The 56,884-nt window shown below is 40.2% G+C and carries 61 protein-coding genes and 1 pseudogene (1 of these 62 cut by a window edge); 28 read left to right on the forward strand and 34 right to left on the reverse strand.

Annotated features, from left to right (window positions below; genetic code table 11):
• Window positions 1-471 precede the first annotated feature (471 nt).
• The 5 genes from ACX9YW_RS13795 to ACX9YW_RS13815 all read right to left on the reverse strand — a co-directional run bounded on the left by ACX9YW_RS13795 (window position 472) and on the right by ACX9YW_RS13815 (window position 6,988).
• On the reverse strand, window positions 472-798 hold the full coding sequence (locus ACX9YW_RS13795) for a putative quinol monooxygenase (RefSeq protein ID WP_460347315.1): 327 nt from the start codon (window positions 796-798) through the stop codon (window positions 472-474).
• 265 nt (window positions 799-1,063) lie between these two features.
• On the reverse strand, window positions 1,064-2,641 hold the full coding sequence (locus ACX9YW_RS13800; protein ID WP_460347317.1) for a SagB family peptide dehydrogenase: 1,578 nt from the start codon (window positions 2,639-2,641) through the stop codon (window positions 1,064-1,066).
• Window positions 2,642-2,665: 24 nt separating this feature from the next.
• Window positions 2,666-4,606 carry a TOMM precursor leader peptide-binding protein gene (locus ACX9YW_RS13805; RefSeq protein ID WP_460347319.1) on the reverse strand — a complete coding sequence of 647 codons (1,941 nt, stop codon included), beginning with the start codon at window positions 4,604-4,606 and terminating at the stop codon, window positions 2,666-2,668.
• Window positions 4,606-6,564: a putative thiazole-containing bacteriocin maturation protein gene (locus ACX9YW_RS13810; RefSeq protein ID WP_460347321.1), complete on the reverse strand. Its 1,959-nt coding sequence runs from the start codon at window positions 6,562-6,564 to the stop codon at window positions 4,606-4,608. The genes ACX9YW_RS13805 and ACX9YW_RS13810 overlap by 1 nt, the downstream gene beginning before the upstream one ends.
• Window positions 6,565-6,706: 142 nt before the next feature.
• Entirely contained in the window at window positions 6,707-6,988 is a 282-nt protein-coding gene (locus ACX9YW_RS13815; protein WP_460347323.1) for a heterocycloanthracin/sonorensin family bacteriocin, read from the reverse strand.
• Window positions 6,989-7,319: 331 nt separating this feature from the next.
• On the opposite strand from ACX9YW_RS13815, the gene ACX9YW_RS13820 reads away from it, so the two are divergent.
• The 5 genes from ACX9YW_RS13820 to qoxD all read left to right on the forward strand — a co-directional run bounded on the left by ACX9YW_RS13820 (window position 7,320) and on the right by qoxD (window position 12,693).
• Window positions 7,320-8,141 (forward strand): YybI family spore inner coat protein, encoded by an 822-nt coding sequence (locus ACX9YW_RS13820; RefSeq protein WP_460347324.1) that lies wholly within the window; start codon window positions 7,320-7,322, stop codon window positions 8,139-8,141.
• A 750-nt stretch (window positions 8,142-8,891) separates the two neighbouring features.
• Window positions 8,892-9,803 (forward strand): cytochrome aa3 quinol oxidase subunit II, encoded by a 912-nt coding sequence (gene qoxA / locus ACX9YW_RS13825; protein ID WP_460347326.1) that lies wholly within the window; start codon window positions 8,892-8,894, stop codon window positions 9,801-9,803.
• A 64-nt stretch (window positions 9,804-9,867) separates the two neighbouring features.
• Window positions 9,868-11,811, forward strand: coding sequence for a cytochrome aa3 quinol oxidase subunit I (gene qoxB, locus ACX9YW_RS13830; protein WP_460347328.1), 1,944 nt, complete (start codon window positions 9,868-9,870; stop codon window positions 11,809-11,811).
• Window position 11,812: 1 nt separating this feature from the next.
• A complete protein-coding gene (qoxC, locus tag ACX9YW_RS13835) occupies window positions 11,813-12,409 on the forward strand; it encodes a cytochrome aa3 quinol oxidase subunit III (protein ID WP_460347330.1) in 597 nt (198 codons plus the stop codon).
• Window positions 12,410-12,411: 2 nt separating this feature from the next.
• Window positions 12,412-12,693: a cytochrome aa3 quinol oxidase subunit IV gene (gene qoxD, locus ACX9YW_RS13840; RefSeq protein WP_460347332.1), complete on the forward strand. Its 282-nt coding sequence runs from the start codon at window positions 12,412-12,414 to the stop codon at window positions 12,691-12,693.
• 23 nt (window positions 12,694-12,716) lie between these two features.
• On the opposite strand, the gene ACX9YW_RS13845 is transcribed toward qoxD, so the two are convergent.
• The 10 genes from ACX9YW_RS13845 to ACX9YW_RS13890 all read right to left on the reverse strand — a co-directional run bounded on the left by ACX9YW_RS13845 (window position 12,717) and on the right by ACX9YW_RS13890 (window position 19,150).
• Complete coding sequence (locus ACX9YW_RS13845) at window positions 12,717-12,977, reverse strand: hypothetical protein (RefSeq protein WP_460347334.1); 261 nt, start codon at window positions 12,975-12,977, stop codon at window positions 12,717-12,719.
• Between the two features lie 576 nt (window positions 12,978-13,553).
• Entirely contained in the window at window positions 13,554-13,916 is a 363-nt protein-coding gene (locus ACX9YW_RS13850) for a group I truncated hemoglobin (RefSeq protein WP_460347336.1), read from the reverse strand.
• A 281-nt stretch (window positions 13,917-14,197) separates the two neighbouring features.
• Entirely contained in the window at window positions 14,198-14,704 is a 507-nt protein-coding gene (locus ACX9YW_RS13855; protein WP_460347338.1) for a hypothetical protein, read from the reverse strand.
• 333 nt (window positions 14,705-15,037) lie between these two features.
• A complete protein-coding gene (locus tag ACX9YW_RS13860; RefSeq protein ID WP_460347340.1) occupies window positions 15,038-16,015 on the reverse strand; it encodes a ring-cleaving dioxygenase in 978 nt (325 codons plus the stop codon).
• A 36-nt stretch (window positions 16,016-16,051) separates the two neighbouring features.
• Entirely contained in the window at window positions 16,052-16,474 is a 423-nt protein-coding gene (locus ACX9YW_RS13865; protein WP_460347342.1) for a MarR family winged helix-turn-helix transcriptional regulator, read from the reverse strand.
• A gap of 358 nt (window positions 16,475-16,832) precedes the next feature.
• Complete coding sequence (locus ACX9YW_RS13870) at window positions 16,833-16,940, reverse strand: putative holin-like toxin (RefSeq protein ID WP_460347344.1); 108 nt, start codon at window positions 16,938-16,940, stop codon at window positions 16,833-16,835.
• A gap of 172 nt (window positions 16,941-17,112) precedes the next feature.
• Complete coding sequence (locus ACX9YW_RS13875) at window positions 17,113-17,409, reverse strand: RNA polymerase alpha subunit C-terminal domain-containing protein (protein WP_460347346.1); 297 nt, start codon at window positions 17,407-17,409, stop codon at window positions 17,113-17,115.
• 374 nt (window positions 17,410-17,783) lie between these two features.
• Window positions 17,784-18,158: a spore coat protein gene (locus tag ACX9YW_RS13880; RefSeq protein WP_460347348.1), complete on the reverse strand. Its 375-nt coding sequence runs from the start codon at window positions 18,156-18,158 to the stop codon at window positions 17,784-17,786.
• 149 nt (window positions 18,159-18,307) lie between these two features.
• Window positions 18,308-18,733 carry a spore coat protein gene (locus tag ACX9YW_RS13885; protein WP_460347350.1) on the reverse strand — a complete coding sequence of 142 codons (426 nt, stop codon included), beginning with the start codon at window positions 18,731-18,733 and terminating at the stop codon, window positions 18,308-18,310.
• A gap of 48 nt (window positions 18,734-18,781) precedes the next feature.
• Complete coding sequence (locus ACX9YW_RS13890) at window positions 18,782-19,150, reverse strand: spore coat protein (RefSeq protein WP_460347352.1); 369 nt, start codon at window positions 19,148-19,150, stop codon at window positions 18,782-18,784.
• A 334-nt stretch (window positions 19,151-19,484) separates the two neighbouring features.
• On the opposite strand from ACX9YW_RS13890, the gene nirB reads away from it, so the two are divergent.
• The 5 genes from nirB to ACX9YW_RS13915 are packed head-to-tail and all read left to right on the forward strand — an operon-like array spanning window position 19,485 to window position 25,074.
• Window positions 19,485-21,914 carry a nitrite reductase large subunit NirB gene (gene nirB, locus ACX9YW_RS13895; protein ID WP_460347354.1) on the forward strand — a complete coding sequence of 810 codons (2,430 nt, stop codon included), beginning with the start codon at window positions 19,485-19,487 and terminating at the stop codon, window positions 21,912-21,914.
• Between the two features lie 28 nt (window positions 21,915-21,942).
• Window positions 21,943-22,263, forward strand: a complete 321-nt coding sequence (locus ACX9YW_RS13900; RefSeq protein ID WP_460347355.1) for a nitrite reductase (NAD(P)H) small subunit — start codon at window positions 21,943-21,945, stop codon at window positions 22,261-22,263.
• Between the two features lie 50 nt (window positions 22,264-22,313).
• Window positions 22,314-23,765: a uroporphyrinogen-III C-methyltransferase gene (gene cobA / locus ACX9YW_RS13905; protein WP_460347357.1), complete on the forward strand. Its 1,452-nt coding sequence runs from the start codon at window positions 22,314-22,316 to the stop codon at window positions 23,763-23,765.
• The gene (locus ACX9YW_RS13910; protein ID WP_460347359.1) at window positions 23,762-24,448 is read left to right on the forward strand and encodes a sirohydrochlorin chelatase; all 687 of its coding nucleotides are present in this window, start codon (window positions 23,762-23,764) and stop codon (window positions 24,446-24,448) included. Before cobA ends, ACX9YW_RS13910 begins: the two co-directional genes overlap by 4 nt.
• Window positions 24,448-25,074: a precorrin-2 dehydrogenase/sirohydrochlorin ferrochelatase family protein gene (locus ACX9YW_RS13915; RefSeq protein ID WP_460347361.1), complete on the forward strand. Its 627-nt coding sequence runs from the start codon at window positions 24,448-24,450 to the stop codon at window positions 25,072-25,074. The genes ACX9YW_RS13910 and ACX9YW_RS13915 overlap by 1 nt, the downstream gene beginning before the upstream one ends.
• Window positions 25,075-25,133: 59 nt before the next feature.
• Here ACX9YW_RS13915 and ACX9YW_RS13920 read toward each other — a convergent pair whose 3' ends face one another.
• Complete coding sequence (locus ACX9YW_RS13920) at window positions 25,134-26,417, reverse strand: DUF4179 domain-containing protein (protein WP_460347363.1); 1,284 nt, start codon at window positions 26,415-26,417, stop codon at window positions 25,134-25,136.
• The gene (locus ACX9YW_RS13925) at window positions 26,404-26,955 is read right to left on the reverse strand and encodes an RNA polymerase sigma factor (RefSeq protein ID WP_460347365.1); all 552 of its coding nucleotides are present in this window, start codon (window positions 26,953-26,955) and stop codon (window positions 26,404-26,406) included. Before ACX9YW_RS13925 ends, ACX9YW_RS13920 begins: the two co-directional genes overlap by 14 nt.
• Before the next feature lie 246 nt (window positions 26,956-27,201).
• Here ACX9YW_RS13925 and ACX9YW_RS13930 point away from each other — a divergent pair, with 246 nt between their 5' ends.
• Both ACX9YW_RS13930 and ACX9YW_RS13935 read left to right on the forward strand, forming a co-directional pair.
• Complete coding sequence (locus ACX9YW_RS13930) at window positions 27,202-27,432, forward strand: hypothetical protein (RefSeq protein ID WP_460347367.1); 231 nt, start codon at window positions 27,202-27,204, stop codon at window positions 27,430-27,432.
• 174 nt (window positions 27,433-27,606) lie between these two features.
• Complete coding sequence (locus tag ACX9YW_RS13935) at window positions 27,607-28,182, forward strand: hypothetical protein (protein WP_460347369.1); 576 nt, start codon at window positions 27,607-27,609, stop codon at window positions 28,180-28,182.
• On the opposite strand, the gene ACX9YW_RS13940 is transcribed toward ACX9YW_RS13935, so the two are convergent.
• Both ACX9YW_RS13940 and ACX9YW_RS13945 read right to left on the reverse strand, forming a co-directional pair.
• Window positions 28,172-29,581, reverse strand: coding sequence for a PQQ-dependent sugar dehydrogenase (locus tag ACX9YW_RS13940; protein ID WP_460347371.1), 1,410 nt, complete (start codon window positions 29,579-29,581; stop codon window positions 28,172-28,174). The two genes, ACX9YW_RS13935 and ACX9YW_RS13940, sit on opposite strands and share 11 nt — an antisense overlap.
• A 341-nt stretch (window positions 29,582-29,922) precedes the next feature.
• Window positions 29,923-31,017: a DUF4236 domain-containing protein gene (locus ACX9YW_RS13945; RefSeq protein ID WP_460347373.1), complete on the reverse strand. Its 1,095-nt coding sequence runs from the start codon at window positions 31,015-31,017 to the stop codon at window positions 29,923-29,925.
• A gap of 272 nt (window positions 31,018-31,289) precedes the next feature.
• On the opposite strand from ACX9YW_RS13945, the gene proC reads away from it, so the two are divergent.
• Window positions 31,290-32,108 carry a pyrroline-5-carboxylate reductase gene (proC, locus tag ACX9YW_RS13950; RefSeq protein WP_460347375.1) on the forward strand — a complete coding sequence of 273 codons (819 nt, stop codon included), beginning with the start codon at window positions 31,290-31,292 and terminating at the stop codon, window positions 32,106-32,108.
• Between the two features lie 110 nt (window positions 32,109-32,218).
• Here the strand turns inward: proC and plsY are convergent, their stop codons facing one another.
• Window positions 32,219-32,821 carry a glycerol-3-phosphate 1-O-acyltransferase PlsY gene (gene plsY, locus ACX9YW_RS13955; RefSeq protein WP_460347377.1) on the reverse strand — a complete coding sequence of 201 codons (603 nt, stop codon included), beginning with the start codon at window positions 32,819-32,821 and terminating at the stop codon, window positions 32,219-32,221.
• A 204-nt stretch (window positions 32,822-33,025) separates the two neighbouring features.
• Between plsY and ACX9YW_RS13960 the strand changes: the two genes are divergently transcribed.
• Together ACX9YW_RS13960 and ACX9YW_RS13965 are read left to right on the forward strand one after the other, a co-directional pair.
• On the forward strand, window positions 33,026-34,957 hold the full coding sequence (locus ACX9YW_RS13960; protein WP_460347379.1) for a sensor histidine kinase: 1,932 nt from the start codon (window positions 33,026-33,028) through the stop codon (window positions 34,955-34,957).
• A 96-nt stretch (window positions 34,958-35,053) separates the two neighbouring features.
• Window positions 35,054-35,509: a DinB family protein gene (locus ACX9YW_RS13965; RefSeq protein ID WP_460347381.1), complete on the forward strand. Its 456-nt coding sequence runs from the start codon at window positions 35,054-35,056 to the stop codon at window positions 35,507-35,509.
• An 84-nt stretch (window positions 35,510-35,593) separates the two neighbouring features.
• Here the strand turns inward: ACX9YW_RS13965 and ACX9YW_RS13970 are convergent, their stop codons facing one another.
• The 4 genes from ACX9YW_RS13970 to ACX9YW_RS13985 are packed head-to-tail and all read right to left on the reverse strand — an operon-like array spanning window position 35,594 to window position 38,037.
• Window positions 35,594-36,553, reverse strand: a complete 960-nt coding sequence (locus ACX9YW_RS13970; protein WP_460347383.1) for an NAD(P)-dependent alcohol dehydrogenase — start codon at window positions 36,551-36,553, stop codon at window positions 35,594-35,596.
• Window positions 36,554-36,601: 48 nt separating this feature from the next.
• A complete protein-coding gene (locus ACX9YW_RS13975) occupies window positions 36,602-37,303 on the reverse strand; it encodes a DUF4386 domain-containing protein (RefSeq protein WP_460347385.1) in 702 nt (233 codons plus the stop codon).
• Between the two features lie 58 nt (window positions 37,304-37,361).
• Entirely contained in the window at window positions 37,362-37,589 is a 228-nt protein-coding gene (locus ACX9YW_RS13980) for a helix-turn-helix transcriptional regulator (RefSeq protein WP_460347387.1), read from the reverse strand.
• 1 nt (window position 37,590) lies between these two features.
• The gene (locus ACX9YW_RS13985; protein ID WP_460347389.1) at window positions 37,591-38,037 is read right to left on the reverse strand and encodes a hypothetical protein; all 447 of its coding nucleotides are present in this window, start codon (window positions 38,035-38,037) and stop codon (window positions 37,591-37,593) included.
• A 268-nt stretch (window positions 38,038-38,305) separates the two neighbouring features.
• On the opposite strand from ACX9YW_RS13985, the gene ACX9YW_RS13990 reads away from it, so the two are divergent.
• Window positions 38,306-38,647, forward strand: coding sequence for a hypothetical protein (locus tag ACX9YW_RS13990; RefSeq protein WP_460347528.1), 342 nt, complete (start codon window positions 38,306-38,308; stop codon window positions 38,645-38,647).
• Between the two features lie 84 nt (window positions 38,648-38,731).
• Here ACX9YW_RS13990 and ACX9YW_RS13995 read toward each other — a convergent pair whose 3' ends face one another.
• Complete coding sequence (locus ACX9YW_RS13995; RefSeq protein WP_460347391.1) at window positions 38,732-39,370, reverse strand: response regulator; 639 nt, start codon at window positions 39,368-39,370, stop codon at window positions 38,732-38,734.
• Window positions 39,371-39,600: 230 nt separating this feature from the next.
• On the opposite strand from ACX9YW_RS13995, the gene ACX9YW_RS14000 reads away from it, so the two are divergent.
• The 7 genes and pseudogenes from ACX9YW_RS14000 to ACX9YW_RS14030 all read left to right on the forward strand — a co-directional run bounded on the left by ACX9YW_RS14000 (window position 39,601) and on the right by ACX9YW_RS14030 (window position 43,052).
• Entirely contained in the window at window positions 39,601-40,716 is a 1,116-nt protein-coding gene (locus tag ACX9YW_RS14000) for an acyltransferase family protein (protein WP_460347393.1), read from the forward strand.
• Window positions 40,717-40,740: 24 nt separating this feature from the next.
• Window positions 40,741-41,001 (forward strand): 2TM domain-containing protein, encoded by a 261-nt coding sequence (locus ACX9YW_RS14005; RefSeq protein WP_460347395.1) that lies wholly within the window; start codon window positions 40,741-40,743, stop codon window positions 40,999-41,001.
• A gap of 130 nt (window positions 41,002-41,131) precedes the next feature.
• Entirely contained in the window at window positions 41,132-41,644 is a 513-nt protein-coding gene (locus ACX9YW_RS14010) for a GrpB family protein (RefSeq protein ID WP_460347397.1), read from the forward strand.
• Window positions 41,645-41,897: 253 nt separating this feature from the next.
• A complete protein-coding gene (locus ACX9YW_RS14015) occupies window positions 41,898-42,065 on the forward strand; it encodes a hypothetical protein (RefSeq protein ID WP_460347399.1) in 168 nt (55 codons plus the stop codon).
• Between the two features lie 15 nt (window positions 42,066-42,080).
• Window positions 42,081-42,407: pseudogene (locus tag ACX9YW_RS14020) on the forward strand (redoxin domain-containing protein); the annotation flags it as partial.
• Between the two features lie 83 nt (window positions 42,408-42,490).
• Complete coding sequence (gene ytxJ, locus ACX9YW_RS14025; RefSeq protein WP_460347530.1) at window positions 42,491-42,820, forward strand: bacillithiol system redox-active protein YtxJ; 330 nt, start codon at window positions 42,491-42,493, stop codon at window positions 42,818-42,820.
• Entirely contained in the window at window positions 42,813-43,052 is a 240-nt protein-coding gene (locus tag ACX9YW_RS14030; RefSeq protein ID WP_460347401.1) for a glutaredoxin family protein, read from the forward strand. Before ytxJ ends, ACX9YW_RS14030 begins: the two co-directional genes overlap by 8 nt.
• A gap of 94 nt (window positions 43,053-43,146) precedes the next feature.
• Here ACX9YW_RS14030 and ACX9YW_RS14035 read toward each other — a convergent pair whose 3' ends face one another.
• From ACX9YW_RS14035 to ACX9YW_RS14055, 5 genes are all read right to left on the reverse strand, one after another.
• Complete coding sequence (locus tag ACX9YW_RS14035) at window positions 43,147-43,947, reverse strand: 5'-nucleotidase, lipoprotein e(P4) family (protein WP_460347403.1); 801 nt, start codon at window positions 43,945-43,947, stop codon at window positions 43,147-43,149.
• A gap of 316 nt (window positions 43,948-44,263) precedes the next feature.
• Window positions 44,264-44,500: a hypothetical protein gene (locus ACX9YW_RS14040; protein ID WP_460347405.1), complete on the reverse strand. Its 237-nt coding sequence runs from the start codon at window positions 44,498-44,500 to the stop codon at window positions 44,264-44,266.
• An 85-nt stretch (window positions 44,501-44,585) separates the two neighbouring features.
• The gene (locus ACX9YW_RS14045) at window positions 44,586-44,816 is read right to left on the reverse strand and encodes a hypothetical protein (protein ID WP_460347407.1); all 231 of its coding nucleotides are present in this window, start codon (window positions 44,814-44,816) and stop codon (window positions 44,586-44,588) included.
• Window positions 44,816-45,082 carry a hypothetical protein gene (locus ACX9YW_RS14050; RefSeq protein ID WP_460347409.1) on the reverse strand — a complete coding sequence of 89 codons (267 nt, stop codon included), beginning with the start codon at window positions 45,080-45,082 and terminating at the stop codon, window positions 44,816-44,818. Before ACX9YW_RS14050 ends, ACX9YW_RS14045 begins: the two co-directional genes overlap by 1 nt.
• A gap of 65 nt (window positions 45,083-45,147) precedes the next feature.
• Window positions 45,148-45,381 carry a hypothetical protein gene (locus ACX9YW_RS14055; protein ID WP_460347411.1) on the reverse strand — a complete coding sequence of 78 codons (234 nt, stop codon included), beginning with the start codon at window positions 45,379-45,381 and terminating at the stop codon, window positions 45,148-45,150.
• Window positions 45,382-45,584: 203 nt separating this feature from the next.
• On the opposite strand from ACX9YW_RS14055, the gene ACX9YW_RS14060 reads away from it, so the two are divergent.
• Window positions 45,585-46,052 carry an Hsp20/alpha crystallin family protein gene (locus ACX9YW_RS14060; RefSeq protein WP_460347532.1) on the forward strand — a complete coding sequence of 156 codons (468 nt, stop codon included), beginning with the start codon at window positions 45,585-45,587 and terminating at the stop codon, window positions 46,050-46,052.
• Between the two features lie 53 nt (window positions 46,053-46,105).
• On the forward strand, window positions 46,106-47,140 hold the full coding sequence (locus ACX9YW_RS14065) for a hypothetical protein (protein WP_460347413.1): 1,035 nt from the start codon (window positions 46,106-46,108) through the stop codon (window positions 47,138-47,140).
• A gap of 64 nt (window positions 47,141-47,204) precedes the next feature.
• On the opposite strand, the gene ACX9YW_RS14070 is transcribed toward ACX9YW_RS14065, so the two are convergent.
• Window positions 47,205-48,362: an ABC transporter permease gene (locus ACX9YW_RS14070; protein ID WP_460347415.1), complete on the reverse strand. Its 1,158-nt coding sequence runs from the start codon at window positions 48,360-48,362 to the stop codon at window positions 47,205-47,207.
• The gene (locus tag ACX9YW_RS14075) at window positions 48,352-49,104 is read right to left on the reverse strand and encodes an ABC transporter ATP-binding protein (RefSeq protein ID WP_460347417.1); all 753 of its coding nucleotides are present in this window, start codon (window positions 49,102-49,104) and stop codon (window positions 48,352-48,354) included. Before ACX9YW_RS14075 ends, ACX9YW_RS14070 begins: the two co-directional genes overlap by 11 nt.
• 171 nt (window positions 49,105-49,275) lie before the next feature.
• Here ACX9YW_RS14075 and ACX9YW_RS14080 point away from each other — a divergent pair, with 171 nt between their 5' ends.
• On the forward strand, window positions 49,276-49,974 hold the full coding sequence (locus ACX9YW_RS14080; RefSeq protein ID WP_460347419.1) for a LytR/AlgR family response regulator transcription factor: 699 nt from the start codon (window positions 49,276-49,278) through the stop codon (window positions 49,972-49,974).
• Window positions 49,975-49,988: 14 nt separating this feature from the next.
• Entirely contained in the window at window positions 49,989-50,747 is a 759-nt protein-coding gene (locus tag ACX9YW_RS14085; RefSeq protein WP_460347421.1) for a sensor histidine kinase, read from the forward strand.
• A gap of 31 nt (window positions 50,748-50,778) precedes the next feature.
• Here the strand turns inward: ACX9YW_RS14085 and ACX9YW_RS14090 are convergent, their stop codons facing one another.
• Both ACX9YW_RS14090 and ACX9YW_RS14095 read right to left on the reverse strand, forming a co-directional pair.
• Window positions 50,779-51,903, reverse strand: coding sequence for an AbrB family transcriptional regulator (locus ACX9YW_RS14090; protein ID WP_460347423.1), 1,125 nt, complete (start codon window positions 51,901-51,903; stop codon window positions 50,779-50,781).
• A 165-nt stretch (window positions 51,904-52,068) separates the two neighbouring features.
• Window positions 52,069-52,554: a sigma-70 family RNA polymerase sigma factor gene (locus ACX9YW_RS14095; RefSeq protein WP_460347425.1), complete on the reverse strand. Its 486-nt coding sequence runs from the start codon at window positions 52,552-52,554 to the stop codon at window positions 52,069-52,071.
• Window positions 52,555-53,104: 550 nt separating this feature from the next.
• Between ACX9YW_RS14095 and ACX9YW_RS14100 the strand changes: the two genes are divergently transcribed.
• On the forward strand, window positions 53,105-56,884 hold the 5' portion of the coding sequence (locus ACX9YW_RS14100; RefSeq protein WP_460347427.1) for a S8 family serine peptidase. Its footprint extends 522 nt past the window's final position; 3,780 of the gene's 4,302 nt are visible here — the first part of the coding sequence; it begins with the start codon at window positions 53,105-53,107; its stop codon lies off the right edge, out of view.

The following is a 56,884-nucleotide window of genomic DNA, read 5'->3' on the forward strand; positions in this document are numbered from 1 at the left end:
ATGCTTAAATATGGCGTTGAGCGTCGGTCTCAACACCAAAACTACTCTCCAAATGACTAAATATGGCGTTGAGCGTCGGTCTCAACGCCAAAACTACTCTCCAAATGACTAAGTATGGCGTTGAGCAATAATCCCAGCGCTAAAGATGCTGGATATATTACATGAATTGATTTAGATAATGGTTAAAATAAAAACTGATTTTTTCAGTGGTCTCGTACGGTTCTCATGTTTCTTTCGGTTGGCGAAATAATTACTATATTTTTAGCCTCATAAATGCTATTAAGGTAGAGAATATTACTTAACTAAGATAGTATGTGTCGCATAAAAAATAAATTAAGTAGGAAAAAACAAAAACCCTTTTCCTATCGAGGAAAAGGGTTTTATGTATGTAGGAAAAAACAAATTTTAATCAGAATAGACCACTCTGTATTTCGTAGTTTAAAACTTCAATTGTCGTATCATTTCGCTAACTTAATAAGAACTAGATGGAATCCCCTTGCCACCCCTTGTTTCTAGTGTGCTTATCCTTTCCATTCCAGTAATGATTGGTTTTGCACGCTTGATTAAAGTTTGTGTAGATTCAAGAGTGAGGGAGGCTTGATGGGCATTTTCATTGCTCCATACTTCGTAAACATAAACACAATTTGGCTCACTTTCTGAAATATTTACAAGATAAATCTCACACTCATCAAGATTCTTCATGGATTCTGCTGCTTCCAACAAAATATCTACCATTGTGTCACGTTCACCTTCCTGAACAGTAAACTTGCCAAACAAACTGAATTTGCTTTTGCTCATGATAATCCTCCTTAATGATTATTCTGAGCATTACTTCTACATTTTCCCTTCATTTTCCTAGCACTCTCATAAAAAAAATAGGAATTTCTATTCGACAAAATGGTTGTTTGGAAGTACAACCTGTCCAATAGAGAGAGTCTATTGGACAAAATGGCAATGAGTAGAGAGCGGCTATTGGACAAAATGATAATCAGAAAAAACCAATCTGTCCAATAGAGGTCATTCTATTGGACAACATGGCAGTAAATTACTGTTGCTCCTCTATTTAGCTAAGCAAATTCCCCTTTAACCAGGCGCGTGGTCGGTATGGACCGACGGGAATTTGAATCAAACTGGTTTTCCCTTTGGAATCAATCCTGTAAAGTTCATCACATTGGTTCACATCAAATCCCAACAATGGATGGCCGCCCATTCCTAGGGCACATGACATCAAGAGCAGCCGTTGCGTGATTATGCCTGCTTCCATCTGTTGGATACGGTATCCCCTATACCCCAACATCTCTTTGAGGTGATCCTTGTCTCCGACTACATGCATACAAAGTGGAACCTGATACAAATTTACGTTGGGCATGGTTAATCCATAATGTAAATATTCCCGGTAATCCCCTTTGGCTATTCTCCGAAGGGCATGGGTGCCATTGTCATAAGAATAGGTACCATTAGGAATTCCTTCTACATGATAAAAACTGCCATACAAAGAAACACGAGTTTCAATATGTCCCTCTGTATGGTCAAGATCACTTTGATACAAGAAAGAAATTGTCTCGTTTAATAAAGTAGATAATTGTGACAGGCTTACGTTTCCTAACGTAAAATCGATTTCAGGAGAATATCGCTTCCTGCAAACAGATGCGAGATCGTACGAAAAAGACTCCGTAAATGGCAACAAGACCATCTCCGGACCTAAGGAAGTCCCAGCATCACCTTTCTTTAATTTTACAAAGGAATGCGTTGTTTCAAACATCGATTCTTCATTCAGTTTTCTCAGTATTGGATAATCAAGGACTCTCGTTGAACGATTATAGGAAACATGTTGCAACCTAGGAACTTCCCGACACAAATCAGATGATAAAATCATTTCTTCTCTTTCTTCGTTGTCAACACAAGGTATGGATGATTTCGTACTTAATGGGATCATCGCATATACGCTTTCCTCCTGTTCGGATAAACCAAGTAAATGATTAATGGACCGATCAAGAAATTGATAACATACCCGTGTTGAGAACCCCATCGTATTGGCCACTTCTAAGGATTGCCCAATTAACACTCCTGCATCTAACCCTTGGAGCCTGTAGGAAAAATTATTGTATTTGTAAAAATTTTTCCAAAAAACGGTTGAGATAAAAATAGTGCAAAAACAATCCGAAAAAGAAAGGCTATTCGCAAGACTTCTAGATAAGTAGAAATCGAAATTTCCTTCCCGTAATAAAATAAGACGATGATGGGCCACATCGTAATGGTAAATTCCTTCTGGAATGTCACCCAGCTTTACATACACATATAATTCATTAGGATACAGTGCTCCTCCCGAGGGAACAAATCTTCGTAACGACTGTCTAAAACTCACATTCTTACCCATGGTCTCATCCATTAATGGAGATTGAGAGAATTGAGTTAGACCGTATACATACCATAAAAAATGACCAAGCTCATCCAGACTAGGGTTTCGATTATTTTCTTTCTTCTGGAGTGTTAAGGGCACTTCTTCGGAAAGAGGTATCGTTGGTAAGTCACGGTACAATTTATAGGGAAGTGGCGCGTCTTCCCAATCTACGTTCCAATCAGGCGGAAAAATTTTAGCCGTATCAAAATGCAGTTGATGTAAAAAAGTATCTAGCTCCAAATCGTTTGTCCTCCTACTCTCCCGCTATGGGAATGGATGGGGAAATGGATTAAGCTGTTCATACGTTAATGGTTTCGTCTCAAATCCTAGCTTCATAGGTACCGTAAGTACTCTTTCAAGACCTTTGACGCGAGTGAGGTGATGCCCAAATGTCATTGGCAACATACCAGGAATAATGACCTTTACACAGAATAATCCATTCCGCTTCGTGATCGGTGTGGTTTGGTCAACCACTATTACATCAAGATTTAGGTCGCGGAACCTCTGTAAGATATCCTCCAGATCGTCTTTTAAGTCCGTATTGGCCGGTGGCTCCTTAAATTCCTCTGTAAATGTACGCAAAGGTCGGTGATCATCTACTAAAAAATTCAGTCGTTCCTCTGCTTCTTTCAGACCGTATAGCATCCCATGGTCTTCCATGGTCCGGACTGCGAACGGATCTTGCAGCATTCTTTCATATTTCTCTCGGTTTGTCTCCAATTTTTCATCATCCCTAAACATCATTCCTGCCAACTCGAAAATCGTGCTTTTAACCGCCTTAACTGGATCAGGGTTTGCACCAGCAGCACAGATCAGGTTTACACCATTGGAGCTTCTGTTTTTGGACACTGCCCAAACACTTGGAATTCCATGTTCCATTGTTGAATTATAAAAATAAAGGTCATGTCCGGCCACTTCATGAATGCGGTCCACCATCTGCTGTAATTCTGTATCATTCGCAGAACGAAGATCAAGACGTGGAAGGGGGAGCTTAGCATACCAGGTTAACAAAAAGGAATCTCGCTCGACGACCTCCATGATGCCATGAAAAATAGCTTCCTCTAAACTCCCACCTAAGGCACATCCGTTAGAGGTTTCATAAACAAAGCCCTCCCCATAACTTAAACTATAATAGGCAAGTAGCTTTGGAACTAAAATAGGTCTTTCTTGTAAAAACGAGTAACCCCAGACCCAATCCATTGGGGCATCAGGATTAAATTTTTGATATGGAAAATGAGGCATTTCATAATGTTTAGATTCATGAACACCTACACTTGTTGGATTTAATGCGTTGTTTTTTAAATGATGATAACTATCACGAACAACTGTCCTTTTTCCGCGAGGCTCGATGCCGCAATATCGCTCCAAACCTTCTAAAATCGCAGTCAGCTCACTCATTTCATAAGAATTTGTTCTCCCCGCCACTCCCTCATTTCCACCAAATAGAGGCATGTTCATTAAAACATCACCAAACGGCAATCTGATATCTTGCATTTTTCCATTCATAATCCCGGTACGAGTATCAAGGTAATCTTTGACTAGTACTGTTTTTAATTCATCCATTGAACGACTGCGATAACTGCCACTATTGATTTTAGGACTAGATTTCAACTGGATTTGAGCTAATTCTGATGTATCATCGGGTAATGAACTGCACATCGGGCACAATGGGTCGGGCAAGAAAAAGTGTACGGAGTTCGATAACACTTTCAGGTTCGTAATGAGCACTTTTTCTTGTAAGTTGCTGGATTCGCCTTGTAGAATCCTCCGTACTTCATGACATATCAAATCGGCCATTTGAGATAAGCCTGTGCGTGATACCCAAGCATCTGGCAGTCCACCTTCACCTGCTACCATTCTCCTTTGAAACTCCCACATTTCTTGCTGATCAGGCCCTGCTAGAATTCGCCGGATATCAGCACAGCAAGAACATCCCGATGTGTCCGGGCGTACGAACGGACCAATGATTCCTTCCCCAAACAAAACGAAACCTCGAAGCCATGGGATACCAGCTTCCCTAAATCTTTTTTCTGCTTTTTGAAGAATCAATGGATGCCAGGAATCGTGGAGAAGCAGAGCTAATTCTGTTTCAACCGGAATATCTTCTGCTATACTTTGACGCGTAATGGAAAAGCTATCGGATAATTGCTGATAAACAAAATCCGCTAATAAACCCTTTCCATCCATAATGATTAAGGCTGTCATTAGGATTCCTCCTCTCGAACCTGTACACCAAATACCCCTGCTAGATCTTCTTTTAAAAATGGTTCGAACGAAAGATCATAAACAAATAAGCGTTTCCTACTTTCCTTTAAGACCCCAGTGGCAGATTGTAGTAGTTCTAATGGATTCAATTCATCACAAGAAGGAATGTTGAGTTTGATTTTCTCTTTTCCCCTAAAATCGGCTGGCTCTTTTTTCTGACTTACTATTGTTGAATGTACTTGGTTTTGAGTATCTAAAAGGGCTAGTTGTATGGCATTGCGTAACGCAAACGTTATATTTAAACCAGCCTTCGTGTATGACTGACCATTCGTTCGTATTCGTATGACAGGGAATCCCAAAATATCCTCTCTTAAATCAATGATCGCTGGACCATTTAAAGTGGTCAGTGCATTGAAATAATATCTGCAATGCTGATCTTCTATTACCTGCAAATCTAAAATCGTACTCTGTTGACTTCCCTTTCTTTCCTTTAATTCTTTATCTAAATAGGTTTGTAGCCCTCGACAAACGGCCTCTTCGATTGTTTCTCCTGCACCGATACCCATGAAACTCTCAGGAATGAACGTGTCAACATGATCATTCTGGTTTGAATATCCCTTAGCATTTGAATCGATTAATTGAGAAACATACATTTCAATGCCAGTCAGCCCAGCCTCTCTTTTTGCTTCCTCATGGGTCAACCCAGCACAAACAACTTTTGAAAGAAGTCCTGCTGGCTCGTGAGTCAACGGGTTTACTGCCTGAACATAACACTGTGGTAGGGGGAGCTGTGGCAAATCTTGTTCTTCCCATAAATGGAAAATTCCAATCTCTTCAGAAGTTAGTCCAATAAAATATTCCAATAGTTTAGTAGGTGGGGCATTTCTGTTCGGTTCATGTTTAAGCCTTAAGTCAAGGTCTTCTAAAAGTCTGGGAGTTAGATTTGTAAATGTAACCAACGGATGGGCAATGAATGATAACCAGTTACCTTCCAATGTTTCAAGATCAAGTAGGTAAATTTGATTTCTTTGATTCGAACTAGCTATTTCTGCCGCCTTCTTGAAAAATTCAAATACAAGGACATTCGCAAGAATCGATCCAGCTGTTGAAGAGAAGTTGCCGGGTTGCTCACCGACTCCAACTGCAGATTGATGGAGGCGGCGCCACGCAGACTCCCAGCATCCATCTGATTCGGGATGAACGACTGGACCGGATAGTCCCACTTTCTCTAAAAGTATGGCAGGTAGAAATACCTTTCGTTCCTCCTTACAAACCATATTCAGATTCCTTAGTTCCTTTACATTCCCATCTTGAGAGACATAGAGAACCCAATCATAGGCTCCCACAGCTTCTTTCCAAAAATTCTTGTGTTCACCTTTTTCGAATGGGACCTCCTTAACCCCCACCTCAGAGTCGACCTCACGGGCATTCTGAACGAGCTCAAAAATCCTTTGTCGATTGGTAGGTAATGATTCTGTTACAAGAAAATCGAATGTAGGAAGTCCCGATTGGAGTAATGTGCCAACCAATGAAACTAGAATGGGACCGGCTCCGACAGCCAGAACTTTAGCCTGACGGAATTCCTGAAAGTGGTACGCACCAGAATCAACAAAGTTCTCGATAAATTCAATTTGCGAAGAATATTTTTCAAGAACCGTACGATTTAATTGATGTGGTCGATCTTTACTTATATCTCGCACAAAGCCATTCTGGTACAACGTTTCTCCAATCTCATACACTCTTTTCTTATAGGGGGCCGTAAGTCCTTCTGTTAACTCTCCCAATGTTTGCTCCCCGTTAAACATCGGTATGAGTGTTTCAATCCACTGATAGATGGAACTGCCTGTCATTCGGAATGAGCTTTCGTTATTTCTAAAATACACACCACCTTCTGGATCAGGTAGATAAAACGTATCTCTTTTTACCTTCAGACGCGTGGACGAGTTAAGTTTTGTCATTTAAGCTCCTCCTTATTTCTAATCGATTCGAACTACGCATTACTATTTTATGTAGTTTAATTTGTCCGTTATGAATAACGAAAAAGCAGTGTCCCTGCCATAAACTCGCAGGGACACATTTTTTGGAAAAATATATATTTTTTTAGATGAAGAAACAGCTAAAAAAGCCAAGTCCTCCGAAACAACCACCACAACCACCACAACCGAAACAACCACCAAGACCGATACCAAATCCGAAACAACCACCAAATCCTCCGCAACGGCCAAATCCTCCGCAACGACCAAAGCCACCGCAACGACCGCAGCCACCGCAACGACGAATGTCCCCAGACAGATCCTGGCTATAAGGATCCAGAGGAACTACCTGACCAACTTGGTATGGGTCCATTTGCAAGCCTTGCAATTGATTTTGAAGATTATACATTTTTTTCTTCTCCTTTGTATATTATTATCAGGTTTGCCGACACCTGACGTGAGAGCTGAACGAAGTTATAATCAGTTTGGGCATTTTTATCCATCAAATAATTTGTGCACTCTCATCAACAAAGTATGATTCCTGTTAGGCCTTTGTTACTGATGTCAAAGCCTAATTAATTTTAGATTTAATCCATTTTCTATTCGATAAGTGAAACCTGATAGTCGGTTTATTGAAAAGCTTACCCGACGGTGACAGGCACCGAAGTATTTACATTGAAACAATTTCCCTCTGACGATCGTCTAATAATAGGAAAATATTAAAGATAAGAGGGACACATATGAAAAAAACAATCCTTATTGGTGCTATGGTAGCTGTAAGTATGGTCTTATTAAGTGGATGTGGGACATTAAACCAAATGACATCCTCATCTTCTTCAAGCAGTATTATGACTAAGAAAATGCCTGCTGCAAACACTCAAGTTCAAGAATATCAATTAAGAATTAATGGAAACGATGAAACACTCATCGTTGAAATGCCTACTGAGAATGATATGCCAACATACTGGAGATTTCTGATTGGTGATGATGAAAAATTAAAGATTCCAAACGAAAACGGAATTTTTCATACAGAAGTGAAGGTGCAGGATTTAGATCAAGACGATACGGATGAGATTTTATTTTATCAATATTCTACTGGCTCAGCCGGAGCAATCCTTCTTAATATTTTTAAGCCTGTAAACGGTGAATTGCTAGTATTGTTTGAATCGGAAAAACAAGCACCAGCACATGGGGATAACCAACGGTTTGAAATAAAATATACAGGAGATTATCAAGTTAGTTTTTTTGATAAAGAGAAGAAAGTATCGGCAACCATTGAGTTAAATCCTGAGAATTATAAAGAGGGGGCGGATGAGTATTTGCCGAATATAGGCACCTGGATTGATCCAGTAAGTTTATATGACATAAAGGATATTGATGGGGACGGTAGGGCTGAAATTATTACAACTCAAAGAGTTATTGGTATTAGTCATCCCGATACGATAGCTCTCTTCATAAGCACATTTTCCTTGAATCAAAATGTTTATGAGGTACGAGATTATAGACTAGTGTATGAAGAAGATCCAAGTAAAGAAATCGCTCGATATGAAAAAGAAGAATAGAACATGTTTTTCATCCCTATAATGGATGGGCCTTATCCTTGGTAAAGTAGATACTGTATCTTAAGCAAAGGTTAATTTAAGCCAAAAATGAGCAAGTTTTAATTTGTTCATTTTTGGCTATTTTATTTCTTCAATAAAAACCTTTTTTACCTTTTGAGGTGGTTCACCTGATTTTGTATAAAAGAGTTTCTCTATACCATTTCTAGCAATTTTGGCAATCAATTTGGTATAGAAAGAGGCTCTCTATACCGTTCTAGCAATATTTGCATTCATTTTGGTATAGAGATCAGCCTAAAGCTCATTACAACCCACATGTTTGCAGGATTAGTCCAATTAATCTAATAAACTACGAACAGTTTCCGGATAATTTTGGAACGCTGCTTTCGAGGACATCAACTTCCAGTTATTGGGATATCGGTGCCTGTCACCAATATCAATCACACCAATATCAATGTTCACAATTATTCCATTTTAAGGTTAGCGATAGTAAAAAAATCCTTAACAAATTTGTCACAAGTACGTCAATTATTTGTCACAAGTACGTCAAATATCTGCAGAAAACCATGTTAACATTATGAATATAGTGTTAACTACAACTGGAAAATCATTTTACTTTAATTTGTGAGCGAATTCACATATCATAGTTGATAGATACTTTGTGTGAAAAAAATCACAAACTCTTCACTGAATATGTGCTTGTGAATTTATTCGCATGAATAAGTAAAAACAAAGATAGAAAGGGGTACATCTATGAAACTAAAATGGACCTTTGTTGGAATGATGATCACTATTGCCTCTGTACTAGCAGGCTGTGAGCCATTACTTGTGTTGGATCCTAAGGGACCACAAGCAGAAAGGCAAGCTAGTGATATTATTCTATCAATTGGAATCATGTCTTTTATTGTTATTGCCGTCTTTGGACTGCTCATCATGATGTTAGTAAAATATCGAGCATCTAAACAAAGTCCAGATTATGAACCTCCTCACTTAGAAGGGAACATCTGGGTAGAAGCAATCTGTGTAGGTATTCCAATATTAATTGTTGCGTATCTTTCCTTTGTATCTGTTCAAAGTAATTACATTGTCGAGTCTAGACCGGCAGGATATGAGGATAAAGAACCTTTAGTCGTATATGCGTCATCCTCTAACTGGAAATGGCATTTTAGCTATCCGGAAGAAGGAATTGAAACAGTCAACTACTTGTATATTCCGACTGATCGAGCACTTGAATTTAAGCTTTATTCCTACGGGCCAATTACAAGTTTCTGGATTCCGCAGCTGGGAGGACAAAAATATGCTATGGCTGACATGGTGACCACGCTCCATCTAGCGGCTGATGTACCAGGAGAATATATGGGTCGAAATGCAAACTTTAGTGGTAAAGGTTTTGCCCAAAATACATTTGATGTAACAGCGATGTCTCAAAAAGAGTTTGATGATTGGGTAAAAGAAGTAAAAGAGACAGCCCAACCGATAACTGAAAAGAAATTTGAAAAATTATTAGAACCAGGTCATCTTGGAAGGATGACATTCACTGGGACACACTTAGAATTTTCACCGGCTCCAGAAGGCCATCATCATGGATCATCGGATACGGAAGAAATGACAGAATCACATGTAGGTTCTTCAGATGGAGAACACTCTGACCACAATCATCATTAAAAAAATGAACATTTCATCAATAGGCATGTATCTATAAATTGTTTTCGAAAGGAGTCACAAACGTATGGATTTCTTTGAACGTTTTGCCGTACCTCATCCAAGTTTCGCTATTTATGCTTCGATGGTTGCCATAGGACTTACACTCGTCGCCATTTTGGCAGGCTTAACTTATTTTAAAAAATGGGGTTATTTATGGCGTGAATGGTTAACAACGGTTGACCATAAGCGTATTGGAATCATGTATTTAATCTCTGCTTTGCTCATGTTATTCCGAGGCGGAGTAGATGCGATTATGATGCGTGCGCAATTATCAGCACCAGACCTAAAATTATTGGATGCACAGCATTATAATGAAATTTTCACCACGCACGGAATCGTTATGATTCTATTTATGGCGATGCCATTTATTATGTTTTTCATGAACTTTGTGATTCCGCTACAAATTGGAGCTCGTGATGTGGCATTCCCACGTTTGAATGCTTTAAGCTTCTGGTTATTCTTTATGGGAGCGATGTTATTTAACATCTCGTTTATTGTCGGTGGATCTCCTGATGCTGGATGGACTTCTTATTTCCCGCTGGCGGGTAATGAATTCAGTCCTTCGGTTGGAACGAATTATTATATGATTGCGATTCAGATTGCTGGTATTGGTACCCTAATGACAGGAATCAACTTTATCACGACGGTTCTTAAAATGAGAGCACCTGGCATGACGCTAATGAAAATGCCTATGTTCACTTGGGCTGCCTTCATTGCCAACGTTATTATCGTATTTGCGTTTCCAGTGTTAGCTGTATTGCTTGCAATGGGGACATTGGACCGCCAATTTGGAACCAACTTTTTTACGATGGATAATGGTGGAATGGATATGCTTTGGGCCAATATTTTCTGGGTTTGGGGACATCCTGAAGTTTATATTCTAATTCTTCCTGCATTTGGTATTTATAGTGAGATTTTCTCTACCTTTGCCCGCCGTAATCTATATGGTTATAAATCGATGGTAGGATCAATGGTGATTATCTCCTTGCTATCGTTCTTAGTATGGGCACACCATTTCTTTACAATGGGTCAAGGTGCATTAACGAATAGTATCTTCTCGATTACCACGATGGCCATCGCTGTTCCGACAGGGGTAAAGATTTTTAACTGGTTGCTTACTTTGAGAAAAGGGAAAATTGTGGTTACGACACCAATGCTATATGCTTTACTTTTCATTCCACTATTCACACTAGGTGGAGTGACGGGAGTCATGCTTGCGATGTCCGCAGCGGACTATCAATATCATAATACGATGTTCTTAGTGGCGCATTTCCACAATGTTATTATTCCAGGTGTGGTATTTGCGATGCTTGCGGGTCTTACGTATTACTGGCCAAAAATGTTTGGTTTTATGTTGAACGAGAAAATCGGTAAATGGACAGCATGGTTACTTTCTATCGGATTTGTCTTAGCGTTCATGCCGATGTATATCACTGGCCTAGATGGTCAGGCACGTAGAATGTACACGTACTCAGAAGCGACTGGCTTTGGACCATTAAATATGGTTTCGTTTGTTGGAGCAGGGATTATGGCGATTGGCTTTGTGTTAATTGTGTATAACATCTACTACAGCACACGTTATGCTTCACGTGATATTAGCAGTGATCCTTGGGATGCACGTACACTTGAGTGGGCTACACATACTCCGGTTCCGGAATACAACTTTGCGATTACACCGCAGATTAATTCCGTTGAAGCTTTCTGGGATATGAAGAAGAAAGGTCATGTTATATTCAAGGGCGAATATGAAAAAATTCATATGCCAAACAACAGCGGCATCCCGTTTGTTATGAGTTGTATCTTCTTTGTCTGGGGCTTCTCTTTTGTCTTTAGTTTATGGATTCCAGTGATCCTGACAACGATTGGAATATTTGTTTGCATGGCTCTTCGTTCTTTTGAAAAAGATGACGGTCGCTACATCTCTGTAAAAGAAATCGAAGAAACTGAAACAAGATTGCGAGGTGCGTAAAATGAAAATGGATCACTCACTTCCACTTGAATATAGTACCGAAGAAAATCGATTGAAAATCCTCGGGTTTTGGATTTTCCTAGGTGCGGAAATCATGTTGTTTGCTACTCTTTTTGCTTCCTATTTTACCTTAGTGAATAGGACAGCAGGAGGGCCAACTGGTGCAGGAATTTTTGAAATTACGCCAGTTTTAATCGAAACATTGTTACTTTTAACAAGTAGTTTTACCGTTGGTCTTGGAATTCATGCCATGCGTTTAGGCAGAAAAAAAGCGATGATCGGGTTCTTTATTACCACGCTTTTACTCGGCTTAGCGTTTATCGGTGTAGAAATTTATGAATTTGTCCATTATGTTCACATAGGGGCAGGGTTACAAACAAGTGCCTTTACATCCATCCTTTTAACAACATTAGGGACACATGGAATCCACGTGACAATCGGGCTTTTCTGGGGACTCTTTATCGTTCTACAAGTGTGGAAACGTGGACTTACGCCGCAAACCGCCAATAAATCGTTTATTTTCTCGCTTTACTGGCATTTCCTTGACGTCATTTGGATCTTTATCTTTAGTTTTATCTACTTGAAAGGAATGATGTAAATATGAGCGAATTATTTCCAATGAAACAAGTAATGGGCTTTGTATTTTCATTAATCCTGACAGTAGTTGCACTGGCTGTTTACTTTTTCGATTTGTCATTTTCAACCGGAATGATAATTTTATTAGTAACAGCATTCCTGCAAGCTGGTCTTCAGCTGGTTGTGTTTATGCATGCTGGGGAAACAAAAGATAAAGGGGCCATTTACACAAACGTCTATTATGGTCTTATTATCGCGCTAGTGACCATCTTCGGAACGTTGCTAGCCATGGTTTGGGATATGTAGGTTATTAAATACGAAAGGAACACCTAAACGGGTGTTCCTTTTTTTACTGCTTGTGGTATAATTTGATGTCCTTTCGATGTTTTCGAAAGCATTTCTTCTGTAGCGACAAAAAATACGCCAATCAAAAATATAAATACCGCTCCCATCACGGTTCCGATTCCAATGGATGTTAGGATACTGAAATCGCTTGCAAAAACACCAAATAAAAAAAGGATAATCCCAAGGGCAAGTACGGTAGACCCTAAAATTTTTACAATATTCAGTATTTTTTCTTTGGATTCCATTTAGCTCAACTCCTCCACTAGTATATTCTTATATTATTATTCTTGTTCACAAATTTGTCAAACTTTTTCTAAAATAGTTTAGTTTTTTCTTGACATGAAAAATGGGTGCGGTTCTTGTGTTTCATTCAGGTGACGAAATAAAAATAGCTCTTCTCTTGTGAGAAGGGCTGAATTTTAGTAGGGAAGTCTCAACGACAAAAAGGCATACGAAGTGGTCAAAGTTGTCGTAGAGAAGGTGTCTCAACGACAAAAAGGCATACAAAGTGGTCCGAATTGTCGTAGAGAAGGCGTCTCAACGACAAAAAGGCATACAAAGTGGTTCGAATTGTCGTAGAGAAGGCGTCTCAACGACAAAAAGGCATACAAAGTGGTCCGAATTGTCGTAGATAGAGCGTCTCAACGACAAAAAGGCATACGAAGTGGTCCAAACTGTCGTAGAGAGAGCGTCTCAACGACAAAAAGGCATTCGAAACGGTCCAAATTGTCGTAGAGAGAGCCCTGTCCTCCACGGTAAAACGCATGCGATAGCGACAAAAACAAACTATCTATCTAGTCACAAGTCCCAAGCTTTTTACTTTACTGGTACAGTATGTCATCCCGCAATGTTGCTACTTTTGTTAATGCCGTGTCGATGTCTGCTTCACTAACTCCAAAGTGGGCAAGTGCATCATGAAGGTGTTTTACAATGGCGTCAAAATGTACAGGTTGCAAATCCATTCCTTCATGTGCTTTTTGCATCGATTTACCTGAATACTGATTCGGTCCACCTAGAGCGAAACTAATAAACTTTGCCTGATGTTTTTTTTGTTTTTCCATATCGGTGTTTTCAAAAAATTGCTGAACGGCTGGATCTTTCAGGACTAATTCATTGTAAAAATATTCTACAACCTTTGAGATTGCTTCTTCCCCACCAATTTTTTCGTAAAGAGATTGTTCCATTTATTCATTCTCCTTTTCATTGAGTACCTTATATATCCTTTGATATAATGGTGGTTTTATTCCTTTTTTAAAAGGTTACTGCTACCTTCTGGTGTCCTCAAACAAGTAGGTTCAAGCCGTTAGAATGGCATGTTATAAAAAGAGCAAGAACTATTAACACTGCAGCAAAAAACAGGGTTTAGCGGAACCTATGATGAGGATTTACCGTACTAAAAATAGAAATAGCCACCCCTGCTATCCAGCTTTGGTGGCTATAACTTAATAGTAGATTGGGCTCATTTCTATTCCCATTCAGTTGGGTAAACACTAACATTTTTTTCATGGAACTTATCATCAAAGTTGATTTTAAATCCATTTGGGCTTGGATCAATGGCTGCATTTTGATCTTGAGTTATCCTCAGAGATGATAAAAATTCTTCAGGAGTGGTTGTTGTTTCAAGCTCGATATGGGCTAATTTTCCTCCATAAAAAATCGCTGTTGCATAATCGAAGAGATCGCTTTTACCATAACGGAAATAATCAGCGTAAACAATTGTGCCATCTGCCATTTGAAATTTCCCATCGATGAACTGTTCTTCTTTGGAATCTTGTTCAAACAGCTGGTTGAATTCCTCAAGTGAAATAAAATATCTATCCTCTACTTCTTGAACAACAGATTCTGTTTCTGACGTGGACTCTTCATTTTCCCTTTCTTGAATAGCGCTGTCAGTAGCTACTTGTTTTGTTTCATTTGAACATCCTACCACGAACAGGAATATCAAAAAAATCATTGTGTACCATTTTTTCATCGTATGTCCTCCCACATATTCTATCTTTGTTAGGGACTTTCTTTAATCGTCCTACTACCATTTATGTTACCGTAACACACTTTATTTTTCATCTATATAATGTTGTGCTTCCTGTCGGTAAGTGTGGGGAGATTTGGTGGACAGATATTCTTTTTGCTAAAATAGGTCCTTTTAAATGTTTTAGAGGACAAAAAATCCGTTATAGCTCAAAATTGAATGCAAGATGCCTCATTTTTGAGCCATAACGGAATGTGTTTCCGGAAAGCTTTTAAAAAACGTCACTTTTAACGAAATAACGGATCCAATGTCCTTAGAGACAAAGCACTAAACCAGTTATTCTTTAACGAATTCTTTTGTACTTCTCACGGTATCGATTGGGCGGACTAATTTTTCGATATCTGCACGTTTACCTTCTAAGAACGGTGGCAGTGATAACTTTTCGCCAAGCGTTTCATATGGTTCATCGCCCATAAACCCAGGACCGTCAGTAGCAAACTCAAATAAAATTTGAGGTGCCACTCTTGCGTATAATGACTCAAAGAAGTGGCGATTGACATAACCGGATGTCTGGAACCCAAAGCTGCTTAAACGATTGGTCCATTCATCTAATACGGAGCGATCCTCAACTCGGAAAGCGGCATGGTGGACCGTACCAAAACCTTGTCGGGCTGCCGGAAGAATGGCGTTATATTCAACAATGACGGAGGCGCCATTTCCACCTTCACCGACTTCAAATAAGTGAAATGCCCCTTCAGCCGCAGTCTCTTTAAATAATAGAACTTTTTCCATCAACTCTTTAAAATAATCAAAATTCGCAATACGAACAAAGATAGGTCCTAAACCAGTAATCGCAAACTCTAATGGAATCGGCCCTTTTTGCCAAGGAGTGCCTGATTCCACGCCTTGATTGAATTCATCAGAAATCAACTGATACTGCTGATCATCAAAATCAACGAAAGAAAGAGTTTTCTTGCCGAATTGTTCCTTGATTCCAGCATGTTTCACTTCGAGGCGATCAAAACGTTTTACCCAATAGTCTAACGCTGCATCACTAGGCACACGGAAAGATGTCTTGGAAATCTCGTTTGTTCCATGGACGCCTTTCGGAATGCCAGGGAAGTCGAAGAAAGTCATGTCTGTGCCGGCACTGCCTTTATCATCGGCAAAAAATAAATGATAAGTTTGAATATCATCTTGATTGACCGTTTTTTTAACTAAACGCATCCCTAAAACATAAGTGAAAAACTCATAGTTCTTTTCTGCACTACTTGTAATCGCTGTTACATGGTGTATTCCTATTAAATGGTTCATTGTCTTTTCCCTCCAAGAAGTATGAATAGTGTACCCTTAAACCTTTTCTCTTACTTTTTTTAATAGATAAACCAATGTCTCTTTCTCTTCCGAATTCAATGAATCGAACATATCATCTACTAACTCACTGTATCTTGGCATGATTTCGTTCATCCATTCATGTCCAACATCCGTTAATGTTACGTGGATTGCTCGGCGGTCACCTGGACAGGCATTCCGACTTAATAAACCTCGTTGTTCCAATTTATCTATTACATAGGTCATCGAACCACTCGGAATCAAAATGAGATTTCCAATTTGTTGAATGGTTTGTTTCCCTTTTTGATAAAGAACTTCTAACACAGAAAATTCCGTTATACCTAGATTTTTCTTGGCCATTTCTTCCTTGATTCGATCATGAATGGCTTTAGATGTTTGCATTAATATCAGAAAGGGTTGATTAGTGCATCTGTTCTCCATATCTTTCACCCCTTTAAAATATCTCAATTTAAAATATCTTGAATCTGAGATAATTTTATTGCGTAATAAATTTATTGTCAATAGCTTTTGTAAATATGAATTTATTGCTACTCGTGAATTCAGCTGACGAGTCCTATCAATGTCAACAAGAGGTGGCCTTTGAGAGAAAAATGAATTTAAAAGCGGGGTAATCCGGGTGGGATAAATCTTGAGTAATACGATTATCTTTTCTATAATAAGGATATAAAGAAAAAGATCAGGTGCACAGAACACCTGATCATTGCAACACACATGCCGCAGGATGAGCGGCAGACCTCAGTGAGAGAAATAGTCACCCGTTGCTTGGTCGGCAGGGTGGCTATTTCTTTTTTGTGATGGCGACGACAATGGCCACAATCGTTGAAATTAATACAGTTTCAAATGAAAGAGCTGCAAACAAAAGGGTAAGAACTTCGTGTGTCGTCAAAGCTTTCACCCCCTTTAGATGGGAGTTTCAGCCGCCACCCTGCGTATGTAGTTGTAATACCATAATTTTATCATTATATGGAAGATTTTAATAGAGGAAAATAGAACTAATGTTCGTATTTGTCTGAACGAAATCCAGATTGATACATCGCTCTAATAGATTCCATGAAGGTTTAACTCTGCCTAAATGATAACCCAGAACTCTCTAAAGCAGCTCTTAGTTTCGGTAGAGAACCTGGTCCCATCCCGTGAAATTGTAAAATCTCCTTTTCACTAAACGTGGCTAACCCCTCTAATGTTGTAATTCCATTGTTCTCTAATGCCCGTCTTGCTGGGGCTGAAAGTTGAGAAAGAAAGCCGGTTAAGGGTTTACGTTCTTGTTCGCAAATTGGGCAAGTAGGACAGTCACTGCTTTTGTAAAAGCTATGTCCTTTGTCGCATGTCCGTAAATTTTTATTGGCATCTGACATATCCAAATCTCCTTTTATAAATAGCCATTTCCTTTGTATTCATTCAATGACCTTCATTGGTTTAATTTATGATTTAACTCACCTACAGCCAACAAGGCGACTTGATCATTTAGAATCTCCTTTGGCTTACAGTGCTTACTTTTCTTCTTAATTATCTATCTAGCTAAACCAAAAGGCAACGAGACTATTTTTATGGCATTCATTTTATTTTTATTTAGTTTGAATGTTTTTCGTTACTATGTATTATTCTACTGCATGTCCAATAAAGTAGCACGGGACTATTCCCGTGCTTACTTTTGGGGTATAAGAGGAAGAGTTGTAGAACAGTTACAGTAGCACCTAATGAGAGGGGGCGCTATTACAGGTAAAAAAGGTTATCCGCCGAATTTTACCAGTAGTTGCGCTAGAAGGTTAATGGCAGCTTGTACCACAACATCTACTTGAACTTCTGTTTGTAGTACGGTTACTTCGCCGCTATCGATAATTTTAACAAACTGTTTTTGAACTTGTGTGACATCAAGCGACTGAGAAATTTTCTGTAATTGTTTTATTTCTTTGCTTCCATGACTGCCAAATACAACAATAGCTGCTTCGATTGCGGCTTGAAGTGCAGCTTGGATAAGAACTAAACCTTGCACTTCTGTTTGTGTTACTTGGATGGAGTGGGAATTCTTAATAATTAATCCTTGGAATTCAAATTGATCAACATCCAAATTATTGTGTGAACTTTGTGAACCTCTACTTGACAATTTTCTTCACCTCATTGTTATTAAATTCTTTATATCTTATTCCAAGAAAAATTTATACGCTTGGACAAGCATCTTTATTTAAAAAAATTAGTACAACGCTAAATGACTACTCCTTGGTGAGTATAGCGGATCGAATCAACTTTAAACGTTTAGCCGATTTTTAATAGTAATTTAGCTAGAAGATTAATAGCAGCTTGTACTACAACATCTACTTGTATTTCCGTTTGTAAAACAGTAATTTCACCAGAATCTTCGATAAAAACAGATTGTTTTTGAACTTGATTGACATCTAAGGATTGGGCAATTTTCTGTAATTGCTTTACTTCCTTATTACCGCTACCACCAAGGACAAGGATAGCCGCTTCCACAGCAGCTTGAAGGGCAGCTTGAATAAGCAATAATCCTTGAACTTCTGTCTGAGTGACTTGGATCGTATGTGAATTACGAATAACTAAACCTTGATATTCATATTGATCGACATCAGTACGATTACTCCCAGACTGTCGGTCAGAAGATTTGCGATGTTCGTCATGCTTTCTATTGTATTTATCCCTTTTATCATGTCTGTCTGACATTTTCGTTTCCTCTCTTTCTATAGGATGATTAATGAACAAAACTATGGGTTATCCCACTTTTACCAGTAGGCGTGCGAGGAGGTTAATCGCAGCTTGTACGACAGCATCTACTTGAATTTCGGTTTGAGCAACCGTAACTTCTCCCGAATCCTCAATATAAACCGATTGTTTTTGAATTTGGTCTACGTCTAGGCTCTGGGAAATTTTCTGAAGCTGTTTGACATCATTCCCACAGTTATTATGACCTAAGACTAAAATAGCCGCCTCCACTGCAGCTTGTAATGCCACTTGAATTAACAGAAGGCCTTGTACTTCTGTTTGGGTCACTTGAATCTTATGAGAATTTTTAATCACCAAACCTTGTGATTCAAACTGATCGACATCTAAATGGTTATCTGCACTTTGTCTATTGTGCATTTGAATTCCTCCTTTTTAATTACTCCTATAATTTATTCTCAAGAATGGGAATGGTATGGACAAGTTTCCTGATAAAAACATGGAAATTAACAGAATCATTGGAACGATTGACTAGCTTGGGGGAAGGCTATATATTGGCTGGATGAGAGGGGAGTTTCCACTGTACGGAGACTTTTTGACACATTTGTGAAACATTGAACAAACTTTCTTTGGATTGTGAAGTTCATCACAATCAAACGAGTTATTCCTCATTACAATGTAACTATAGAGAAAACACCTAACCTGAAATGAACTATAACCCCATAAGTCTAGCACTTCTTAGGAGGAATATCATATGGAAAAGAAAAAGCTTGTCATGATTGGAAACGGAATGGCTGGTGTTCGAACAATTGAAGAAATACTGAAGCTTGCTCCCGACGTATTCCAGATGACCATTTTTGGTAATGAGCCGCATCCGAACTATAACCGGATTCAATTATCGTATGTCTTGCAAGGGGAAAAGACGTTGCAGGATATCATCATGAATGATTGGAGCTGGTACGAAGAGAACAAGATTACCTTATACACCAATGAAGCGGTTATAAGCATCGATTCAAGGAATAAACTGGTGACCTCTGAAACGGGACGGATCGTGGAATATGACGAATTAATCATTGCAACAGGCTCAAGCTCTTTCATCCTCCCAGTACCTGGAGCGACGAAACAAGGTGTCATCGGGTTCCGTGATATCCATGATTGTGAAATGATGATCCAAGCGTCCCGCCAATATAAAAAAGCGGTGGTGATCGGCGGGGGACTATTAGGCCTCGAAGCAGCCAAAGGCTTACTGAATCTTGGGATGGAAGTCGATGTTGTTCATTTAATGCCGTATTTAATGGAAAGACAGCTCGATGCGGAAAGCGCGAAAATGTTAAAGAATCAACTCGAAGCGGAAGGGATGAATTTTTTACTAGAAAAGCAAACCGCTGAAATTCTAGGCGATGATTTTGTAACAGGTATTCGCTTTGAGGATGGAACGGAAATTAGAACCGACCTAGTAGTGATGGCGGTCGGCATTCGTCCAAACATCAAGTTAGCTAAAGACAACGGCATCTACGTCAATCGTGCGATTGTCGTCGATGATTATTTGGAAACCAGTGTGCCACATGTGTATGCAGTCGGGGAATGTGCCGAGCATCGCGAAGTCACCTATGGAATGGTGGCACCACTTTATGAACAAGGGCGCGTACTTGCCGCTCACTTAACCGGTTCGCCAACGAAGCCATATCAAGGCTCCGTCACCGGAACACAGCTTAAGGTATCAGGCGTGGATCTATTTTCAGCAGGTGAAATTCACGATGATTCAACCACAAAAGCCATTAAGGTCCATAATGAATTCGATGGAATTTATAAAAAAATTCTCATCCGCGACCAACGAATTGTGGGAATTGTTCTTTATGGAGAGACAAAAGATAGTACAAAATTATTTAAAATGCTTATGCAAAAAGATGATATTAGCGGTATGACAAGCGTGTCCTTACTCTCCTCAGGCGGCTGTTGTGGTGGCGCATCGGAAGAAAGCGATGTTGATGCGATGGCCGACGAAGAGTTAGTCTGCGGCTGTAACGGGGTGACGAAAGGAACGATTGTCGAAGCGATTCGTAGCAGCAACCTGACCACTGTTGACGAAGTGGGTGGCTGCACGAATGCAGGCCGTTCCTGTGGTCGGTGTAAGTCGTTGATCTCAGACATACTCGCTTATACACTCGGCGATGGATACGATACTTCGGTTAAAAAAACAGCCATCTGCACATGTACGACTCTATCCAGGGATGAAGTGGTGGCGGAAATCAAGGAAAAAGGTTTAACGAATGTTCGCGAGGTGATGAATGTTTTAGGCTGGAAGGAAGCTGAAGGCTGTTCAAAATGTCGTCCGGCCATCAACTACTATTTAGGAATGATTTACCGTGATCATTACAAAGACGACCGTGACTCAAGACTTGTGAATGAAAAAATGCATGCCAATATTCAAAAGGATGGAACGTATTCGGTGGTGCCAAGAATGTATGGTGGGGTGACAACCGCTGAAGATTTGAAAAAGATTGCCGAGGTTGCTGAAAAATATGCAGCCCCATTGATTAAATTAACGGGTGGACAGCGGATTGGTATTTTTGGTCTAAAGAAGGAGGATCTTCCTCAGGTATGGGAAGACCTAGGCATGCCATCTGGTTATGCGTACGGGAAAACTCTTCGTACCGTTAAAACTTGTGTTGGTGCTAAATTCTGTCGGTTCGGCACCCAGGATTCGATGGGATTAGGAATGGAATTAGAAAAGAAATTCGAACGGCTTGATACACCACATAAAGTCAAAATGGGAGTTTCTGCTTGTCCGCGTAACTGTGCTGAATCCGGTATCAAGGATATTGGTTTTGTAGGGGTCGATGGTGGCTGGGAAATCTATGTTGGTGGGAATGGTGGTATGGATCTTCGTCCGGCGGATCTTTTATGCACCGTGAAAACGGATCAGGAGGTAATGGAGATAACAGGTGCCTACCTTCAGTACTATCGCGAAACAGCCAACTATTTAGAACGAACCTCTAAATGGTTAGAGCGGATCGGGCTCCAACATGTGAAAGAAGTACTTTTTGACGAACAAAAGAGAAATGAACTAAACAAACGACTTGATGAGACCCTCTCTCGCTATATCGAACCATGGCAAGAGGCGATTTTAGATAAGGATCTTCAAGAAAAATATTATGTAAAGCGTTCCGTTTCCATCTTGTAAACATTTTTAAGAAAGGCTGTTGATCCTAATGAATCAAACCCTGACGAAGATAGCCCTAATGAACTATGAGATGCTCCCCGTAAATATTGGTCAATTATTTCAAATTGGCAAAGAGGAGGTTGTCTTGTTTCGCCTCACGGATGGTCGTGTCAAAGCAGTGGAAAACAAGAGTCCGCATCCTAAAGGTGGAACACTAGTGGATGGGCTGGTAAGCGGAAAATATCTTTATTGTCCCTGTTATGATTGGAAAATTAGCCTAGAGGATGGGAAGGTTCAGGAGCCTGACTCGGGCGAAGTGAAAACCTATCCGGTCGAAATCGATGGAGAAATGGTGAGTATTATTTTATAGCTCAAAACGAGGGGGCTGCGAGTCCCCTCGCTTTATAGAAGGAAGGATGAATGAGCATGGAAAAAGGGAAAGTGTATTTAGTCGGAGCTGGGCCTGGTGATGTCGGCCTTATTACGGTAAAAGGTCTTGAAGCCATCCAGAAGGCGCAAGTCATCTTATATGATCGGTTGGCAAATCCGAAGCTGCTGCAATACGCTGCTCCCACCTGTGAGTTCATCTATTGCGGAAAGCTTCCCGATCGCCATACATTAAGGCAGGAAAGAATCAATGACCTTCTTGTTCAAAAAGCGCTCGAAGGGAAAATCGTTGTTCGCCTAAAGGGAGGGGATCCTGGAGTATTCGGACGTGTAGGGGAGGAAGCAGAAGCTTTGGCAGCCTTTGGAATTCCCTTTGAATTGGTCCCGGGAATCTCATCTGGGATTGCTGCCCCACTATATGCGGGTATTCCCGTTACTCACCGTGAATATGGCGAATCCTTTGCGGTTGTGACAGCGCACGACAAATCAAAGGACGGACAACCTAGCATCGATTGGAAAGGCTTAGTGAGCGGAGTCGCTACAATTGCTTTTTATATGGGAATCGGAAATCTCCCCTTTATTTGTGAAAACCTGATGGAGAATGGGAAATCACCGGAAACTCCTGTCATTTTGATTCAGTGGGGGACATTTGGACGCCAAAAAACCTTGGAAGGCACACTCGCCACTATTAGTAAGATGGCCAAGCAGGAAGGCTTTAGTAACCCAGCGATTACCCTAGTTGGCGATATTATTTCCCTCCGTCAAAAACTATCTTGGTTTGAAAAGAAACCTTTGTTTGGTAGACAGATTTTATTGGCGCGATCTGGTACCGAATGGAGCGAGTTGGCTAAAGTTTTAGCGGACGAGGGGGCCGATGTCTATGAATTCCCTAGATGGAAAAAGGTAAAGGCACCTGTTAATCGGACTATATTAAGCCAATTATCACATTATGAGAGCGTGTTGTTTACGTCATCTGAAAGTGTGGATGAGTTTTTTACAGTCTTAATCGAACAAAATCTAGACATACGGCTGCTTAAGGCCAAGCTATATGGTGCCTCTACGAAAAGTGAGGCAGCATTAAGAAAAAGAGGGTTCTTTGTTGAGGACCAAGCGGCATTGGATAAAGCTGGTCGTGTCCTCATCGTTGCGGATAGGGAGAATGCTGGCGAGGAATTTCCAGATGCCGATGTTTTTATGACCAGTTTCAAACAGATTGATGAAGCGTTCTATCCCATTTTCCGGCACATGTTGGAGGATGCCACAATTGATACGATTATTTTCCCAAGCAGTGTAGCGGTTGCCCCCTTTTTGCAGGAAATGAATAAAGGGTTCCAACAAGCCATCGGGATGGCCGACATCATTTGTATGGGGGAGAAAACCTATCAAGCGGCGGTAACAAATGGATTAAAGCCAATTGGAATTCCAACACTGCCAACTACTTGTGCTTTGCTAGAATTTTTAAAAGAAAAGAGGGGGCGGGCATGAAGGCAGTGATATTTATTGGGCATGGCAGTAAAGGGAGTGAGGGAAATGAAGCGTTTATTTCCTTTATTGATAGGTTACTAGCCGAGCTTGATACACCTATAAAAGGATACGGCTTTCTTGAGAATGCTGAACCTTCGGTTTTTCAAGCTGTTGATGCTGCTATTGGAGCCGGGGCCAGTGAGGTGACTGTTGTGCCTGTGTTTTTACTACCCGGTGTTCATGCCAATGATGATATTCCTGAGGAAATCGCGTTACTGAAAGAGCAGCATACGGACATTGTCTTTCGTTATGGTGATGCGATTGGGGCTCATCCGGTCATGGTAGAGATATTAACAGATCGCCTAAAGGAAAAAGGTCATAATAGTGAAGATGTGGTCCTTGTTGCACATGGCAGTCGTGTGCCGGATAGTGCGGTCCTGTTTGAAAAGCTTACTGCGATGTTACAGGAACGGGTCGGGACAAAAGTTAGAGGCGCCTATTTTACAGCTGAGCCTTCTTATCGTGAAGTGTTAGCTAATTCTTCTGCGACGGCTCTTGTGTTACCTTATTTGTTGTTTTCAGGGGGCTTTCTTGGAAAATTGCGAGACTTGGTCGAGGAGAGCCGAATCTGTGCACCAGTTGGCTTTGATCAACGTTTGCAACAAGTTCTTGTAGAAAAGAAGACAAAGGCAGAGGTGTTATAATGAATGACTACTATCCGATCCATCTCAATCTTGTTGGTAAAAAAGTGGTGGTGATTGGCGGTGGATTAGTGGCTGAACGAAAGGTACTCGGATTGCTAGGAACTGGGGCAATGGTCGAAATCATTTCCCCGGAGGTAACGAACAGGCTTGGGCAATTGATTGGGGAGTATGACTGCATTTCTTGGAAAAAGAAGGCGTTTTCCGAAACGGACTTGGTGGGAGCTTTTCTCGTCTTTGCGGCAACGAATGATCGTGAAGTCAATTTAGCTGTGATAGAATCGAGAGACTCCTGCCAATTAGTGAATCTAGCAGATGATCACTGGGATTCCAGCTTTCTTGTTCCTGCGGTTGTGAAAAGAGGGCGGCTCACGATTACCGTTTCAACCGGTGGGGCTAGCCCGATTTTAGCTCGTGAAATCCGTCAGCAACTTAAAGATACTTACGATGAACGCTACATTAGCTATTTGGATTTTCTTCATGACTGTAGATCCTATATTTTGCAGCATGTTGCTGACGAGGCTAAAAAAAAGCAACTACTCACAGCCATCGTCCATCCCGCCTACATCGAAAGCCCCACCAGAGAAAAAGACTTTCAAAAACTCTACAACCGAATCATGGCCACCTAAATGAACAAGGACAGCGGCGTGCCGCTGTCCTTGTTTACCATAACGGTGCCTGTCACCAATCACCTAATTTCTACCATATAATCATATAGTTTCATATAATGCATTCCTTTTATGAGAAGGTGTTTTGGGTTTTCGGTAGTATGGAATAGGAGTGTTCGTTGTTTTAGCGTGCGACCATCTTCGGCTGTTGTTTTGGTTTGGTTGATGGTTGTTTGTAATGGGATTTCTCCAATGTCGGTTTCGATTGAAACGCGATCAAGCATCACATCAAACTCAGTGGCAATCGTAATTTCAATGTTCTCTCCATTCGATTTTACTTCCTTCACCCAGAGCTCCTGTTGTTGATGGATTCGTATGGGCTCATTGGTATGTGGGGTGAGAGGAATTTTTTCCTCTAGCTTTTCATAGCCGACAAATTTATTGATGACTAATTGTAGTGAATCTAACTGTTTAGGTAAAGCATCATAACGAAGTTCAAATTTCCTACCTTTCAAGGCTGAGTGACTGCCACTTCCTATTAATGGGATTGAACTTCCATTCGCTATTAATTGAATCCCATCAAATGCCATATCTACTCGGTCAAAGTTTTCGATATTAAACGTTCCTTCAATGACGGTCGATATCGGAGTAGCGGTAATCGTGTTAAAAGTGATATGGCCTTTGTCGACCGAAAATTTCTTCTTAATAGACTGTTTTAGTTGCGATTGTAATGCCTCGTTCGGATTAAAAGGAAAGGTAATAGTTTGGGTGACCTGTTGGTTATGGTTAAGTTGTTGATCATAGTGTAATGTCAATTTTTTCGCAAACGGATTAACTGGATCAAATGACATGGTGCCCTTTACTTCGGTCCCCTCTAAATTGATGATGGATGTACCGGATACGGCAGATGAATTCGTGAAAAAGCCGGTAATGTTTCGGAAACTGGAAGTCATCATCAAATCTTCATCAATTCCATTCGGATTGCTTAAGACATAATACAAAATCAATTGAGTTTCATCTGCCATGATTCCCTTGATCGTTAGCTCGGTTCCATCTGCAAGCAATGTTTTTTTCTCTATTTTCTGTCCCAAACCTTGATTGTTTAGATCCTTTAACGTGTCGGTAAGCAGTTCATCGAATCCGAATATTTGCTTGCTATAATAAGCAAACGCATTGTAATGATAGCCGAAAACGGACAGGAATAATAATGCGACAACAGCGATCAGCCACATCGGTTTCTTTCGGTTCTTTCGTTTTTGCGTATGATTTAATGCGTTTCTTAGTCTGGCCTCTAACTCTTCGGGAACTGGCATGCTATCAAGAATCTCTTTTTGTTCCATCAGTCTTTCCTCAACACGTTTCATCCACTTCACCCCCATAATGTTCTCGTAACTTTTTCAAGCCTTGAAAGACTCTTGATTTAGTGGTTCCAATCGAAACATTGGTAATGGCTGCAATGGTTTCATAATCAAGGTCGTGAAAGTATTTTAATTGAATAGCTTCTTTTTGATAGGAATTTAAAAGTTTGAATGACTCTTGTATATCAATAAGCAGCTCACTATTACTAAAAGGGTCGCTTGTCTCATCATCGATTGACTCGAGTTCATTGGTTATTGCCCAATCATCTATTAAAACAAGCTTTTTTTGTTTTCGGAGTAAAGATTTACAATGATTAACCAAGATGGTTTTACTCCAACTATAAAAAGCTTCTTCTTTTTTTAGTTGATGGATTTTTTCATAGACAATCACAATCATATCCTCCATCGCATCCATCGCATCATGTACGCTTTCCAAATACGTTAGGGCCAGTTTGTAATAAGCTGCTTTTTCAGCCAGGATCAATTGAAGTAACGCATCCTTATCTCCCTTTTTTGCCTTCTTCACGAATCGAACAACATCCATATCGTCACCTCTCTCCTCTATAAGAGTAATCGCACCCGAAAAAAGTTCATTAATAAATAGATTAATAATATTTTTGAAAGTATATTTTGTGGGAAAAATTAGGTGATTGGTGACAGGCACCACTTATACTTCTCCATAATGGATGATTTTAGCAAAAATTATTTTAGATATAGGCTATTGCCTATCCCCACTTTGAATAGGGACACATACACTACTTTTGATAAATAGTTGAGGAGGAGAAAGAGAATGGATAGAATAATGATGGGTTACGGAGGTTATCCTGGCGTTGGTATGGGGTTTGGGGGTTATCCTGGAGTCGGAATGGGGATGGGTTACGGTGGCTTTTATGGAGGCTATCCTGGCTATGGTATGGGCTATGGTGGCTTTTATGGAGGTTATCCATATCATCACCATGGATATGGCGGATTCTATGGAGGATATCCTTTCCACCACCACCATGGATTCTACGGTTATTGATGAAATCCGTATCCACACTTCGTCTATTAATACCTATATCCCTTTGAATATACATTAAAACTTGCATTTATTAAAGGCGTAGAGAAAGACTCTCTACGCCTTTTGGTAAATTGAATTAACTGTTTCCAAGTTTTAGGATATTGGTGCCTGTCACCATTTATATGAGGTGAATAGATGTATTTTTTGAAAACCATTTCTGATGATGTTCGATTTGCTCGAGTGAAATTTAAGAAGCATACGAGAATGATGAAGCTTATTTTTGGGGCTATTTTTGCTTGTATGGCGGCCGTTTTGCAATCTGCTGGCGGTTTTTTACCCGTGATTGGCTATTTTATTAGTCCGCTTGCTACTGCCCCTGTACTTTTATGTTCCATGTTTTCTTTTTCGATTGGTGTAATGACCTATTTTCTTACGATTTTGTTGTTATTAATAATGCAACCGGCTGAACTATTTGTTTTTCCGTTTACAACAGGGTTGTTGGGTGTCGGAATAGGTACTTCGTTTTATCTATTGGGGAAGAGATTTAGTATCATTGTGGCCGGTGCGATTCTTTTGACAATGGGAATCATTTTCCTACTATTAGTTATTGGTTTTCCAATTTTTGGTCCATTGGTGACAGGCACCATTTCCGGCACCATTTCCTTTCTTACAATTGGAGGAATCCTGGTATTTTCCTTTTTTTATAGTTGGTTATGGGTTGAGATTGCTTTAATTATTTTTAATAGGATAAGAAGTTTTGTTATGAAGTAGGTCTAATTATTTCATATACGGTGCCTTGGTTGAAATCTGTCACGTTCATTGAGCCATATGTGCCTAAATATAGTTTGGTTTGATTTAAATTGGTTCCTAGACTAGTATAATAAGCTGATTGAGATCCAAAATGATAATCGACGTCGATGACACTAAAGTCATTTTGTTTGGAGTCTGCTCTTACTTTGGTATAAGCTAGCACCCCTTTTATAGGGGGTGGAGAGTCTCTAAGGGCGAAATCTGTAAATACAACACTTCCTGTTAAATCGGGAATTCCCTGACCCATATAAGGTTGCACTCCTGTTAGGGCTGTACCTCCGAACTTATCCGGACGGTGATCCTTATGAAAATAACTGGTTAGAGGTTGAAGACGCAACGCTAAGGTTTCTACTGCTTCGTTGTAATAAGCGACTGTTCTCTGCTCCGAATGAGAGTTATTAGGGCAGGACCTTATGATTGGAGTAGGAAACGTTCCCTCCCAACCACGCCAGCCAAAGTTTATCAAGCCTTCTGGGTTAGGGCTAGAGATTCGAACAAGCTGAGTAACTGGTATCGGTCGATACTGAACGAATGAAAAAATCGACTCCACTAAATCCTGTCCGACATTTCCCACATATTTTATATACTGATTATAAAACTTTTGAAACGCGATGCCGGGTATATTGCGAACCCCTTTTGCCATGACCGTAAGTGTTTCCTGAATCGAAACAGGAAGTTCATGAAAACGTGTCACGACGGCTGGCGTAGAAATCGATGTATCCTTGGATACATCGATTTCAATTATTTTACCGGCCAATTCCATGCTATCTTGGCTTAAATTAAATGGATCATAACCTGAGCCACCATCCCCAGTGGTCAAGATAAGTTTTCCTGATTCGGGTGAGAAGTTTAAACTATTTAAACCATTATGATTCATAAAGGGTCTTCTTAAGTTAAGCAGGGTCCGTCGTTTTAGAGGCTGACCATTCGATGGTACGATCCATTCCTCGACGGTATCAATATGATCAAATTGCGTTTCTCTATTTGTCCAACTTAGGTTTAGGGTATTAGGGTCGCACGGGTCAGGATTAAATGATTGGGAGAGAGCACCTGGACCTTGTGTTCCAGCTACCGAATAATGAAGATAAAACAAACCGTTGTAAAAAAATCCTGGGTGAAAAGCTAGTCCCAGCAATCCTCGTTCATCATATCCACCCCCTGGACCACCTAGTTTCAACACCCGCGCACCGATATCTAAAAAAGTCCGTACACTTTGGTTTCCAACGAGGAAAATCTCGCCTACCTGGGTGGCAATAAATAACCTTTCAGTTGAGTCACCTGGAAGGATAGCCGTTTTTAAAACAGTAGGTAAATTTATCCTACTGACAACCGGCCTTAAACTTACCTTAACTTTTTTCAACTAGCTTCACGCCCCTCTAATGATTTCCTTTTATCAGAATATGATTGGAGCGGTTTTAGTAGTACAGAATTAAAGGTCAGATTGTATCGGAGGTGGGAGTGATGTTGAGGAGATTTTAGCGGATATACATTGCGTTATTTTGCTAAAAATAGTCACTATAACCATTGTGGCGGACACGGAAATCCATTATTGCCCCAATTTTTAAGGGAAATGCCCTTCATTTGGAGCAATAACGGTACGTATGGCCGAAAAAAGTGTGTTAAGGTGCCTTTTTTTAAGAAATCTTCGGAACCAATGTCAGGATTGTCAGAGGAGAAGGGGAATATGCATGAGCGTTGGGCCTACTCCCCAAGAATCTCTACTTGCTCAAACCCCTTTGTTTTCTTAAAAGTCATCGCATGCGGAAAGTTGATTAACGCATCTGACGGGTCTAATTGATCTAGATTTAGGCGGTTGACGGTTGGTAAATCATATTTGACAGATAAAATCGCCACCTTTTCTTCATGGCCAGTCGAGCTGTTTAATCGATTTTCAAAGGCATGAACATAGACATCCTGAACGGGTAATAAGGCAAACATGTCTTTGGCGATTCGTAAGGCACAGCTGCAAACGTAATCCTGAAGTAAATCAAAATAGACTGTTTTGGTTAAAGCTTTTTCTGAAAGTTTTCCTGTCTTCGTTAGACTAAGAGCAGTTTCAGGAATCACCTTGGTTGCATCGATATCGAAGGACACATGAATTTCATTTCCGTCATCTGTCCCAAACTCGAAGGAATTTCCAAACTCGAGTAAATCATCTAATGGTCTAAATTCATCAATAACAATAAAGTAGGCATCAATGTCCTTTTCGAGAACTCGTTTTGCCATCAAATGCATATCATGCCATTCGGTCCAATCGGCTTGGTCCTTTTGCTTGGCAATATAGACTTGGTCAATTAATGCATGGCGTTTCTTCTCTATCCGTTTGAAAATTTTGTCCAGCAAGCCTGGTTTATAATTTTGTAATTCCTGTGAGGCTTGTTGTTGGTTTGGGCCAATCTCGTTTTGTTTAAACGGTTCCTCCCGGTAAAAAACCTCTTGCCAATCGATCATTTCGTCGCATTCTTGATGAATGGAGCGGATTTGCTCAATCCGATTTTCATAGAGTTCTACTTGCAGCTTTGCATATTCTTGCTCCTGAAGCTTCTGCTGTTCGCGCTGGAGTTTTTCTAGCTGGGATTTTCGCTGGTAGGCGGAGGTTTTATAAGACCTGCTGCGACTGGAAGTGGAGTAGGATAGACCCGTGCCCGGAATGCCGGCAGTCGCTGTTCTTCTGCCACTCGTATGTACAGAATACCTTAGTCCTTTTCCTCCAAAACTCATTCCCACGCCACTTTTTCCAACACTCATTCGAATCCCAGGTGCAACCTTAAAGCTTTTCCGAAATCGTAGCCCCATAGTTATCACATCCTTAACCGTTTTCTCTTGATTCGCCTTATTATACCGTAGGATTGCCTTGTTTTAGCCAGTTTTCCTTTGATAAATTCATATAAATGAAATCAATCATCCCTCCATCAAATTCTTAGAAACCCAGCTGAAAAGCTACAGCTATCATCACGCAAGAAAACGACTTTAAAGTACTATATAATAGGATAATGGAAATTTAGTTTACCATAACGGTGCCTGGCACCTAATCTTAGTATAAGATTTAGAAGGGAAGGATGAATGAAGTGGATCAGAGAGTTGGATTTATTGGTTGTGGAAAAATGGCACAAGCTATGATGGAAGGGATGATAAGGTCTAAGATTGTACAGCCGGAGGCGATTATGGCAAGTGCCTTGACAGAGGCAACACTACGCTCTGTTAAAGAGAAATATAAAATTCAAGTTTCTGCTAATAATATCGAAGTTGTTCAACATGCCGATATATTGATTTTAGCCATAAAGCCCAACATTCATGAGGCAATTTTAAAAGAGATTGCAGGGGTGATGGACGAACGAAAAATCTTGATTACGATTGCTGCCGGAATCAGTTTAGAATACATAGAAAGCTTCTTTCCAACCAAAATGAAAGTGGTAAGAGCGATGCCTAATACTCCTTCACTGGTTGGTGAGGGAATGAGTGCGATTTGCCATACCCAACAAGTAAACGGAGAGGACCTAGAAAAGGTGCTACTCCTCTTTAATAGTTTCGGAAAAACGGAAGTAATGGTCGAAGCGTTAATGGATGCCATTCCGGCGATCAGCGGTTCATCACCTGCTTATGTTTATATGTTTATTGAAGCATTGGCAGATGGTGGAGTAAAACAGGGAATACCTAGAAAACAGGCCTATAAACTTGCGGCCCAGGCAGTTTTAGGGGCTGCTAAAATGGTTCTTGAAACCGAAAGACATCCGGGGGAATTAAAGGACGATGTTTGTACACCAGGTGGAGCAACCATCGAAGCTGTAGCCGCGCTTGAACAAGAAAAATTTCGATCAGCTATTTTAACCGCAATGGACCAATGCACAAAAAAAGCAAAACAACTAGCAAAGAACACCAAGGAATAAACAACATTTGATTTTTACTAAAACAGGAGGAAACTAAACCCTATTCGTTGTAGTTTAATTTCCTCCTGTTTTTGGTATTGATATTCCATTTTTTAGGATGTTGGTGCCTGTCACCTAATTCGATCATTTTTAATGTTCTTATCATTAATTTTTGGTTCTGTGCCATTTTTGATGTTGGTCAGGTTGGATCTGTGCAGGTAGAGCATGAATGGGATGAATAGAAAGAATAGGATTGCCCAATTTGTTTTTTCGGCCACTAAGGAGTATATGAATAGGGCTGGGGCGATGGATAGGGAGCCGATGGCTACATATTTTGTTATCGCGATCATTCCTAGGAAAGCAACGAGACCAATTAATAGAAAGAACGGATTGACGACGAGCAGAACACCGAATGTAGTCGCTACGGCTTTTCCACCTCTAAATCCTGCAAAAATGGGGAAACAGTGACCAAAAACGGCGGCAAATCCAACAAATAGGGGGTCGATATCCATATTCAGCCATAGGGGTAAAAAGGCAGCAACGATTCCTTTTGCAGCATCGCCCACCAACACCATTAATCCCGCTCGTTTCCCTAAGACCCTCACACTATTTGTTGCCCCTAAATTCCCACTTCCATGTTTTCGAATATCTGCACCAACAAGCCATTTCCCTACAATTAAAGCAAACGGAATGGAACCTAACAAATAGGCAAATAGATAGATAAGTAGCGTCATATGATACCTCATCTCGATTTAAGTTCGTTTCCTACTATTATACTAATCTATACGACAATCAATAAGGGTAATTTCCAAAAATCAACAAATATTCTTTTTTAGCTCTTTTTAATGCTCCCACCCTTATATTTTCAATAAGAAGGGAGTCAGAAGAATTTTGTCGAATTTCTATGAAAACAAACCCAAATTAGAAGGTGGATGGATGTGACCTTATTTAAACGCACAGGCGTAATAGTTGCTATTATCGTGTCTATTTTACTTGCAAATGGACTCGTCAATTTTGTTTTGATTCAGCCCCTCTCAGGCCAACCAACGATCATTAATGAGATACGGTACCATTTAGACGATGCGGTGTTTGGGCTAGTGTTTCTGATTATTAGCTTACTTTTTGCTAGTATGTTCTTTGTACTCCAAAAGGAGAGGGTTTACCTTCACTTTTCGTTATTTACCCTTACTTCGTCCATCTTTTTCCTAACGGAATGGGATGAAAAGGACATTCTGTTCGGCTTACCTCAAACGTCGTTCTATGTAGCGGTGTTGATCAAAACGCTGTTAACGTTTTTATTTTTAGTCATCTTACATCATATTCTCGGGTCAGTAGGAAATCGAGTTAACCGCTGGATGAGAGGAATCACATTTGGCCTTTTTCTCGTTGTCCTCATAAGCCCTCTCATTAACGGCGGAAGTTTCCTTGGTCCATTAAATTTCGTCTTTCTCTTGGTAACGGTATTGATCATTGTGATGACGTTTTTTCAACTTGTCACCTGGCTTTTTGAAAAATCTGGCCAGTTTGAATCACGTTGGCTTGCATCAGGTTTTATTATTTTTTTCGTGGTACTATTCCCTGATATCGCCAAGGATTTAGTTCAAGATGCCTTTGGAATGGAAGTCGTTTATCGCAAGAATGTTATCTGGTTATCGTTGGAGGATACCTTTCCCTGGGCAATATTCGAACTTACCGTGACGTTAAGTGTGCCATTTTTTCGACGTTACCTTCTGTCCATGAAAGAGCAACAGCATTTATCCGCTCAGTTATTGATAAAAAATCAAGCGCTTGAAGCAGAAATGGCGGTAAGATTAAATATGGATAGCCTATTAACAAGGCTTTCAAATACTTATAAAAAAGTAGACATTGAGGAAATCATTTTAGCTGAAGGGAAGGAACAATTTAAAGAGAGTGACTTCTTTTTAGTGTACTATTCGTTTGGGAATAAGAGACTAACCCTTAAAGGTCATCGAAATATAGAGGATGAGCTTAAAAATATAGCCTTTTCTAAATTACCAGTAGGGAATCTGCTCATACTCCAAGGACTTACGCTATGTGCATCGGATCAATCGATGACAGAACAATTATTTTTAGGCGTCCGAAAAGCCGATTTGTCTGATCGCGAGAGCTTTATTTTACAGCTAATGGCAAAGTATGTTTCTGTATTTTACCAGTATTATCGTATGATGGAATCGCAAGTAGTGGAGATGGAGAAACGATTTCAAAGTCAAGATCCATGGGTGGCAAAGTTGTTTTTGCAAATGGCGGAGAAGGAGCGGATGCGTTTGGCATCTGACTTACATGATGAACTGTTGCAGGAAATTCTCCACATTCGTCGATCCATTATGCAGGCAGGTCGATCGGAGAGCGAGGCTAATCTAGGTAAAATTCTAACCGGCCTTGAGGATGTTGAATTTATGATCCGTGATACTTGTCAGCAATTAATGCCGTCCTTTTTATCAGAGAATGGTGTCTTACATGCTGTCAATCGATTGATAGAAAAAACGCGTCTACGAGCTGATTTTTACATAGACTACCAAACACAAGATATCCATTCACCGATAGGGGAGGAACTTGCGCTAACCATCTATCGGATTGTCCAAGAGCTAATCAATAATGCCGAAAAACACGCAAACGCCCATGTGGTCAGGTTAACCATTGGCGAGTATCAGGAAACAATCCAAATTCAATACCAGGACGACGGGGTAGGGACGAACTTGGAAAACCAAGAACCATCTCGCCTAGGTTTAAAAGGGATTACCGAGCGGGTCCGTCTTCTAAACGGCACCGTTACGTTTAAGTCAACACCTGGACAAGGCATGAAGGTGAGCTGTGATATTCCTGTGGAACAATTTGTTTCGGGAATATAATTCAGTCTATTTTAGTAATATGTTTTAGTTACCCATTTTGAATGATCGCCCATGCTGAATAGTCCAATATGGATTGAAAAAAGAGGAGCTGAAAAGATGAACGTGAAAGATGTATTATTAGTCCAATTAAATGCTAGTCAGGAAAATACTTGGTTTGTGTCATTGATAAACTCGATTAAAGGTCTTACTGAAGAACAAGCAAGTTGGAAACCGAATGAAAATGCTAACTCTATTTTTGAGATCGTCAATCATTTACTATTTTACAATCAGCGTCATCTAAATTGGTTCAAAGACCTACCAAACGAATCAGTTGTTGATAAAAGTTCCTTTAGAAATCATCAAGAATTAAGTTGGAATGACACGGTTAAAAGGATAAAAGATATTGAGGCTGAATGGAGTACCGTTGTAGCAGAAGCGGATGATAAGAAACTTGAAGAAAAGGCACATAAGATTGCTCATCATACGATTCATACAGCCTACCATACTGGGCAGATCCTTTATATTCGAAAGTTACAAGGCTTATGGAACCCACAAGACGGCGTGGAAGGATAAAGCTTATAGCAGGATAGTGTAAAAAGAGGAGCTGAATTTCAGCTCCTCTTTCTATTGTTTTTGCCATATGATTTAAAATCCCAATCAGCTCGTTTTGATTTCCAAAACGACCTTTCCTTTTGTCCGGCCACTTTCAACATGTCGGTGAGCTGCTGCTATTTGCTCAAAAGGAAAACATTTTTCAACAACTGGTTTAATTTTCTCTTCTTCTACTAGTCTCTTTAAGAAATCCAAATCCCTATCGTTCGGATTTGCTAGATGAATTTTTGCCTTTTTGCGACCCAGCCATGAACCTATCATTATTTGAAGCGGGTGATACTTTGGATAGATGGGGTGTTCGGTAATATAAACTCCCGTTTCAGTTAATGAACCCAAGCAGCTGAAAAAGGTCCGCTTACCAACAGCATCAAGAATGACATCGTACTTTTTTCCGTTATCCACAAAATCTTCCTTGGTGTAATCAAGAACGTAATCCGCTCCAAGTTCTTTCACCCACTGAAGATTGGAGGAACTACAAACAGCGGTGACCTCAGCACCAAACCATTTAGCAAGTTGAACAGCAAAGTGTCCGACACCTCCAGATGCTCCGTAGATTAAAACCCTTTGGCCATTCTTTACCTGAGCTACATCTCTTAAGGCTTGCAAAGCAGTCTGAGCTGTACAAGGTATAGCCGCAGCCTCTTGAAAAGATAAGTTACTCGGCATCAGACTTAGCGAACCCTCACGAGGTGAAACATATTCTGCATGAGATCCGAAACAACTTCCGAAAACATGATCGCCAACCTTAAATTTTTGCACGTTTTTACCTATCGCTTCGACCGTACCAGCCACATCAATGCCTAGTATCTGATTTTTTGGCTTTGTAAAACCATTCGTTAGCCTTGTTGGCAAATAGCCCTTTCGATACAGTGAATCGAATACATTGACTGACGCGTTATGCACTCTAATCATGACCCTATCGTCATCCTTCATAGATGGTTGTTCTACATCCTGTATTTTCAGTACTTCAGGGGGACCATAGGATCTGTAAATAGCCGCTCTCATCTGATAACCTCCTTGATTATTAGATTCTTAATCTACAAAAATCGTCGCTTACTTTTTTGTCATCAAAAAAGAGAGTACAGATGGATTGAATCCTTTCACGATGAGCCAAAGTGCTAAAATCATTTCATTTGCTGCTACCGGTAGTGCCAGAATTGCCCCCCACACAGAAAGTTGCGGGAATACACCGAACATGACGAGCAAAGCACAAATAAAAACGGAAATGGCTCCTGTCATTCCTAAAATGGGAATAAATCTTGGTACGAGCTTGGTTTTATAAAATATATAACTGTACATCATGGTATTTATTCCAAGCATAAAATTGGGGCCAAGCAAAAATGTCCATTTCTGAATGGCGAGTAATACGATTCCTGATGATTGAAAGGATGCGGTATCCGGGGACGATAAAGCGACCAATTCTTGGCTTAATGTCAAAAGGGATAAGACGCTGATGACACCTACCGTAATGATAATCGCTTCGAGAAATCTGAAACAAACATGCCAAAGTGCGACAGTTTCATTATATTTTCGTAAAATCGGAAACATCGTTGTAGCAGTACCAATCGCAGAAACGACGAGAATGAGTTCCATAACGGCTCCAAGTACGATTTGATTGGTATGCTGCGAACCATTCGTCAAGTAATCAGGACCATTTAGGATGGGGTCATATAAAATAACACCTGCGACCGCCGAAACGGCTGCTAGAATAAACAGGACCCCGATAAGTTTGGCTGCTCTTTGGTTTGAATTCATTTATTTATCCCCTTTTTTTCATAAATTTTCAAACGATTAAGCAAAAACAGATTCATTCTTACTGCTTAGAATTCTCCTCATAAAAGAATACTTCTTCCAGTGGTAAGTGAAAGGCATGTGCTATGCGAAAAGCCAATTCTAGAGAAGGAGAGTAGTTTCCTTTTTCAAGAGCCACGATTGTCTGTCTTGTAACGCCTACCTTGTCTGCCAATTGCTGCTGTGTCATTTCACCATGATTAAATCGTAATTTTCGGATGTGATTGCCGACAAGATTTTTTTTAGCCATATTAGACTCCTTTCCGATAGTGGTAAAGCCTTGTAGCGGATCCTGTCAGATCGGAAATAAATCCTGAAGCGATCAGGATCATGAACATGACCCCAATAGGCAGATAGATAATCAGCGATCCCATTGCCAGTAGAAAGCCGATGATAAACACCAAAAAGGCATTTCGGAACGCTTTTAAGTCAATTAATTTATCCAGTTCATCGGCAAAACGCGGTTCCTTTTCCCTAGTAGTAATTCGAAAGATAATGTTAAATACAATACTGATGATGATGTGTGCGATGATGGAGACCAAAGTCAAGATGAGGACGAACGAACCCCAGTAACGAAAGGACTCAGCCGCCTCGATCTCACCGCCGGGGTACTGCGGGTACATATACAAACAATAAAACCCAAAAATGAGAATCGTACTGAACAACGTTAAAATACTTTTCTTTTCTTGATAAGTCATCGTTAACCTCCTTGTATGGTTGTTTTAACAGAATGTCAATGTTGTTAAACATAATGTAATATAAACTATACATAAAGTAAAGTATATGTTACTAAAAAATAGAAAAAAATGCTGTTTATTACCAAACTTTGGACGGCTCTGCTTCTCTTTTAAAAAAGAAGTAAGGGAACCGTCTCTATATCTAACAAAAATAATTAATATTGAGACAGCTGGAATTAGCAGAGGGAAAATGTACGATTATTTTACAAGTAAGGAAGGGTATTTGATCGTGAGTTTTTTTGCGATGCAAGAACAAGTTATCCAACATGCAAATAGTGGATTCATCCCAGTCATTTATGAATACTCGATATCCAGTTGGAGAGATTCAAGCAGGAGAGAAAGGCTTCATAGCAGGTATCACGTAAGTCAAAAACTTTTAACGGGCTTATTAGATGCCGCTAAAAATAGCGGCGACATCGAGCCACATGTAAATACGGAGGAACTGGCCACGTTTTTATTATCACATATAAATGGACTTATCTTTGATACGTTAAATATCGGCTTTAACAAAGAGAAAGTTTCCAAGGAAATGCAGTTTTTATTAAAGCTTATTAAGAGCAATTCTTATTAATAAAGGCAGGTATCATAGATTTTTTTATGCTAAAAATGTGGCCGGTAAGAATCAAATTGAGGGCTTGATTGAGTTGTCCAATCCTTAGTCAACCTTTAAAACATTCAACTCAATCGCCTTTAACACAGCCTCTTGCCTAGAGGCTACTTTTAATTTGTTAAATAAATGGGATAGGATATATTCGACATTCCGTTGGCTCATAAAAAGCTGGTGGGCAATGTCTTTATTTTTCAAGCCTTGTGCTACAAGTCTAAGAATCTCCATTTCATTGTCCTTCAATGGAGTATCGATAGATTTAGAAGAATCAGATTCATAGGATTGTTTCGACCGAAGCTGTCTCACCAGATGTAACGGCAGTACCATCTTATCATGCTTGACTAACTCAAGACTCATCACTAGTTCCTGCTCCGAAATCGACTTTTCCAGGATGCCATACACACCTAAATTCACTAGCCGGTCAAAGTGCTCTAGAATATCCTCGCCTGTTAAAATGACAATGCGTGCATTTGGATTAAGCTGGAGAGTTTGCCCGCTTAGTTCAAAGCCGTTCATTTCTGGCAGCTTTAAATCAAATAAATACAAATCATAGGATGTTGTTTTTTGTAATTCCAATGCTTCTAACGGATGGGATGCTGTCGTAACCGTATAATGATGCTTTTCTAAAATCATCTTCGTCCCCGCGAGAAAGGTTTGATGATCATCCACTAGTAAAATATGTGCCATGGCTAACTCTCCTTGCTTTTCAATTTTTTAAATATCTTCCCAAAATATAACATATCTATCAAACTTCTACACGGGTATTATCGTGGGATTCGGTAAACTGCATACTCCGAAATAACACCGCAACGTTACCGCAATCGATTTTGCGGTCGTTTTGTCATGCCTTTCGGTGATAAAGGTTCATTTATTCACTATGATAAAAGTAACAAAACACTTGAAGGGTGGAACCAAAATTGAACAGAGTTGCTTATTTAGATCGGATAAAAGTATTGTGTACGGTACTTGTCATATTACATCATCTAGCCATTGCGTATGGAGGAAGTGGTGATTGGTTTTATAATGAACGCCAGGACGCCGACCTCGCCAACATTTTATTATCGATGTTTACTGCCGTTAATCAATCATTTTTTATGGGACTTTTCTTTTTCATATCAGGTTATTTCACACCAATGTCTTATGACCGTAGAGGGGGAGGCGACTTTATCAAGCAGCGTCTAATCAGATTTGGCATCCCGCTTATTTTCTTTACGGTCGTTGTTATGCCCCTTATTATGTACGTTGCAACGGATTATTCGGGTCATTTTTATCAATATGTAGAAAAAGAAGTATTTTCCAATCCGTTTTATTATCTCATTCATGTTCATATAGGGCCATTATGGTTTGTCGAGGCGCTACTAATCTTTTCGATCGGTTATGTCATCTATCGAAAGCTGGCACGTCAAGGTTCAAAGAAGGTAATAGCATTTAAGGGGAAATTAATTTTTACCTACGTCATCGTGGTTTGGTTGGCCAATTTTCTGATCCGCCTTGTTCTTCCTTTAGATGTAACAGTTTTATCATTAAAGCTCGGTTATTTTCCAGCTTACATTGGCTTATTTATAGGGGGAATCGTCGCCTATCGCTGCAAGTGGTTAAACGAGCTAAAAGTTGCTGATGCAAAGAAGTGGTTGATGGCATCCATTGGTTTAATCTTTTTAGTTCCCGTTGTGATGGTATTGGGGGGAGCACTTGAAGGGAATATCTCCGCATTCAACGGAGGGCTTACTTGGCAATCGCTCATCTATTCCATGATTGACCCAGTTCTTGGGCTGGGCATTTCCTACTGCCTACTAGTCTGGTATCGAGAGAGAAGTAATACAGCAACAGACTTCTCCAAGTGGTTGTCGTCACAAGCCTATACCGTCTACATCTTGCATGCCTTAACTGCAACGTATGTGTCGTTCTGGTTAAAAGATGTGACGTTATATCCATTATTGAAGTTTGCCCTTGTCGGATTGATTGTCGTGCCAATAACCTTTGTCATCAGCTATTTCATTAGACTTATCCCTTTTACAAAAAAAGTTTTGTAGGATCGTTCATAGGAGGAATTATAGATGGAAAATAATAACGCTAAATATCTAAACGCAAAACGAAAAGTTAGAAAATTGAAGAGGTTCTATCTCCACTTCTTTATTTACCTTATTGTTATAGCCATGCTTTTGGTGATAAACATAATGGGGGATCCGGGTAACTGGTGGTTCCTCTATCCGGCTACAGGATGGGGGTTACTCGTTATCATCCATGGTCTCACGCTTGGAATCGGCTCAGACTGGGAAGAGAAAAAAATAAAAGAGCTAATGGACAAAGATAATTGATACTATAGTAATGATTAAAACGTCATCCGGAGTGGGTGACGTTTTTATTTTGTTTAAGGATGACCACTTATTATAATAGACAGTAATAGTAATAGGATTGTGGAATAAACTGGAATAGGGAGAGGGTATTTTGAGAAGGGTTCAGGTGTGTCCGTATAATGAAAAATGGGCAATCATGTTTGCTGAGGAAGCAGCGAAACTGAAACAAATTTTAAAAAGTGAAATGGTCGATATATATCACATTGGAAGTACCTCTGTTCCGGGGTTAATGGCCAAACCAATTATCGATATCATGCCTGTTGTCAAAGATATTAACATTGTTGATCAATTCAATAAAGAGATGGAAGAAATCGGATATGTACCTAAAGGGGAGAACGGAATAACTGGGCGAAGATATTTCCAAAAAGGCGTGGACAATCGAACACATCATATTCATATATATCAACTAGGAAGCGGAGAAATAAAAAGACACCTAGCTTTTAGAGATTACCTGCAAAACCATCCAGAGGCAAAACAGAAATACGGCGAACTAAAAGAAAAACTTGCCCAACAATATCCCTACAACATTGAATCATACATAACCGGCAAAGAACAACTAGCAAAAGACCTAGAAAAAAAAGCCCTGGATTGGTATCAACATTAGTTTTAGTTTTTAGTGTGGTTATTATTTTGGTGCCTGTCACCAATATCATAAATTTTTCCAAGTGTATTCCTTTTATTAGGGATACGAGGATTTTTGGCAGATAGACCTTCCGTTATTGCTCCACATGAAGGGGAAATTTCTTTTCTACGCTCGCAAAGGTAAGAAAAAATTCAAGGCGCATTATTTGATTGATGAATTAGATTGCACTACAATTATAGGGAAAAGCACAATTCAATATAGTTAGGAGCAAAGTATGAAGCCAAGGATTCTTGTCTTGTTCCTTGTAGCTATTTTCGTTTTAGCGGCATGTGGACAAAAGACATTAAGCGAGCCTTTAACCTTATTGGACCAAAACGGAAATGAAGTCTCTTTCCCGCAGGAGAAGCCTACGGTATTCTTTTTTATCACAACTTATACCTGAGGTCTCTGCCAACAGCAACTGGTTCAGTTGCATGAAAATCTTGATAAACTGAAAGATCTAGATGTGGAAATGTATATTATTAGCAAGGATACTCCAGAAGAACAACTCCAATTGTATAGCGAATTGGAGAAGTATTTTGGCAAAAGTCTCTCCTTCATTTCCGATCCTAAATTAGAATTAATTGATAAGTTCGGTATGAAAAATGGGGACGTAGCCAATAGAGGATACGGAATGATCGACTCGAAAGGAAACGTCATCTTTAAGGAAGTAAACGACCACTGGGGCGAGCAATTCGACAGAACCGTTGAAGATATTAAGAAAGAATATAGTAAACTAAAATAGGAATGGTGCCTGTCACCAATCTCCTAAATATTGGTTATATCAATAAATGCTTTACATCTAATTCAACAAAGGAGAGATAGATGATGTCTATTAAACAATTGCACTCTATTGAGGAGTTAAACCAATTTGTTCAACAACCGGGAAAATCATTACTTTTTAAACACAGCACGACTTGTCCAATCAGCGCGAAGGCCCATGAAGAATTTCAGGCATTTATGAAGGACTCAGACACTTCTGCTGCGATTGTTCATGTCATTGAAGATCGTCCAGTTTCAAATCATATTGCGGAAAAGTTTGACATTAAGCATGAATCTCCGCAGATTTTTCTATTAGAAAACGGAGAAGTGAAATGGCACACTACCCATTGGAAAATCACACAGTCTTCTATCAAGGAGGCACTCACCAATGAGTAAACAAGTTATTGTCTATTCAGCACCTGGCTGTAAAGAATGCACTATGGTTAAAGAAATGCTTACCTCAGAAGGAATCGCCTACGAGGTAAGAGACTTACTCGCAGACCCTGCCCACCAAGAAGAAGTCGAAAAATTCGGTTTCATGGGAATCCCCGTCACAGCAGTAGGCGACCAAGCAGTAAAAGGATTCAATCCAAGTGAACTAAACAAGCTTTTGGAATTAGTAAAGTAAGTTTACCATAACGGTGCCTGTCACCATAAAAGGACAACTGTCCGCCATAGGCGGACAGTTGTTTTTTTCGATTTATCATCATTTGTAATCTTATTTAGTCTGTTAGAGCTTTTTTGCGGAGTTTTATTAGTTCTTCTAGTGGTAGATTATGGTTGTATTGATAGATGGATGATTCCCAATCGCCGTACATCGGGTTCGGGAAGACGATGAATTTTTTTCCGAATTCGTCCTTTAATTGATCGGCTATGCGAACTCTTTCAGCTGGTGTTCCCCTGAAATCTTTAAAATCCCCTATATTATCACCGAATAGCAAAACGACTTCATGCGTCTGGGCGATGGCCTGTCTACGTTTTTCTTTCCCTTTTTCACCGCGATCCAGCAGTAATACATGTTGCGGATTGGCTTGTGGGGCCCCGATCGCCCTTAAGTTTTGAATGGTGGCATTAATTTGGTCCGTATAGCGATTGGAAATATAAAAAATCTCAACGCTTTTAGAATCTGCATAATTCAAGAACTCCACCGCACCTGGAAGTGCTTTAGCCTTACCTAGATTAAACCATTGATAGAACTCATCCAGCGTTCCTTTCCCTTGTTGATTGGAAATGACATGAGCAAAATAGGGACTGTTATCGAGAACAGTTTCGTCTAAATCAAGAATAATCGCCAACTTCTTATTGCTATTTGGCTTTTTCGCGAGAATTTCATCGAGCCTCATTTTTCCAATATTATAACCTTGGTAATATAAAGCTTTCGCTTCAGCCGAGGTGTGAAACCATAGGACCGACATGGTGTTTTGCTCTCTCATTAATTCCTCTGCAGGAGCCCCCATGACTATCCTTGTGTTAAAACTAAGCATAATAACGAAAATGACTGTAGAGAACCATAATTTTTTCATCCCAATATCCCCCTTTAAACACTAGTTGTAGTTAGTATGTGAAAAAAGGACTAATACTTGCACCCACATTGTCTCAGGAATAAAATGGGGGAAAATGATCCACGCTCTGCGCGAAGCATAGGAAAGAGTGGAGCAATTTGGTGCCTGTCACCAACCTCCTAAAAAATCCCTAAATGGTGCCTGTCACCAATCTCCTAAAAAAATCCAAAGGAAGCAAAACAAAATTCTAAATGAAGTCCAAATGAAAAAGCATTGGAGTTTCCAATGCTTTATCTTTATCTTTATTTTCATTCCTATTCGGTGAGTGGATATAGGGTTATATTACGCTGTTTTTAATGCTGTTGCTGTCACTTCCGTCTGGGTCAAAGATGGCCGAGGTTGGGAAGTAGGTGGGGGAAAGGTCTCCGTTTAGTTCACCGAATGCCTGATTTCGTTTGTAGCTAATAAATTGATCCACTAATTGAAGTGAGCCCATGTTTGCCACGGCCCCGTTGTCAACGGCATTAATTTTAAAACCTAAAACATTAATCACCGTGGGAGAGATAAAAACCATGCTAACACTCCTCTCTTTTCATAAAGCTTTTTTCGACAAAAAGACGAAAGAAAGCATCCATAGACAAAGGGACGGGTCATCGCTGTTAAATGAAACTGGATTTCATTGATGGTGCGTCAATCAAATCCATATCCCAAACAGTTGATAGGGAAAGGACCGTAGGGGAAAGGTCTCCATTTTGTTCGCCAATTCCTTGATTTCTCTTATAGGAAATAAACTGGTCTAGGTGATAGCTTGGTCCTGCATTTAGGACCGCGCCATGATCGATGGCATTGATTTTTATGCCTAAAATATTGAGCGTAACAGGTGCAAACATTATGGCATCACCCCTAATGGATTCGGAAGATTAGCTGATTCAAACGATGAATTAGAATCAAGCTGGTCTCGATCATCCACAAAGCTTCTCGTGCCCAAAAAATTGCTGCCATCTCCCATATTTTGCCCTAGACCCATATTCTTTTTATCCGAATTATGCCATTCAGCCAACAGGTTTTGTCCAACGTTGATAGCTGAAGCATTTTCAAAGGAATTTACCTTAATGATATTGATATTAATGTTGATGTAAGGTGCTGGACCAGTCATTGAAATCCTCCTATTTTTCGTTAATATTGGGGCAATTTAGTCATTCCAACACTCCTGTGAAAAAATTATAGATGATTTCGCTTTTGGAAATAGGAATCAACCGATTCATTGTCATTGACCGAGGAGATGGTAAAGATTTTAAGACAGCCATCTGCCATCTGTTGACCAAACCCTTGGTTTTTCTTCCCGGCAACATTGCGGTTCTGTTTAATAGTAGAACTTAGTGAAACCGAGCCAAGATGGTCAACATTATTAATTTTAATACCTTTGATATCTATTTTGGTTGGTAAAAAGTACAAATCAGTCTCCATCCTTTCATTTGTCTTCACCCAATGTATTTAAAGATATGCAATCACGATCATAATTATGTTTCTACTAGTCCCCATGCCATTTCTAAGGAATGAAATATACAAATATTAAATAAGATGAAGTATAGACATGGGTGTCGATTGAGATATGTATAGGCAAGAGGTTAGACCGCAGGGGAGGATCTATCGTGGATATGAATAAGATATTACAGTGGATGGAGTTAGCCAAAAAGTATCAAACGTCCAATTTCTGGAGTGAGATATTCCAACAAACCTCCTTTGACGAATTTATGAAAAGTAATATGGACTTTGGGGAGGCAGGTGCGCCTCAACCAAATTTTAAGCAGGAAAAGAAATTTCCACCAACAGATATTTATGTAACCGATGACGAAATCCTTTTGGTATCGGATTTAGCAGGCTATATGAAAGAGGATATTAGCTTGTCCGTTTCTGGGACAAAGCTATTAATCAAAGGAAACAATAATCAAGTTATCACAGGAGAGCGGGTGCAACAGGAAAGATATCTAGGGGCTTTTGAACGAATTATCCAGCTTCCTGAACCAACGTTTCCCAATGAAATTCAGGCGAAATTCACGAATGGTCTATTGTTCGTTTTTTATAAAAGACAATTTAAACGGGAAGAGCATGTGCCAATTGATTAGTTAGGATGTCGGCCAAATCAATCTAGTAAATCATAAATAGTGTGGGGATTAGTATGATATTTAAAGGGAAATTCAATCAAAAGGGGTCGAAGGAAAACAATATTACAAACATGAATGAGTTTGAAAAACAGATATTAAGAATCAATGCCCTTGAGGTGCAAATCAAAAGTTTAATGGAATTTGAAAAACAGTACCGAAGTTCCATCGTTAAAAATGAAGTGAAAAAAGAACCGTTGAGGACAGATCGTATAGCTGGACGACACGAGCCCAAATACGTTCCAACACCAAAGGATGAAAAGAGACTAGGGGAGCCAGAAATACGAGCTATGATTGAATCGGTACTTACTGAAAAAATGGCTGCTTTTATACAAAGTGAAAAATCGAATGAAGAAAGAATGGCAAACTTAATAAGGAAAGAAAGAACACATGAGGAAAAAATAAAAGCGTTGGAGAGTGACCTATCCAGATTACAAATTGAAATGGAACAAATGAATTATGGTCTAGCAAGCAGTTCCTATCCCGATGAATCTGCACAAGAAGTATTGCTCTCCCAAATCAATCTAAGAGTTAGTGCTCTGGAAGCAAATTACCTTTTAGTGAATGAGGTACAAGCCCATCTCCTCAAACGACTTGATGACCTAATCGAAAAGTGTGAAGCGTTAATGAAGGTAAAGAATGGCCCGGTGGAATCAGTGAAACAAACAGATGAATCTATCATTCAATCGAAAGAGTCATTGCCCCTTAAAGGAGCCGATCATGGAAATGTCTTTATTGAAAAGCTCTATTTAGAGAAATATGAACAAAATAACAACTTTGCCCAACTTGGGATCAAAGATTTGAGCGGCGCTCTTAATATTGGCGCAACCTATGGAACCGTTCCAAAGAAAATGACTTCCCAAGCAAAAGCAGAACTTGAAAAAATGAAGACGGAAATGGAACGAATCAAAAACGATCACACTCAAAATGACCCATCTGCCCCAAACAAACCGCAGCAAAATCCCGATAAAATCGCGGATACACCGACCCAATCATATTCCGTTCCTCCCGAAGACGAACTAACCTTTGTTGACATTAAAATTGAGGATTGAAAAAGGTGCCTGTCACCAACCTCCTAATATTTAGGAGATTGGTGGCAGACACCGATCTATCTTTTTAGTTCATTACCCATTTATCTTTTAGGAACATGATTCTTCCTGCGATGAAGGCGATGAGGATGAATGTTAGGTTGCTAGCTAATACGATTCCTAGATGTTGGTAGTTGATGATGCCAAAGCTAAGTTCTTTTAGGATGGCAAAAGTGTTCATGACGGGGATCGCAAAGTGCTGGAAGCTTAGTTCGTTGACTCCGATTCCTGACATGATCATCACTGGGAACATCGCAATCATCAAGACTGGTGTGCTGTAGCTCTGTGATTCTTTGATGGTTTTACCCATAATACTTGTAATCATCAGCAATGCCGCGGTAAACATCGCATAAACAATTGAAATTAAGATGGCTGCACCAATGATAAAGTAAACATTATCCCCAAACGAAACTGCCGCTTTCAGGTTTTCGGTGAAAAGATTTATCTCAAGTGCCACAACAGCCAGGGTAATGATACCGGTAATGGCGCCAATTGATGCGATGGTTAACCATTTCGCAAATAGTAGCGTCATCCGATTCACTGGTGTCATTAATAGGGCTTCCATCGTTTTCTTTTCTTTTTCGCCAGCGAATAAATCAGCAGCAGAAGGACCAGCACCAATCCCAATCGCTAAAGCTAAAATCATTGGAATTAGCATCGCTATTAAATTGATACCATCATTTTCTTCTGTCAACTCTTTTTGCTCAATGACAAAAGGCTGGACAAGGCTTTCCGAAACACCTTCGCCCTTCAAGCGGTCCGAAACAATCGCAAATTCATAGTTTTCAAACGCCATAGATACAAGAGTCATAAGTTGCGAGGATTTTTGGCTAAAGGAATCCCCAATAAGCGTTACCTTCGCATCTTTACCCCTTTGAACGTTTTCCATAAAATCTGCGCTTAACAATAGGGCTGCTTGAGCATCGCCTTCTTCCAACGTGGCTTCAGGGTTAGCTGACTTCACCAGTTCAATATTGTCCATCCCTGTGAATAACGATTCATCCGCAGAGCTGAAATCTTCACTAACGGCAAGCTTTAACACTTCGTCTGTACCATCCGAGACGAGTTTTTCATAAAAAAGTACGAGACCTGTCATCATAATAATCGGTAATAACACCGTCAATAATAAAGTCCGGCGATCGCGGAAACTGTCTTTCATTTCTTTTTTATAAATATTACGAAGCATAGTGGTGGTTCCCCCTTACTAATTTACTCATAAAAATATAATTCAAATCGCGGTTGCCCTCTTCCTTATAAAGCGCCTCGAGTGACCCATGATGAACAAGCTCCCCTTTATGCATCATCGCGACCGTGTCACAAAGCATAGTCACTTCCTCCATAATATGGCTCGAGAAAATAATCGTTTTACCCTCGCGCTTCAGCTGGTGAACCAGCTGGCGGAACACGTTCGAAGAAGTGATATCCAATCCTGTCGTTGGCTCATCAAAGAGAATGATCTCTGGATTATGAATAAGCGTGCGCGCGATGGCCACCTTTTGACGCATCCCTTTGGAAAAACCGCCAACTTTACGATTCAAGTAATCTTTCATTCCAAACATTTTCGCTAATTCATCAATCCGTACTTTTGTTTCATGCTTGCTTAAACCGTAGAGCATCGCAAAATACTCCAAATTCTCGCGAGCGGTAAGCCGGTCGTACAACCCTGTTTCACCGCCAAACAAAACACCGATTTTCTTTTTGACCTCGTCTGAATTTTTCACAGTATCATAGCCTGCTACCGAAACATTTCCATCTGTTGGGGTTAAAAGAGTGGCAATCGTGCGCAGCAAAGTTGTTTTACCAGCACCATTTTCCCCAAGAAGTCCAACGACCTCGCCTTTCTTAATAGTGAAGCTCACATGCTTAAGAGCAGTGACATACACTTTTTTATCCTGGAACTTTTTCGTTACCTCATGAATTTCAATCATGGCTTCCACCTCGTTTGGTTGATTTCTTGTTTTTATCTTACAAACAAATCCGTAATGAATCAGCAGTTATGTCGTGAATCGTCCATTTGATGTCGCGAAAATGACCTTTTCCTACTTTTAATGGTAAAATAAAGCCAATATCCCATTCATTAGTAAAATGAGGTTGAAACGATGAAAGTAGGACTTGTCGATGATCGATATATCGACTTAGATAAATTAAATGGCATTGTCGCCAGTATTCCGAATGTGGAAATTGTCTTTTCGACGCAAAATGCCGAGGAGGCCTATGAATATATTAAAAAGAAATCGGTCGACTTACTGATTGCCGATATCGAAATGCCGAACCTGTCCGGCTATGAACTGGCTGATATTATTCATTCGCATGCCTTAAATATCGCCGTCATTTTTGTCACTGGGAATAGCGGCTATGCGGTGCATGCTTTCGAGCTAAACGTTCATGATTATATCATGAAGCCTTACCCGAAAGAGCGATTGCTAAAAAGTATTGAGAGGCTGATGGCGAAGTCGAATGCGACTGAAATTGCCGGTCGACTTTATTTAAAGCAGAAAAATGATATTCATATTGTACAAAAGAAGGATATCGTCTTTATCGAACGATCCGGCCGCTCGACAACGATTTACACGAAGACAGGACCAATTAAAACCTATCAAACGTTAAACGAGCTAGAAGGAGAGCTGCGCGAGCGGGATTTCTTACGTTCTCATCGTTCGTTTATTATTAACATTCATTATGTAAAAAACTTTTCCCTCTATGCCAAAAACTCCTATGTTGTTTCCTTTGAGGGAATAGAGGAGACAGCGATGATAACCAAAGAGAAGGTCGACTTTCTGCAGGAGTATTATTTTTAAAAGGGTGAATGAAATTGAAGCTATTACATCTATATTGGTTCGGAATTGGCCTGCTTGGGTTCTTTCACCTGTTTTTTTGGCTAGAAAGACTTCGATTAAAGAAAAGACTAGTGGAATCCAACAAGCTGATTGTGAATTATGAAGAACAGTTAAATCAGATGAATGAATCATTCCGGATTGTCCGCAGTGAGCGCCACGATTTTCTTAAACATATTTCAGCGATTCATTTTATGTTGGAAAACAATCAGGATCGTGATGCGAAAAACTACCTAGACCAATTAGTGGAAAGCTATGAGGAAACCAATCTCTCGATTAAAGGGGAAAGCGGAGTCGTTGCCGGCGTGTTACATCAAGCCTATCTTCGCGGGAAAAAAGCCGGAGTTGAAGTAATCTATGATTTAGATTTGCCGATTTCTAGTTTACCTTTGTCGGACCAGAAAATCGTTGCATTAATAGGAAACCTGCTTTCTAATAGTTTAGATGCTTGTGAGGAATGGCAGGAGCAAAGAGGGAAGGGAGCTACCGTGACCTTAGAGTGTTACAAAAGAAGCGGCTTGTACATTTTGCGCTGTAAAAACAACAGCCTACCAATCCCAGCTCCCATTCTAGACAAACTATTCCACACCCATGGACAAACAACCAAAGGCGGCACACACCAAGGACTAGGAACCAAAATCATCCAAGACCTCATCCAACAACACCACGGCCACCTAGACTTCATACATAAAAATGAAGAATTTGATATAAAGATTAAATTTCCAGCATTTAGGTGATTGGTGACAGGCACCAATCACCTAAATGCTGTCAAATGACTTTATCGGCTAGCTGGTTTTGTTTCTTTTGTGCTCGCCATTTTAGTAGCCATTTTAATAGGGGTGGGATGGCGAAGTAGATGAAAAATACTCTGAATAATTGAAAGCTGGAAACGATGGAAAGGTCGGCTGTGGTTTCATGGGCTATCATACTCAGTTGGTCCATTCCTCCGGGTGCTAAGCATAAAAATGCTGTCACCGGAGAAAAGTGGTGGAATTTGACGAGTAAAAAGCTTAATCCAAAAGAGGCTATGACCATAACCAAAGCGTTTAAAATCGCAAATGTGATGATTTTTGACTTGTGTTCTAGTTTTTCCGGTTTCAATAATAGCCCAATATAGCCGCCGATCATTAATTGAGAAATAATCAGTAAGGAAGATGGAAGCTGTGGTCCCGTTATCCCTGATATATTTATAATGGCTATCCCGATCATCGGCCCTAACAAATAGGCAGTAGGTAGTTTTATTTTTTTTCCAGTTCTAGCAAACAGATAGGACGAGAATAAAAATAGACCCAGCAAAGGAACAGAAAACTCTTCTGTTGGTATCGTTTTTAGGAGCTTTTCACTAACTTCAGGCATATCCCCATTGTAGAAAAATGGCGAGAAGATGATTAGTGGTACAGAGAAAACGATCATCAGCATTCTCGTAACCTGAAAGAAAGTGACAGTGGTAATATCAATCTCTTTCGTCTCTTCCGCAAACGTGATAATTTGAGAAAGTCCTCCCGGAATACTGCCGGTTAATAAAGTAGGAAAATCCACTCCTGATAGCTTATATATGAAAAAAGCCATACCCGCTCCAATCAAAAGGCTAAAGAATATAAACAAAAACATCGATGGCAGATAGGTAACCATTTGTAATAGCGAGCCACGGGTAAAGGACAAACCAATCGAATAACCTACGATAATTAATCCAATATCTCGAACCCATTTTGGCCAGAATAAAAAGTCAATGAAAGGAAATCGGGAAGCAACTAAAATAGCCGTCATTGACCCCAATAGCCAAGGGATTGGGAGGCCAATAATGTGAAACAAAAATCCGCCTGCTATGGCAATGACAAGGGTGCCTAAGAACTGAATCTGTTTATTGCCCGTTGGGAGGCGCCAATTTTTCATAACCAAACCTTCTTTTTTTACCATTTTTCTTTTGATTATATTATAAATTTTAATGCGATAACGATGTTTTAAATTTTTTCACCTATAAAATCTTTTTATCATCGGCCATCATAAATGGTTTAGTTCTCCAATTTGTACCCCTGAGCCACTACCTATTCTCCCTTACTATCGTACTAGCATTTTTCTTGCGATTTTCTCCCTTGCCCCCGCACGCCACCCTTTGACGGCTGAGACGGAAACCTTCTCTTTTTCAGCAATTTCTTTCATCTTGTATCGGTACACCGTGGTATATAGAAACCACTTTTTCTCTTTTTCCGTGAGGTTGGTACAATATGAGTTTAATAGAGTTTCAAGATTCGGATCCGTGCAATTGTTGTCGGCGATTGATTCTAATACTTCATCCTGAACATAAACATTTCGTTCTTCAAATAGTTTGTTTTTTTGCAGGGCTGTAAGGATTTTCCCCTTAATCATCGTGTAGGCAAAGCTGGAGAAACAACCTTTCTTTTCGTCGAAATTTTCGCTTGCCTGCCATAAGCCGATTAATCCAATTTGGAAATATTCATCGATATTTTTGTAAATGTGTAAGGAACGAATAATACTATGGATCATCCTTTCATATTGAACTTTTAACGCCTCAAAGCTTTCCATTGGTATAGTCCTTTCGGAAAGCGCGCTCTTCCATGTATTCCCGGGTACCTATACCGTACCGAAAGACCTGCCTTTTATCGAATCATGCCAATCCAAATTTAAGCCACTTTTCCAGGGAAAATCGTGGGAAAGTGGCTTAAAATTTTAAATTTGAAGGCGTTTTCCACTTTTTTAGACAAATATTAGTAGATTGGTGCCTGTCACCATTCTCCTAAAATCTGGTTTTAAAAGTTTTAAACTAGGTCGTTGGAGTCATTTTTTAAAAAGTAGGGATTGACCCCCAAAAAAATAAGGTGGGGGTGTAGGGAGAAAGTTTTGGTTTGGGTTTTGAAAACGGATTGTCTACTTCCAATTGGACTAATTTACCAATTTTCCCAATAAGGACCAAGATATCAATTTTTGAAAATTCAGATATACACGACCTTATTCGACACAAACAGTAGCTTAAAAGGTCTATTTTTAAATTAGCACCTATGCCTTACATAGAGTTGCGTAGGAAGGAGGATTGCAGATTAAGAGGGTTTAAGAAAAATACTTAGGAGGTAAGCGGATGAAACGAATGAAACGCAAATGGATGTCAGTTTTACTTACTACTTCACTAGTTCTACCAATGATGTTCCAACCCCAAATGAATGTTACCGCACAAACAACAAATGGAGTTAGTGTTTCCGCCAAGGATGCGCTACAGACTGCCAAGCAAAAAGTAAATCATCGACTTTACAATCAATTTGATAATCAAGAAAAAGTTACCTTTTTGATTAAAATGAAGGAGCAGGTCGATACGGCTGCTGTCGCTAAAAAGGCAGAGGAAAAAGCCAGCTTACAAAAGGCTACACCTGCCAAAACAAAATCAATGAAACGCTCGTCTGTCGTATCTGAGTTAAAAGCGACAGCGCAAGAAACACAATTTGAGGTGCTTGGTTTTTTAGAGGAACAAGAGCAAAAAGGCAATGCCAAGGATATTCATACCTATTTTGTTGTGAATGCGATGGCAGTAACAGCTACGAAAGAGGTAATGGAGAAGGTAGCCTCTTTCCCTGAGGTTGAGAAAATTTTACCAAACGAAACAAGACAATTGTTTGTTCCAGAACAATCTGCTGTAGCCGTTCAGGAACCAGCGGCAAACACGAATGCCATCGAGTGGAATATTGAGCGTGTTGGCGCACCGGCAGTTTGGGAAATGGGGATTGACGGAAGTGGAATTACCGTTGCCTCGATTGATACCGGTGTTAAATGGGATCATCCGGCATTAAAAGAAAAATACCGTGGTTTTGATTCAGCAACAGGTCAGATTTCCAATCAAGGAAACTGGTTTGATGCGGTTCGCGGGCAAACGACACCTTATGATGATCAAGGACATGGTACTCACGTTACTGGGACAATGGTCGGTTCTGAACCTAATGGTTCGAATGTAATCGGGGTTGCACCAGGGGCAAAATGGATTGCGGTTAAAGCCTTTACGGCTTCAGGAGGAACGGACCAAGACCTACTTGAAGCAGGGGATTGGATTATCTCTCCAAATGGTGATCCTAATTTGGCTCCGGATGTCGTGAATAACTCATGGGGAGGCGGACCAGGACTTGATGAGTGGTATCGTCCAATGGTTCAAGCATGGAGAGCGGCGGAAATTTTCCCAGAGTTCTCTGCTGGAAATACTACATTATCGAATCCGGGAGGACCTGGTTCTGTTGCGAACCCAGCGAACTATCCAGAGTCAGTCGCTACAGGAGCAACAGATATCAATAATAAGCTTGGAAGCTTTTCCTTACTAGGACCATCTCCATATGGCGAAATCAAGCCTGAGCTAACCGCGCCGGGTGTCAATATTCGTTCATCGGTACCAAGTGGTGGTTATGAGGGTGGTTGGAACGGAACATCGATGGCGGGACCGCATGTCTCGGCAGCAGTCGCCTTACTACTCCAAGCTAATGCGAGTTTATCGGTGGATGATTTGGAGCAAATTTTACTAAATACGGCGATTCCGTTAACAGACAATACCTATCCTACTTCCCCGAATAATGGATATGGAGCAGGTCTATTGAATGTTTATGATGCAGTTTCATCTGTTATTTCTGGATTAGGAAAGCTGAAAGGTCAAGTGACAAGAGAAGGAACCGACAGTGAAGCACCAGTGTTAGGCCATTCCCAACCTGCCACGGTTTTTGCAGGAATGCCACTAACTTTACAGGCTTCAGCTGCCGACAATATTAGTGTAACAAATGTTGAAGTCGAATATCAATTAGAGGATGGATCTTGGGTAACGGTTCCAGCCGTTCGTACAAGCGGCGATTATAAAAATGGAACATATCAAGTAAATATCCCTGGAGAAGCCATTTCTGGTAATGCGTTCGTCTACAAATGGAAAGCAGTCGATTTTGGTGGAAATCAAACGGTTAACGACTATTCCGTGACGGTTTTACCTGGAATCACTGTTGGCTATTTTGAAAACTTTGAATCAAAACCAGAAGGCTGGACTTCTTACGGTGCTGAGAATACTTGGGAGTGGGGTGTGCCAACAAATGGACCACGTGCAGCATTCTCTGGTGAAAAAGTCTATGGCACTACTCTTGCGGGTACTTACAAAAACCGTGCCAATATGAATTTACAACTGCCGCCAATTGATTTACCGGAAGGAAATAGCTATTTACAATTTAAGCAATGGTACAACTTAGAAAGAAACTATGATTTTGGTCATGTTTTTGTATCAACCAATGGCGTCAATTGGACGCAAAAGCTACGAGTCAATGATCTATCAAATGGCTGGATCAATGGAGAAGTGAATTTAAGTGAATATGCTGGTCAACGAATTTATGTTGCTTTTAATCTTACAACAGATGGCAGCGTAGCAAGAGAAGGCTGGTTTATTGACGATGTTCGTTTGACAGATTCACCATTACAATTATCACAAGTCGCAGAGCTAGGATTGGATTCAATTGACTCTTCGACAAGTGTGGATGGGAAGGAAGCGGTTGACCCAGACAAGATTCAACCAATGTTGGGAAATCCATCCATAGCTGCAAACATGGAAGCCGTCGCTCCTTCTGCTTTACCAATGCAGGCGCAGGTAACGGTGCTAGAATCTGGCCGTTCAGTAAAAACAAACCCTGCAAACGGAAGCTTTGAGTTGACTCATGCTTCAGGTAATTTCACGGTTATCGCTGAAGCATACGGATATCAAACTCAGACGCAAACGGTCCATATTGGTGTTGATGGTGTCACGACAGCAAACTTTACTCTCCAAGAATTAGCACAAGGAACCTTAACTGGTACTGTTACGAACGGAGCAACCGGCCAGCCTGTTGCAGGAGCAACTGTCTACCTAGTTGAAGATGCAGCCGTCGCACCGGTTCAAACCGATGAAGCAGGAAGATATTCGTTAACTGCCTATGAAGGGGAGTACACATTAAAAGTGATTGCTCCATCTTTCTATAGTCAAGAGGCAACAGTGTTTTTACAAGGAAATGTCGAGCATAACTTTGTCATTAAACCGTTCATTGGCTATCCAAGTGAAATCGGCTATGACGATGGCACAGCTGAAAATGCTCGCGCGTTCTACGATGCAGGAAATGGTTGGGCTGTCAAAATGTCATTAGCAAAAGGACATGACAAGGCTTTAGTATCAGGTGGTTTATTCCGTTTCTGGACTTCAGAATGGCCAGTTCCAGGTGGCACGGCCTTTAAAGTAGCTGTCTATGATGCGTCGGGAGTTGACGGGGCACCAGGTAAAAAGCTAGCAGGTCCATTTGATGCGACCGCTCTCCGAAATGGTCAATGGACACATGTCGATCTAAGCAGCCACGGCATTGTTGTTGAGGGAGATTTCTATCTCGTTTATATCCAAGCGGGAATTAATACAGCCTCACCTGGTTTGGCAACAGATGAAAATGGTGCCAAGGCGTTAAGAAGCTGGCAACTAGTCGGTGGTAGTTGGTCCCCATCACCAGAAGCCGAGGGTAATTATATGATTCGTGCGGTCGTCGATTATGAAGTAACGGCTCCAACGATCAAATCGCCAGTAGATGGTGTTTTCACGAATGCCCGTACGGTAAAAGTGGAAGGGCATGCGGCACCAACGACAACGGTTCATATTTATAATGCTGGGAACGAAGTAGCAACTGTTGCGGCCAATGCGGATGGCTCCTATGCTGTAGATGTCAATCTTGCAGATGGGGAAAATATTTTAACCGCTAAAGCATCAACGGTTAAAGGAATAACCGATGCCTCTGCCCCGGTCAAAGTTACGTTTGACGATCAGGCACCAGTCTTATCGGTTGCAACACCAACGAATGGTAGTAAGTTTAATAAAGAAACCGTTACCGTGACTGGAACA

The organism is Pseudoneobacillus rhizolycopersici (assembly GCF_054786815.1).

Excerpts from the sequence above, each read along its gene's own strand:
- ACX9YW_RS13795 (WP_460347315.1), bottom strand. The coding sequence starts at position 798 with ATGAGCAAAAGCAAATTCAGTTTGTTTGGCAAGTTTACTGTTCAGGAA.
- ACX9YW_RS13805 (WP_460347319.1), bottom strand. The coding sequence starts at position 4,606 with ATGACAGCCTTAATCATTATGGATGGAAAGGGTTTATTAGCGGATTTT.
- ACX9YW_RS13810 (WP_460347321.1), bottom strand. The coding sequence starts at position 6,564 with ATGACAAAACTTAACTCGTCCACGCGTCTGAAGGTAAAAAGAGATACG.
- ACX9YW_RS13815 (WP_460347323.1), bottom strand. The coding sequence starts at position 6,988 with ATGTATAATCTTCAAAATCAATTGCAAGGCTTGCAAATGGACCCATAC.
- ACX9YW_RS13820 (WP_460347324.1), top strand. The coding sequence starts at position 7,320 with ATGAAAAAAACAATCCTTATTGGTGCTATGGTAGCTGTAAGTATGGTC.
- qoxA (WP_460347326.1), top strand. The coding sequence starts at position 8,892 with ATGAAACTAAAATGGACCTTTGTTGGAATGATGATCACTATTGCCTCT.
- qoxB (WP_460347328.1), top strand. The coding sequence starts at position 9,868 with ATGGATTTCTTTGAACGTTTTGCCGTACCTCATCCAAGTTTCGCTATT.
- qoxC (WP_460347330.1), top strand. The coding sequence starts at position 11,813 with ATGAAAATGGATCACTCACTTCCACTTGAATATAGTACCGAAGAAAAT.
- qoxD (WP_460347332.1), top strand. The coding sequence starts at position 12,412 with ATGAGCGAATTATTTCCAATGAAACAAGTAATGGGCTTTGTATTTTCA.
- ACX9YW_RS13845 (WP_460347334.1), bottom strand. The coding sequence starts at position 12,977 with ATGGAATCCAAAGAAAAAATACTGAATATTGTAAAAATTTTAGGGTCT.
- ACX9YW_RS13850 (WP_460347336.1), bottom strand. The coding sequence starts at position 13,916 with ATGGAACAATCTCTTTACGAAAAAATTGGTGGGGAAGAAGCAATCTCA.
- ACX9YW_RS13855 (WP_460347338.1), bottom strand. The coding sequence starts at position 14,704 with ATGAAAAAATGGTACACAATGATTTTTTTGATATTCCTGTTCGTGGTA.
- ACX9YW_RS13860 (WP_460347340.1), bottom strand. The coding sequence starts at position 16,015 with ATGAACCATTTAATAGGAATACACCATGTAACAGCGATTACAAGTAGT.
- ACX9YW_RS13865 (WP_460347342.1), bottom strand. The coding sequence starts at position 16,474 with ATGGAGAACAGATGCACTAATCAACCCTTTCTGATATTAATGCAAACA.
- ACX9YW_RS13875 (WP_460347346.1), bottom strand. The coding sequence starts at position 17,409 with ATGTCAGATGCCAATAAAAATTTACGGACATGCGACAAAGGACATAGC.
- ACX9YW_RS13885 (WP_460347350.1), bottom strand. The coding sequence starts at position 18,733 with ATGTCAGACAGACATGATAAAAGGGATAAATACAATAGAAAGCATGAC.
- ACX9YW_RS13890 (WP_460347352.1), bottom strand. The coding sequence starts at position 19,150 with ATGCACAATAGACAAAGTGCAGATAACCATTTAGATGTCGATCAGTTT.
- nirB (WP_460347354.1), top strand. The coding sequence starts at position 19,485 with ATGGAAAAGAAAAAGCTTGTCATGATTGGAAACGGAATGGCTGGTGTT.
- ACX9YW_RS13900 (WP_460347355.1), top strand. The coding sequence starts at position 21,943 with ATGAATCAAACCCTGACGAAGATAGCCCTAATGAACTATGAGATGCTC.
- cobA (WP_460347357.1), top strand. The coding sequence starts at position 22,314 with ATGAGCATGGAAAAAGGGAAAGTGTATTTAGTCGGAGCTGGGCCTGGT.
- ACX9YW_RS13910 (WP_460347359.1), top strand. The coding sequence starts at position 23,762 with ATGAAGGCAGTGATATTTATTGGGCATGGCAGTAAAGGGAGTGAGGGA.
- ACX9YW_RS13915 (WP_460347361.1), top strand. The coding sequence starts at position 24,448 with ATGAATGACTACTATCCGATCCATCTCAATCTTGTTGGTAAAAAAGTG.
- ACX9YW_RS13920 (WP_460347363.1), bottom strand. The coding sequence starts at position 26,417 with ATGAAACGTGTTGAGGAAAGACTGATGGAACAAAAAGAGATTCTTGAT.
- ACX9YW_RS13925 (WP_460347365.1), bottom strand. The coding sequence starts at position 26,955 with ATGGATGTTGTTCGATTCGTGAAGAAGGCAAAAAAGGGAGATAAGGAT.
- ACX9YW_RS13930 (WP_460347367.1), top strand. The coding sequence starts at position 27,202 with ATGGATAGAATAATGATGGGTTACGGAGGTTATCCTGGCGTTGGTATG.
- ACX9YW_RS13935 (WP_460347369.1), top strand. The coding sequence starts at position 27,607 with ATGTATTTTTTGAAAACCATTTCTGATGATGTTCGATTTGCTCGAGTG.
- ACX9YW_RS13945 (WP_460347373.1), bottom strand. The coding sequence starts at position 31,017 with ATGGGGCTACGATTTCGGAAAAGCTTTAAGGTTGCACCTGGGATTCGA.
- plsY (WP_460347377.1), bottom strand. The coding sequence starts at position 32,821 with ATGACGCTACTTATCTATCTATTTGCCTATTTGTTAGGTTCCATTCCG.
- ACX9YW_RS13965 (WP_460347381.1), top strand. The coding sequence starts at position 35,054 with ATGAACGTGAAAGATGTATTATTAGTCCAATTAAATGCTAGTCAGGAA.
- ACX9YW_RS13970 (WP_460347383.1), bottom strand. The coding sequence starts at position 36,553 with ATGAGAGCGGCTATTTACAGATCCTATGGTCCCCCTGAAGTACTGAAA.
- ACX9YW_RS13975 (WP_460347385.1), bottom strand. The coding sequence starts at position 37,303 with ATGAATTCAAACCAAAGAGCAGCCAAACTTATCGGGGTCCTGTTTATT.
- ACX9YW_RS13980 (WP_460347387.1), bottom strand. The coding sequence starts at position 37,589 with ATGGCTAAAAAAAATCTTGTCGGCAATCACATCCGAAAATTACGATTT.
- ACX9YW_RS13985 (WP_460347389.1), bottom strand. The coding sequence starts at position 38,037 with ATGACTTATCAAGAAAAGAAAAGTATTTTAACGTTGTTCAGTACGATT.
- ACX9YW_RS13995 (WP_460347391.1), bottom strand. The coding sequence starts at position 39,370 with ATGGCACATATTTTACTAGTGGATGATCATCAAACCTTTCTCGCGGGG.
- ACX9YW_RS14005 (WP_460347395.1), top strand. The coding sequence starts at position 40,741 with ATGGAAAATAATAACGCTAAATATCTAAACGCAAAACGAAAAGTTAGA.
- ACX9YW_RS14015 (WP_460347399.1), top strand. The coding sequence starts at position 41,898 with ATGAAGCCAAGGATTCTTGTCTTGTTCCTTGTAGCTATTTTCGTTTTA.
- ytxJ (WP_460347530.1), top strand. The coding sequence starts at position 42,491 with ATGTCTATTAAACAATTGCACTCTATTGAGGAGTTAAACCAATTTGTT.
- ACX9YW_RS14030 (WP_460347401.1), top strand. The coding sequence starts at position 42,813 with ATGAGTAAACAAGTTATTGTCTATTCAGCACCTGGCTGTAAAGAATGC.
- ACX9YW_RS14035 (WP_460347403.1), bottom strand. The coding sequence starts at position 43,947 with ATGAAAAAATTATGGTTCTCTACAGTCATTTTCGTTATTATGCTTAGT.
- ACX9YW_RS14040 (WP_460347405.1), bottom strand. The coding sequence starts at position 44,500 with ATGGTTTTTATCTCTCCCACGGTGATTAATGTTTTAGGTTTTAAAATT.
- ACX9YW_RS14045 (WP_460347407.1), bottom strand. The coding sequence starts at position 44,816 with ATGTTTGCACCTGTTACGCTCAATATTTTAGGCATAAAAATCAATGCC.
- ACX9YW_RS14050 (WP_460347409.1), bottom strand. The coding sequence starts at position 45,082 with ATGACTGGTCCAGCACCTTACATCAACATTAATATCAATATCATTAAG.
- ACX9YW_RS14060 (WP_460347532.1), top strand. The coding sequence starts at position 45,585 with ATGAATAAGATATTACAGTGGATGGAGTTAGCCAAAAAGTATCAAACG.
- ACX9YW_RS14065 (WP_460347413.1), top strand. The coding sequence starts at position 46,106 with ATGATATTTAAAGGGAAATTCAATCAAAAGGGGTCGAAGGAAAACAAT.
- ACX9YW_RS14070 (WP_460347415.1), bottom strand. The coding sequence starts at position 48,362 with ATGCTTCGTAATATTTATAAAAAAGAAATGAAAGACAGTTTCCGCGAT.
- ACX9YW_RS14075 (WP_460347417.1), bottom strand. The coding sequence starts at position 49,104 with ATGATTGAAATTCATGAGGTAACGAAAAAGTTCCAGGATAAAAAAGTG.
- ACX9YW_RS14080 (WP_460347419.1), top strand. The coding sequence starts at position 49,276 with ATGAAAGTAGGACTTGTCGATGATCGATATATCGACTTAGATAAATTA.
- ACX9YW_RS14090 (WP_460347423.1), bottom strand. The coding sequence starts at position 51,903 with ATGAAAAATTGGCGCCTCCCAACGGGCAATAAACAGATTCAGTTCTTA.
- ACX9YW_RS14095 (WP_460347425.1), bottom strand. The coding sequence starts at position 52,554 with ATGGAAAGCTTTGAGGCGTTAAAAGTTCAATATGAAAGGATGATCCAT.